Origin of the sequence: Micromonospora vinacea (genome assembly GCF_015751785.1) — a bacterium.
Taxonomy (GTDB): Bacteria; Actinomycetota; Actinomycetes; order Mycobacteriales; family Micromonosporaceae; genus Micromonospora; species Micromonospora vinacea.
Genome location: NZ_JADOTY010000001.1, coordinates 1,986,890 through 2,042,261, shown reverse-complemented (window position 1 = coordinate 2,042,261; position 55,372 = coordinate 1,986,890). Strand labels below are relative to the sequence as shown.

The following is a 55,372-nucleotide window of genomic DNA, read 5'->3' as shown; positions in this document are numbered from 1 at the left end:
TGCCGTCGTGCTTGTCGCCCAGCAGCCAGCCCTTGGCCGGTACGCCGTGCTCGCCGAAGGTCAACTCGCAGGTGTTGGAGACCTTCAGGCCCATCTTGTGCTCGACGTTGGTGGTGTAGACGCCGTTGCGCTCACCCAGCTCGCCGGTGGTCTCGTCGAAGTGGAACTTCGGCACCACGAAGAGCGACAGACCCTTGGTGCCGGGGCCACCGACGCCCTCCACGCCCACCGGGCGGGCCAGCACGTAGTGCACGATGTTGTCGCTCAGGTCGTGCTCACCCGAGGTGATGAAGCGCTTGACGCCCTCGATGTGCCAGCTGCCGTCCGGCTGCTGGATGGCACGGGTGCGGCCGGCGCCCACGTCCGAGCCGGCGTCCGGCTCGGTGAGCACCATCGTGGAGCCCCACTGCTTGTCGATGAAGAGCTTGGCCCACAGCTTCTGCCGCTCGGTGCCCTCGACGTGCAGCACGTGCGCGAAGGACGGGCCGGACGCGTACATCCAGATCGGGGCGTTCGAGCCGAGCACCAGCTCGGCGAGGGCCCACCAGAGGGCGCGCGGCGCGTTGGTGCCGCCCAGGTGCGGGGGCAGGTCCAGGCGCCAGAACTCGGAGTCCATGAATGCCTGGTAGGACTTCTTGAACGACTCCGGGAGCGGCGCGGTGTGCGTGGCCGGGTCGAACACCGGCGGGTTGCGGTCGCTGTCCGTGTAGCTGGCGGCCAGGTCCTCGCGAGCGAGGCGATCAAGCTCGGAGAGGAAACTGCGGGCGGTGTCGGCGTCGAGTTCGGAGTACGGTTCCTGGCCGAACGCCTGGTCCGCCCCGAAGACCTCGAACAGGTTGAACTCAAGGTCCCGCAGGTTGCTCTTGTAGTGGGTCATGCTCGCTGGCCCCGCTTCCGGACAGGTGTTACCGATCAGTAACCCCGACTGTATTACTCGCGGGTAGGCAGCGACAAGCGGGTCACCCAAGTGACGGCGATTACACACCTGCGGGCGCAGCCCGGCGGCTCAGCTCTCGGCGGCACCGACCTCCCAGCTCGGGACGGCCACCGCGGCACCGGCACCGGCGCCGACGTACTCCATGAGAACCAGCGCGATGTCGTCGTCGAGCCGACCGTGCACCCACTCGACCAGGGCGGTCTCCAGCGACGCCAGCCCGTCGGCGACGGTGCCGTGGCCGAGCAGTCGCCAGGCCCGGTCGGCGGTGGGGAAGAACTCGCCGTCCCGCCGCGCCTCGCCGAGGCCGTCGGTGAACAACAGCAGCCGGTCCCCGGGCTCCAGGCGTTCGACCCGGGGGCGGACCACAGGCATGAACCCGAGCGGAGGCGCCGGGGCCGGCGGTTCCAGCGGGATCACCGCGCCCCGCCGCAGCAGCAGCGGCGGCGGATGCCCGCAGTTGACGATCGTGAGGGTGCCGCCACGCTCCTCGACCAGTGCCGCCGTGACGAAGTCTTCGTCGCCGACGTTGCGGGCCACCGCGCGGTCCAGGTCGGCGACGACGGCCCGCAGGTCGGCCCGCTCGTACGCCACGTGCCGGTAGGAACCAAGGACGATGCTGGCCAGCCGGACCGCGTCCAGGCCTTTGCCCCGCACATCACCGATGATCATGCGGACGCCGTAGGGGGTGTCGATCGCCTCGTACAGGTCGCCGCCGATCTCGGCCGTCGCTGTGGAGGAGATGTAGCGGCCGGCGACCGAGAGCGTGCCGACCTGCGGGCCGAGGGGGCGCAACACCGCCTGCTGGGCCACTGCGGCGAGCTTGGTCAGCTCGACGATCCGCTCGGCCTGCCGCTGCCGAACCCACGCCACCGCCACGGCCAACGCGGTGACGAGCGCGACCGCGACAACGTCGACCGAGGTGACCAACGAGACCTTCGGCGCGACCAGTGCGAAGCCGATGCCGATCACTGTCGCCGCGACGCCCACCCCCAGGACCACCAGCCAGGACGCCAGGGCGGCGGCGAGAACCGGCGCGGCCGCCAGGAGCGCGACGTAGTGCACCTTCCGGCCGTCCGCCGCCTCCACCGCCGACACGATCGCGAGCAGAACGAGGGCCGCGCCGAGGCCGGCGCGGGATCCGGGGCTCAGCGGGCGACGGCCCGACTGGAGGAGTCGCGTGGGTACGAGGGACAGTTTGCCTGATCCACGTGAACCGGTGAATGAACCTGACCCGTCGTCCGAGGAGGTTCTGTCCGGCCGGCCCAGTCGGCCGGCCGAATCGGCGTCGCCCGTCCCGCTCAGCCGAGGACCTCGTAGCGGACGGTGAGCGCGCCCACGTCGACCGAGGCGATGGTGGCGAAGGCGGCGCGGGAGAGGTCCAGGCAGCGGCCGTCGATGAACGGGCCCCGGTCGTTGATCCGCACCGTCACCGACTTGCCGTTGGCCGGGTTGGTCACCCGGACCTTGGTGTTGAACGGCAGGGTCTTGTGCGCGGCGGTCAGCGCATCCGGATTGAACGACTCGCCGTTGGCGGTGAGCTGCCCGTCGGAGTAGAACGAGGCGCCGCACGAGCCGCTCTCCAGCACCTTCGCCGCGGCCGTGGTCTTCCTGGCGGTCGGCTTCGGCTTCGGCGACGAGGTGCGCTCCTTGCCCCGGGAGGCGGCCTGCGGCGACCGGGTCGCCGACGGGCTGGTGGTCACGCTCGGCGAGGCGCTGACGCTCGGGGAGACGGCTGGGGAGCTGGGGGCGAGGCTGCTCGCGGTGGTCGGGGTGAGGTCGAGGGCCGTCTGCCCCGTCTGGTCGGAGCCGGAGACCAGCTGCACGGCACCGACAGTGCCCCCGACGGCGAGGGCGACGCCGACCGCCGCGGTGGCCACGATGCCCGCCGGGGAGGAGAAGATGCGGGTACGGGAGTGCTTGCCTGCCACCGGCCCGGTCCTTTCGTCGTCTGAACAAACCGGGTCGGACCGTAACGAGAGAAGTACTTCCGAAGTCAACGTGATCATGGTGGTATGCCCGTATTTGCACAGGTACGTGTAGCCGATCATCCGAGCCGGGGTGGGCCGGGTGGCCCGGGGTGCCGCCACTCCCACCGCGCGTGCCGCAGGATGGGCGGATGCCCGCCGACCTGACCGAACGCCTGGCCACCCTGTTCCAGTGGATCGACCCCGGCCCGGACACCAGTCACCTGGTCAGCGACATCTCCGGTTGGTGGCGGGACCCGGCGGTGCTGGCCGAGCTGGGACCGGCCCTGGTGGCACCGTACCGGGCCGCCCGACCGACTGTGGTGCTGGCCCCGGCCGTCACCGGGCTGCTACTCGGGCCGTTGGCCGCCACCGCCCTCGGGGTCGGTTTCGTGGCCGCCCACAAACACGGTGACGGGCGCCTGCCGGCCGGGCCGCTCACCTGGGCGCAGACCCCACCGGACTACCGGGGCCGGCGGGTCGACCTCGCCGTACGGGACCGGCACCTCGGCCCCGACGACCGGGTGCTGGTGGTGGACGACTGGGTGCGTACCGGCGCGCAGCTACGCGCCCTCTACGACATCTGCGCCGTACGCGGTGCCGAGGTGCTGGGCACCGCCGTGGTGGCCGTGGACTGCCCGCCCGACGTCGCCGCCGACCTCCGGATCACCGGCCTGATCGACGCCGCGGATCTGCCGACTTGACCTGAAGCAAGGTTCAACACCGACGATCGGCCGATGAGTGACGGAGTTCTCGACGAGGCGTACGAGCGGCTGCACCGCACCGGCCCCGAATATCAGGGCTGGCTCTCCAACCACGGGCCGATGGCCGTCGAGGCGTTGGTCCGACACGGGCACCCACACCGGGTGCACCGCTGGCTCGACGACTACCTCGGCCGCCTCGACGAGCTGCCCCGAGGGCTGCACCCGATCGACGACTGGCGGGCGGCGCTGGGCGATCCGAAGCGCGCCGGTGACTGGCTGGCCTACTTCGACAGACAACTGCGCGAACACCCGTGGCGTGCTGTCCTCGGCACCTGGTGGCCCCGGCTGCTGCCGGGCATCGCCGCCGGCGCCACGCACGGTGTGATCCGGGTCGGGCACGCCGTCCGCGCACTCGAACCGGACGACGAGAACCGGCAGCGGCTCACCGAGCTGGGCCAGGCCCTCGGCTACTGGGCGGCCCGCTGGCAGCCGATCCCCGGTACCGACCAGCTGCTCGCCGGCGAGACGGACCGGTCGGACACCGACGACCTCGACGTGGCGGCCGCGCTGGCCGGGCTGCCCCGGATCGACGACCAGACCGGAGGCGTCCGGGATCGGCTAAACCAGCTGCCGGGCGTACCCCGATGGGAGCAGGCCCTCGCGACGCTGCGGCCCGTGCGGAGCCCGGCCGAGGCGGAGCGCGGGCTCACCACGCTGGTGCACCGGGCCGGCCTGGACTACCTGCGCTTCGGACACGCCGCACCGGTCATGCTGGTACACGCGGTCACCGCGCCGACCGCCGTCCTGCGTACCCTGCCGGCACTGGACCGGGATCTGTGGGCGCCGAGCCTCGCCGCGGCCTGGGCCGCGACGGCGGCCATGACCTCCGTGTACGCCCCAGCCGACGGCATCGCGCCACCGACAGTGACCCCCGCGACGCCGGCGGAGGTCTTCGCCCGCGCGGCCCGACACGGCGACGAGCACGTGGTCAAGCTGGCCGACGCGATCCTCGACGCGTACGCGGTCAGTGGTGACGACCGGCTCCTCACCGCACCCGGCTACGCCGGCCAGCTGATCTGAGCGCGGCGACGGGTATTGCGGCGGCGGCCCGGGCGGTGCTGGCCTAGCCTCGGCAGGATGTGGCCTCGGATCGGTGAACTGCGCGCCCTCGCCCTCGGCACCCCCGGCGAGTTGCGGGCAACCCTCAACACCCTGGTGCTGGCCGGTGTGAAGACAGCGACGGCCGGCCGGCTCGCCGAGTACGCGGAAGAAGGCGAGGAGCTGGAGCACGTCGGCGAACGCCTGGCCCTGGTCGACGACGACAACGCCCTCGCCGGCGTCGTGGAGATCACCGGAGTCGAGGTGGTCCGCTTCGCCGACGTGCCCTGGGACTTCGCCCACGCCGAGGGCGAGGGTGACCGCTCGATCGAGGAGTGGCGGGCCGGGCACTCGGCCTACTGGGCGCGGCTCGGCACGCCGGTAGACGGCGACACCCCGATCGTCTGCCTCCGCTTCCGGCTGGTCTCCGGCGGCGAGGGCGGTGTGGCCAGCGGCGACCTCGGCACCTGAGCGGGCGTGTCGGCTCAGCCGCGTAGCTCCGGCAGCAACCGCGTCGCCACGTCCACCAGGATGGCCTCGTCACCGGCGTACCAACTGCTGGCCCGCGGCCAGTGCGTCACCACGTCGGTGAAGCCCAGCTCGGCGGCCCGGCCGACCTGATCGGCGAAGAACTGTGCGCTGCTGAGTGAGAAGACCGGCGCCGCGTCCAGCGAGAGATAACGGTCCAGGCTGGCCGGATCGCGGCCGGCCTCGTCCAGGGTCCGGTCCATCCGCGCGGACAGCGCCGACACGCTGGCCCACCAACCCGCCAGGTCGTTGTCGTCACCGGTGCCGGTGGTCACCCACCCCTGCCCGAAGCGGGCCACCAACCGCATCGACCGCGGCCCGTTGGCGGCAACCACGAACGGCACCCGAGGCTGCTGCACGCAGCCCGGGTTGTTGCGGGCGTCCACAGCGGCGAACCAGTCGCCACGCCAGGTGGTGCCGTCCTCCCGCAGGATCAGATCCAACAACTCGGTGAACTCGGCGAACCGGTCGACCCGCTGACGCGGTGGCAGCGTCTCACCGCCCAGCACCGCCGAGTCGAAGCCGATGCCGCCCGCGCCCAGGCCGAGCAGCAGCCGACCGGCGGAGACGTCGTCCACAGTGGTGATCTGCCGGGCGAACGCGGCCGGATGCCGGAAGTTCGGCGACGCCACGAGGGTGCCCAGCCGAATCCGCGAAGTCACCGTGGCGGCGGCCGTCAGCGTGGCCATCGAGTCGAACCACGGGCCGTCGACCAGGTCCCGCCAACCCAGGTGGTCGTACGTCCAGGCGTGGTCGAAGCCCCACTCGTCGACCTGCCGCCAGCGACGCTGCGACTCCGCCCACCGCTGGTCCGGCAGGATCACGATGCCAATCCGCATGATCGCCACCCTAGTCGGGGACACCAGCGGGGTCAGGTTCTCGCTATCGTCCGGCTGTGGACCTACCGGCGCAGCGAGTCGGCACCATACGAGCGTTTGGCACCGTGTCGCTGGTGGCCGGCTTCATGACGACACTGCTCAGCATGATGTCCGGCTACGACGGGCTCGAGCCGCACATCCTGGCCGCGTTCCTCATTCTGACCGGTCTCGGTCTACGGATCGAGGCGGCGATCGCCGACCGGAAGTCGTAGATCTACCGCTGCGGCCAGCCCGTACCCTCCGGGGATGCCCGCCGAAGCAGCTGCCGCCCGCGTATCCCCGGATCGCCGGGTGCGCATGATCCGCACGGTGGCGTTGCTGGTCGGGGTGATCGTCCCGTCCCTTGTCCTCCGCGAGCTGATCGAGGCCCGGTTCGGCCGCGGGCCGCTGGCCGACCTCAGCGCGGTCGCGGTGCCGATGGCGGCTACCGCGTGGCTCGCGCCGTACGCCTCCTATCGGCGGCGCGACGCTCTGCTCTGGCTGGTCGGCCCGGGCATCTACGTGTTCACGGTGGTCGCCTGGCGGGTGTCCCTCGCGCCCTACCGGGACTGGAGGCCCCGCCCGGAGGAGAAGCCCCGGCTGCGCTGGTCCCGCGACCCGGAACACGCCGGGCAGTGGCTCCTGAACGCGTCCTACGGTGACACACGTCACACTCCTTCCCGGTAGGGACATCGCGTTCGGCTCCGACCCCTCGGGGAGCGGCACCCAGGCGGGGTGTCGCCCGAGGAAAGGACCAGACGCGATGACGAAGGTGACCGCACAGCTGTCGGTGTCGATGGACGGCTTCTACGCCGGCCCACAGTTCGACGGGAACGGCAACTGGATGGATTCGGAAGAGAGCGCCAAGTTCTTCCGGGTCACCCGGTGGGCTACAGACGCGGCGGCCTGGCGCGAACGGCAGGGCTTTGCCGGCGGGGAGCAGGACACCAACTCCGAGGTGATCGCCGAGTCGTTCGGGGCGGCCGGCGCGTACGTGATGGGACGCCGGATGGCCGACGGGGGTGAGATCCCCTGGGGTGAGGAGCCGCCGTTTCGCGCACCGGTCTTCGTCGTCACCCACCGCCCCCGCCAGCGGCTGGTGAAGGGAGGGGGCACCAGCTTCACCTACGTCACCGATGGCGTGGCCAGCGCCGTGGAGCAGGCGCGCGCCGTGGCCGGTGGCAAGGATGTCGCCGTGGCCGGGGGCGGCAGCCTGGTGCGGCAGGTACTCAAGGCCGGCCTGCTCGACGAGTTGGAGCTGCACGTCGTACCGGTGGTGCTCGGCACCGGCCTGCGGCTCTTCGACGCGGACCTCGACCTGGGTGACCGGGAGGGGATCGAGCTGACGCCGACCCGCGTCCTTGCCACCCCCCAGGTGACCCACATCCGGTACGCGGTACGCGGTCGCGCCCCGCTCGTGCTCGACGACCGGGGCCGCGGCGGCGGCCCGACGGTCACCGCGAACTGAATCCGCCCCGTAAACCTGAGAGGAGACGCCATGCCGCAACTACTGCGGGTCCAGTGCTTCAACGTGTCGCGGGACGGGTTCGGCACCGGGGAGGGGCAGAGCCTCGAACGGCCCTTCGGCCACGCCGACCCCACCCCGTTCTTCTCCTGGCGCGCCGCCACGGCCAGCTTCGTGTACCGCACCGAGCCGGGCGGCACCCGTGGCCTGGACGACTACCTGACCCGCGACGCCGAGTGCAACATCGGCGCGGAGATCATGGGTCGCAACAAGTTCGGCCCCCAGCGTGGCCCCTGGGAGAACCATGACTGGCAGGGATGGTGGGGAGACAACCCGCCGTTCCACACCCCGGTCTTCGTGCTCACCCACCACGAACGCCCGTCGTTCGCCCTGTCCGACACCACGTTCCACTTCCTCGACGCCAGCCCGGCCGAGGCACTGGCTCAGGCGAAGCAGGCAGCCGCCGGTCGGGACGTACGCCTCGGTGGTGGGGTGGCGACCGTCCGCGAATTCATCGAGGCCGATCTGGTCGACACGATGCACTTCGCCGTCGCGCCCGTCGACCTCGAACGGGGTGAACGTTTGTGGGAGAGCCCCGACGAACTGCTCGACCGCTTCCACCTCGAGTCGGTGCCCAGCCCCAGCGGAGTCACCCATCTCCTGTTCTGGAGACGATGACCACGCTCGGTCGTCTAGAGCCGGGACAGCACCAGCAACCGGTTGCCGTCGGGGTCGGTGACCCGGGCGGAACGCTCACCCCAGGGCTGGTCGACCGGCTCCTCGGTGACCGTCGCCCCACCCGTGCGCAACGCGCCCACGGCCGCGTCGCAGTCGTCGGCGTAGACGCACAACTCCCAGCGGTGCGAGTCGGCCGGCTCGCCAGCCTCCGGGTTGGCGGCCAGGCCGAGTTCGCTGCTGCCCAGTCGCAGCGCGACGAACTCCGGGGCACCCTCGTCCGGGAACCGGTAGGTCAGCTCGAAGCCGACCACGTCCCGGTAGAACGCGATCAGTCGTGGCAGGTCGGGTGTCGTCACGATCGGAAAGGCTTCGGTGAACACGGACCACCTCCAAACCGGACATTAGCCGGTGCCGAGGCCCAGCAGGAACTATCAGAACCGGTGGCCCGGCCTCAACCATTTCCGGAACGGGTGGCGTTCTACCTGGCGAGGGGGTGGGGATGACCGAGACGTTCCACGAGTTCGTGGTGCACCGCACGCCGGCGCTGTCCCGGACGGCCTACCTGCTCACCGGCGACCACCAGCTCGCCGAGGATCTGTTGCAGAGCGCCCTGGCCCGGACGTACCGGCACTGGCGGCGGATTCGCGACGGCGACCCCGAGGCGTACGTGCGGCGGGTGATGTACCACCAGCAGGTCTCCTGGTGGCGGCGTCGCCGGCTGACCGAGCGCCTGGAGGCACAGCCCACCGAGCGGCCCGGCGACGACCACTCCGAGGCGACAGCGCTGCGGCTGAGTCTCGTGAACGCGCTGCGCGGGCTCACCCCTCGTCAGCGCGCCGTGATCGTGCTGCGCTTCTACGAGGACCTGACCGAGGCCCAGGCCGCCGCGGTGCTCGGCTGCTCGGTCGGCACCGTCAAACGGCACGGCCACGACGCCATCCGCCGGCTGCGCGCGACCGCCCTCGACCTGGTCGACCCGACTGTGGAGAGGAGCCAGCAGTGACCGCCCGACTCCGCGAGACGCTGCACGCCGCCGCGGCCGACGTCCCCGCCTACCCGGTCTACGAACGAGCGCTCGCCACCGCCCGCCGCTCCCGCCGCCGGACCGTCCTCGCCGCCGTGGTGGTGCTCGTGCTCGTCGCGCTGACCGGGGCTGTGCTCCCGCTGACGCGTACACCGGCCGCGGATCCGGCGGCCGGCGCGGACGCGGCGCTGCCCGACCGGATCGCGCTGCCACCGCTCGGGGCGCTGCACGCCACCGACCGACCCCGGCTCGGGCCGGCGTCGGTCATCTTCAGCGGTCAGGCGCCACGGCTTCAGGGCTGGGACGAGGACGGCATCGTCGGCGTGGTCGGCGCCGACTCCGACCGCTACCGGATCTTCTCGATGGGGTACGAGGCACCCGTCGGCGAGCAGGTGATCCTGTCCCCGGACGGCCGCTACGTGGCCCGGCCCGCCGGCCTCTCCGAGGACCGCCGCGTCGACATCATCGACCTCGTCACCGGCCGTACCCGACAACTGCGCAGCAAGGTCGCCGACAGCGTGGGGACGACCCCGTTGGCCTGGTCCCCGGACGGCAGGCAACTGGTGGTCGACGACAGCGTGCCGACCGACCCGATGCGCAGCAGCTACCGGCGGGTGCTGAGCATCGTCACCCTCGACGGCGAACGCTGGACCCAGCTGGCCGACGCTGCCCAACAGCCGATCTTCGGCTCACCCGTCGCCTTCGCCCCCGGGGGTGAGCGGGTCGCCTACCAGATCGGTCGGACCGTGACGGTCGCCGACCTGGACGGCCGCACGGTGTCCACCTTCGAGCCGCCCGCCGAGAGCTGGCTGGCCGGCAAGGGGGCATGGACGACGGACGGGGCGTTGACGCTGATCAGCCGGAAGGCCGGCACCACAGACTGGAGCCTGCGCCGGGTCGACCCCGCCACCGGCCGGGACACCGCACCGTTGCCCCTGCCCGGTGTCACCGGCGTGACCGCCATCCGACTGCTCGGCTGGGGCCCGGACGGGTCCGCGCTGGTGATCGCCTACCAGCCCGAACCTCTCAGCCCGGACCGGTTCGACCAGCCGCTGGAGCTGGACCAGCGCACCGCCTACCCCAACGTGCGCAGCGTACGGGTGCTGGCGCTGACGCCCGACGCCACCGCGCCACGAACCCTGCTGACCGCCCCGGAGCAGATCCTCGCCGTCGACGTCGCCGACAACGTGATCAGCTCCGGCCGCACCCGCGACGCGAACCCACCCGGCGGGGTGGGTGGTCGATTCTGGGCCTGGGGGGTTCTGATCACCCTCGTGATCGCCGGCATCGCCGTCTACCGCTGCCGGAACGGGCTGGCGCTCTGGCTCGACGACCGGCGCGTCAAGCGGGCCCGCTGACACCGCCGACGGGGGTGGAACCCGGTGTCAGTGGCCGTGTCAGGGCCATGACAGGGGGGTGACAGCCCAGCCGCCGATGGTAGCTGCATGACGAGTTCAGCGATTGCAGTCTCCGGACTGCGGAAGGCCTACAAGGACAAGGTCGTGCTCGACGGCATCGACCTGGATGTCCCTGCGGGAACGATCTTCTCCCTGCTCGGCCCGAACGGGGCGGGTAAGACGACGACGGTGAACGTGCTGACCACGTTGGTGAAGGCCGACGGTGGGACCGTACGCATCGCAGGGCACGACGCCGCCACCGAGGCCAAGGCGGTGCGCGCGGCGATCGGCGTCACCGGTCAGTTCGCGGCGGTGGACGAACTGCTGACCGGCCGGGAGAACCTGCAGCTGATGGTGGATCTCAGCCAGGTTCCCGGCAAAGACGGCAGGCGGGTCGTCACTGAACTGCTGGAGCGGTTCGATCTGGTGGAGTCGGCACAGAAGCCGGTGTCGACCTATTCCGGTGGGATGCGCCGCAAGCTGGATCTGGCGATGACTCTCGTCGGCGACCCGCGGATCATCTTCCTCGACGAGCCGACGACGGGCCTGGATCCACGTAGCCGCCGCACGATGTGGTCGATCATCCGTGACCTGGTGGCCGACGGCGTGACGATCTTCCTCACCACCCAGTATCTGGAGGAGGCTGACCAGCTCGCCGACCGGATCGCCGTCCTCGACCAGGGGCGTCTGGTCGCCCAGGGCACGCCCGACGAGCTCAAGCGCCAGATCCCCGGCACTCACGTCCGGCTCCGGTTCACCACCGTCGCCGAACTCGACACGGCCGCCCGGGTGCTCACCGACTCCACACGGGACGACGAGGCACTGGCGCTCCGGGTTCCCAGCGACGGCGGAACGGCCTCACTGCGGGCCCTGCTGGACCGCCTCGACGAGTACGCGATCAGCGCCGAAGGGTTCTCCGTGCAGACGCCCGACCTCGACGACGTTTTCCTCGCCCTGACGGGCAGCCGCACCCAGGAGGTTTCCGCGAAATGAGCACCAAGTCCCACTCGATCGTCATGCTGCGTCGCAACTTCAAGCACATCGCCCGAAACCCGACCTCCGTGTTCAACGCGGTCCTGATGCCCATCGTGATCATGTTGATGTTCGTGTACATGTTCGGTGACGCCTTCAACGTCGGTGTCGACTACATCGACTACGCGACTCCCGGGCTGATGCTGTTGGCGGTCTGTTACGGGCTGGGGGCCACCGCGACCGCTGTGAACTCCGACATGACGAAGGGCATCATCAACCGGTTCAAAGTCATGCACGTCTCCCGCGGTGCGGTGCTGACCGGTCACGTCGTCGCCAGCGTGCTGACCAACCTGGTCGCCATCGCCGCCCTTGTCGGGGTGGCCTTCCTGCTCGGATTCAGCCCGTCGGCGAGCCTCCTCGGCTGGCTCGGCGCGATCGGCATCATCGTGCTGCTCGGCTTCGCCGCCGGCTGGCTCACTGTCGCCCTGGGGCTGTCGGCGAAGTCTCCGGAAACGGCGGGGCTGGCCTCCGTACCGCTGGTCATGCTGCCGTTCTTCAGCAGCGCGATCGTACCGGCGGACAAGATGGGGCCCGGGCTGCGGGAGTTCGCGGAATACCAGCCCTTCACGCCGATCATCGAAACCCTGCGCGGGTTCCTCAACGGAACGCCGTCCAGCGGTGACGTGATCCCCGCCCTCGTCTGGTGCGTCGGCATCGCTCTCGTCGGCTACCTGTGGGCGCGTTCCACCTTCACGAAGCGAGCGTGACCGCGACCAACCCGTTCCAGTCCGTCCGACTGCCTTCCCGCGCCGCCTCTGCGAAGCTCACTTCGCCGAGGCGGCGCCGTACTTCCCGCTCGATCCGGGCCACGTCCGGCTGGGAATGATCCTGCCGTCCGCGCACACCGGTGCTCGCGGCGAGCAGCCGCGCGGCCTGCTCATACTGGTCACGGCGCAGCGCCAGGTCCGCGACGCCGACGAGCACCCGCGCGATCGAGGGTGCGTGCCCCGTCGCGGCCGCCGCCTCGCAGGCCAAGGAATGGTGTCTGCGCGCCTCACCAAGATCGTCAGCGACATAACCGAGCAGGTCGTGTGTCACCACGCGGATGTGCGCCTGCTCCGCCTCGTCGCGCAACACTGTCGTCGCGACACCGACCTGGCGGCCCACCTCTTCGGCATGGCCACGCCAGCGAGCGAGTTCCGCCTGTGACAGAGCCAGCACTGCCAACGCACCCGGCCACGTGACCCGCGCCGCGCATCGCCGCGCCTCGGCCATGGCAGCCGCGCTGGACTCCTCATCGCCAAGCAACCAGTACAGCTGAGCCTGCCGGGACCGTATCCGGATGATGTCCTCGACGGTGCCGACCTCGGTAACGACCGCGGCTGCCTCTTCGTAGTGCTCGCACGCACCGGCGAACTCACCGCGTACGGCAATCAGCTCCGCCAGCTCGGTCAGGGCGAATGAGATCCCGAACCGTTCGCCGAGTGCCCGGAACTCGGCGAGCGCCGCCACGAGATACGCATCCACATCCCGACCGTCCTGGCCGAAGATGATCCGCATCTTGCCGAGTTGCAACCGGGCCAGTGCGCGTACCCAGGGATCCTCGTCGTTCAGCAGCGGTTCCCACGCGGGCAGGATCGCGTCCGGGGCTCGCAACATGCGTTCCAGCGGGACGACGAGCGCCACTCCCGGGTGGCTGCCGTGACTACGTTGGCTGAACTCGTACGCCTTGTGGATCCACTCCGCCGCATGGTGTTCGTCGCCCGGTCCCGAGTTCACGAAGAGCACGACGAGCGCGTACACAGTGGCCCGGATCTCGTCGCTGACCTCACCAGGCGTCTCAGTGGCCGCCGTGATCAACTCCATGCCTTCGGTCCGGTGGCCACCGAGCCACCAGTACCAGCCGGCGCCCGCGGCCAATCGCATGGCCGGGTGCGCTTCACCGGCGGCGAGGGCACCGCGCATCGCGGAGACGATGTTGTCGTGCTCAACTTCGAGAGTGGCAAGCCATTTCACCTGGTCCGCGCGGCGAAGCTGCGGCTCGGCGGTCTCCGCCAGTTCGGTGAAGTACGTCAGATGCGCGTAGCGCGTCAGGTCCGATTCCCCCGCCTCGACGAGGCGGTGCGCGGCGTACTCCTTGATCGTGCCGAGCATCCGATAGCGCAGGGTCTCGTCGCCCTCGGCGACCAGCAGCGACTTCTCGGCCAACGCGGTGACCAGTTCGAGCACATCCTCCGGCTCGACCTCGTCGCCGGCGCAGACCCGTTCGGCCGCTTCCAGACTCACCCCGCCCGAGAACACCGAGAGCCGGCGCAGGACCGCCCGTTCCGCGTCGGTCAGCAGCTCCCAACTCCAGTCGACCACCGCGCGCAGCGTTCGGTGCCGGGGCAACGCGGTACGGCTGCCGCCGGTCAGCAGGCGGAACCGATCGTCGAGCCGCCTCGCGAGCTGGTCGATGGACATGGTGCGCAACCTGGCGGCGGCCAGTTCGATCGCCAGCGGCATCCCGTCCAGCGCCCGACAGATCCGCGCCATCGTCGACAACGTGAGATCGTCGACCGCCAGATCCCTCCGCACCGCGCCCGCTCGGTCCCGCAGCAAGCGGACAGCGGGAGAGGTTTCGATCTCGGCGGGGTCGGCGTCGACGTCCGGCAGGGCCAGTGGCGCGACCGGCCAGAGCGCCTCACCAGTGATGCCGAGCGGTTCCCTGCTCGTCGCGAGGATCCGCAGTCGCCGACACTCCCCGAGCAGCCGGTCGGCGAGCACCGCCGCCGACTCGATCACGTGCTCGCAGTTGTCCAGGATCAGCAACGCCTCCCGCTCGCGGATCGCGGCGACGAGCCGGTCGATCAACTCCATGCTCGGTGCCTCGCCGAGCAGAGCGTCCCGAAGTCCGAGCCCCGTGAGCGTCGCCTGCACCACGTCACCGTCCGCGCCGATGGCGGCGAACTCGACCAGCCAGGCACCGTCCGGGAGGTTGTCGAGCATTCTGCGCGCGGTTTCCGTGGCCAGCCGGGTCTTCCCGGAGCCACCCGGCCCGATCAGGGTCGTGAGCCGGTGTTCGGCGACGAGCGCGCCGACCTCCGCGACGGCCTCGTCCTTACCGATGAAGCTGCTCAACTCGGCACGAAGGTTGGTCTTCCGGTCCTCCTCGCGCCGTTGCACCTCACCCCGTAGGAGCGCGACGTGCAACGCCGCGAGTTCCGGTGAGGGGTCGACGCCCAGCGCGTCGGCCAGGGCCTCGCTGGTGCGCTGATACACGACCAGCGCCTCGTTGTCTCGGCCGCTCGCGGCGAGGGCCCGCATCAACGCGAGAACAAGCCGTTCCCGCACCGGGTGCGCAGCCACCAGATCGGTCAGCTCCGCGATCAACTCCGGCCCGTGGCCGAGGCTGACCTCCACGTCGAAGCGATCCTCCAGGGCGGTCAGACGCAGCCTGTCGAATCGGGTGACCGCCGCGTCGAGCGCGGTGCTGTCGACAAGACCGACGTCCTGCATCGCCGCACCGCGCCACAGGTCGAGGGCCTCGCGCAGCCGCCGTACCCGCTGCGGGCCCTCGTCATCGCGAGCCAGGCCGACGAGGCGTTCGAACCGTACGGCGTCGACGACGTCGGGTTCGACCAGCAACCGGTAGCCGTCCGTCTGTCCCTCGATCGACCCCTCCGGCAGCGCCTTCCGCAGCCGGGACACCAGGCGGTGCAGCGCGTTCGCCGCGTCGGAGGGCGGATGTTCGCCCCAGATCCAGTCGACGAGGGTCCCCTTCGGGACCACGTGGCCCGGGTTGAGCGCGAGGGCGGTCAACAGCCCGCGCAGCCGCGCGCCCGGCACGTCAATGAGGGTGCCGACGTCCGTGCGAACCTCGAATGGACCAAGCATCCCGACCTGCACCTGGCAGATCCTGCCATGAACATGAGAAGCATCCGCGTGGCCGTGGTGCTCCGCCAACGGCTCTCAGGCCCGAGGCCGACCACGCTTTCCTGGCTCTGTGCCACACCGGTGGCACGCGGGGTCACCCAGCGCGGTTGCGCCGGGTGGCGTTGTCGTACGACTCGCGGGCGTCGAGCAACTGGTCCCAATGCTGCTCGGCCCAGGCGCAGGCAACCGCAATCGGTTCGAGCATGCTGCGGCCCACCGGCGTCAGCTCGTACTCCACGTGCGGGGTGACCTCGGGGAAGACGGTGCGCTTGATCAGCCCGTCCCGTTCGAGGGAGCGCAGCGACTGGGTGAGCACCTTGGGGGTGACGCGGCGCAGCGGCACGCGCAGCTCCGAGAACCGGCGAGGCCCCTGCTCAAGACAGCGGATGATGAGCGCCGCCCACTTGTCGCCGAATCGGATCGGATTGAGCGAGGACGGGCACAGCTCGTCGAACATGTCGGCGGGCAGAGGTTGCCTCATCACCAAACGATAACTGGTATCCCGGTGGTAACCACGACCCTCGATAGCGTCGGCAAATCGGCCGGACGCACGGGCTCCGGCCTCTGGTGAGAGGCGTAACTCATGAGGATCGTGGTCTTCGGCGCGGGCGGTCGAGCCGGACGGCAGGCCGTCGCCGAGGCGCGACGACGCGGCCACCAGGTCACCGCCCTGGTGCGCAACCCCGCTGACCACGGCGACCTGACCGACGCACGGGTGGTGGCAGGCGACGTGACCGACGCCGGGAGCATCGCGCAGGCAGCCGCCGAGCACGACGCCGCCATCAGCGCCGCCGTCGACCTATCCGTACCGCCGCACGACTTCTTCACCGCATCGTCGCGCGCCCTGGCCGCCGGCCTGACCAAGGCAGGTGTACGTCGCCTGGTGGTGGTCGGCCTCGCCTCGATCATGCCCGGGGCATCCGGTGCCGCCCTGATGGACCAGCCCGGCTACCCGAACGAGTACCGGCCCTTCTACCTGGGTCATGCAGCGGGCCTTGACGAGCTTCGGACCTCCGACCTCGACTGGGCCTACCTGGCCCCCGCCGGTGACTTCGACCACGGCGGCACACGCACCGGCCACTACCGGGTTGCCGAACATGGCGACCCAGCCAGCCGGATCAGCTATGCGGACTTCGCGATCTCACTTGTCGACGAGATCGAGGCACCCCGCCACCACCGCGCCTCCGCGATTGTCCGGGAGGTGTGATGCCCGAGGTCCACGACAGCCCGAACGCTTGGGTCGCGGAGCACATCCACCGGTTCGAGGAAACCGGCGGCCGACCCCGGCCCGGCGTGAACGACCTGCTCCTGACGACCCGAGGCCGAAAGACCGGCGAACTGCGCCGCACCGCGCTCGTCTACGAACGCGACGGCGACCACTACGTGCTGGCCGCCTCCAACCGCGGCGCAGACCACCACCCCGCGTGGTACCTCAACCTGCTCGCCGACCCGTACGTCACGGTGCAGGTCGGTACGGAGACCTTCGGCGCGTACGCGCGCCCCGCCACGGCCGGGGAGCGTCCGCATCTGTGGCGCTTGATGGTTTCGGCCAGGTCGGAGTACGCCGCCTACCAACAACGAATCACCCGGGAGATCCCCGTGGTTCTCCTGGAACCTGTAACGAAATGAGATGCGTACGAACTGGCGTACCTGTTGGATCTCGGCATGGAGCATGAGCTTGTTCGTCCTCGGAAGGCCAGGCCCGGGGACAAGATCGCGGTTGTCTCGCCGTCCTTCGCCGCGGCCGGTGCCTTTCCCGAGATCCACGAGCAGGCCATGCGACGGCTTGCCGACCTGACCGGCCTCGTCCCGGTCGAATACCCCACCACCCGCCAGGTGGGTGCCAGCGCGGCAGCGCGGGCGGCGGACATCAACGCCGCCTTCGCGGACCCCCAGGTACGCGGCATTCTCGCCGTCATCGGCGGCGACGACCAGATCACTGTCATCCCCCACCTGGACGCCGACCTGGCCCGAGCCGACCCGAAGCCGTTCCTCGGCACCAGCGACAACACCAACCTGCACCACTGGCTCTGGGGCCTCGGCATCGCCAGCTTCTACGGCGGATCCTCCCAGGTTCACCTTGGCCCCGGGCCTGCCGTCGACGACATCCACGTCCGGTCGCTGCGAGCGGCGCTGCTCACCGGCGAGCGGCTGGAGATCACCGACCCGGGTGAGTCCGAGGACGTCGGCATCGACTGGGCAGACCCGCAGGCGTTGAAGTCCTTTGGAGAGCGCGAACCGACGGAGCCGTGGAGTTGGTACGGGCCGCCCCGCGCGGTCACCGGCCCCACCTGGGGTGGCTGCCTGGAGGTCATCCAGTGGATCCTGACGGCGGGACGCTTCCCGTTTTCCCCGGAGGTCCTGCAGGGTGGGGTTCTGCTCATCGAGACGTCGGAGGAGCTTCTCCCCGCCCGTGAGGTCGGCTTGATCGTCCGATCACTGGGTGAACGCGGTCTCCTCAGCGCCGTCGACGCGGTCCTGGTCGCCCGCCCGCCGGTCTCCGACCACACCCGCCGCCCCCCGGCCGCCGACCGGGAACGGCTACGCCAGCAGCAGCGCGACACGGTCATCGACGTGGTGAGCCGCTACAACCCCGAGGCAGTTATCTGCGTCGGCGTCCCATTCGGCCACACCAGACCGCAGTGGATCCTTCCCCACGGCGGCCCGGTCACCGTCGATGGCGTGGAACGCCGCATCTTCGCCGACTACCGATAGGGGCTCTCCGCCCGCTGGTGTGGGCGACGACCGCTCGGAGGCGTGTCGTCGGGCAAAAACGGTTGCGGATCCCCTGAGCGGTCGGGATGGTGCTCGGATGCCGATCGGGACCGGGTACCACGACGAACTCGGCGAGTTCTTCGCACAGAACGCCAACACCAGCCCCTACAACGCGTACACCGATCGGCCCGCGATGCTGGCGCTCGCTGGTGACGTCGCCGGTTTGGACATCCTCGATCTCGGTTGCGGTGCCGGCCACTATGCGGCTGAACTGTTGGCGCGGGGCGCCCGGGTGACTGGCATCGACGCCAGCGCCACAGTGCTCCGCCATGCGCACTCACGTGCCGCGCAGGCCCAGTTGCGCCTGCACGACCTGGAGCAGCCACTGGACTTTGCCGCTGACGCGTCCTTCGACGGGGTCGTCTGCGCGCTGGTCATAGGCCATCTGACGAACCGGCGACAGTTGCTCGCCGAGATGCGTCGGGTGCTACGTCCCGCCGGCTGGCTCGTCATCTCGACCACTCATCCGACGGCCGACTGGCGATACTTCGGCGGCTCCTACTACGACGAGTCCTGGGTCGACCTGCCGCACGGGCCGGGCGCCCTTCACTTCCAGCGGATGACGCTGGAGACGTTCCTCGGCGAACTCCTGGACGCCGGATTTCTCCTGGAGAAACTCGTCGAGCCACGGCCGTGCCTCGAACTTCGAGAGGTCGACGAAGACGCCTACGCCCGCCTCACCGAACGGCCGTCCTTCCTCGCCGCACGAACGCGGTCCCGAGACTGAGAACGCACCGCACCTATCTGGCTTGGCTGGCGCGGACCGCCTGTGGCGGGTGGTGAATACGGTGGACCGGCAACGACCTTGGTTGCAAACTTCGGGGATGGAACCGACACAGACGGCCCTCATCGTGCCGATACCCGAGGCCGAGGAGGCGGTGGGCCGGTTCCGGGCATCGCTCGACCGGGCCGCCGGGTGGGGCGTGCCGGCGCACGTGACAGTCCTCTATCCGTTCCTGCCCCCGCAGCAGATCGATGAGCAGGTCCTGGCGGTGCTGCGCGCCACCATTGCCGGGATACCGCGGTTCGACGTCGCACTGACGCACGTCGGCTGGTTCGGTGAAACTGTCGTCTGGCTTGCTCCGCAGCCAGATCGTCCGTTCCGGGAACTCACCACGGCAGTGTGGCAGCAGTTTCCCGAGGCACCCCCGTATGCCGGGGCGCACAGCGACGTGGTGCCGCACCTGACCATCGGTCACGACGCCGCAAAGACCACTCTGAGCCACGCCGCGCAAACCGTCTCCGCGCACCTGCCGATCCGCACGGCCATCGACAGGGTCCGGCTCATCGCCGGAACGCCGGACGTCAGCCCTTGGCGCACCGTCTGCGAGCTCCCGCTGGGCGCCACACCACAGGCGCCGGCCGGTACGGGATTCGAAGCGGCCACAGCCTGAGGTTGAGGCCTGACTATGCGAACCGCCCTGCGCCACCGCCTCATGGCGTGGGCTAGACGATCACCCGTGCAGGGCGCTCGCTTCCAATGACGTGGTGAGGGAGTTGGTAGTGGATATCGACGCGCTGCTCCCACGCGCACGGACACCGCGGGACTACCTGGACCTCGTTGCGGACCCGCGAATCGATCGGAACGGGCTGCACGCTCTTGCCCGTAGTCCTTGGTCGTTCGTGCGGCTGGCCGTCGCCAAGGACATCCGCGCAAGCGGGGCGACTCTGACCGAGCTGATTGAAGGCGAGTTCAGCCAGTGGGATCGCAACCACCTGCTTCGGCTCGTCGCTCAACACCCACAGGCGGACCGAGGTGTCCTGCTCAAGGTCCTCCAAGAGACCGAAGTCCTGCTACGTAAGGCCGACACCAGACCGTATGCCGTAGCGATTGCGCTGGCCGGTCGCCAAGAACTGGAACCTCATGAGGTTCGCCGCTTGTACGGCCTACCGGGTACGTCGCGACGGATGCGCCGAGGCGTGCAGCGGGCACTCGCGCGACGACCATGAAAGCCGGGCTGGCGTGTGGACCACGCGGCGTGTTCCGTCCCAGCAGATGCTTGAGATCGGAATCCCGGTACCGCTTGACGAGATCACACGGTCCGCTCTCCGGCGCGTGCCTTTCGTTGGTGTTTGCGGATGTTTCGCAGCGTCTTCAGCGCCTTCTTGGCTGCGGTACTTACGTGCCCGCCGGTTCGCACCGTGGCGTGGTCCTCGACGGCGAGGCGCGTCAGCAGCTTCTCGGCTCGTTCGTCGCCGGCGGCGCCGAGCGCTCGTGCTGCCCAGAAGCGCACTTCGGGGTCGTGGTGTGAGGTCGCCTGGATCAGGCGGTCGAAGGTCTTGATTGCCGGGTGCGCCAGCGCGGCCGACAGGTAACCGGCACGCACTGGCCGACGGGGCGACTCCAGCGCGGTCCACAAGTGCTCGATCGCCTCGTCGTCGCCGATGTCGGCCAGGGCGTAGGCGGCAGCTGCTCTGACATGCTCGGCTGGGTCGTCGAGCACGTGCGCGAGAGGCGTGATCGCGGTGGGGTCGCCTATCTCTCCCAGAGCCTCGCAGGCGCTCTGGCGGGCGAGAGCATCTGGGTGGCGAAGTAGGTCGATCAACAGCGGGGCGGCCGTCTGAAGGCGCAGGATGCCGGAGCCGTTCGCCGCCCAACTCTGGCACCCGTACTCCTCGTCGGCAAGCGCAGCGAGGAGCGCTTCGGCCAGCGACTCATCACCGAACAACACGAGGAGATTCAACGCCCGGGAGTAGATCTCGGGGTCGAAGTTGCGGTACCCGATCACGATCTCCCTGAGAACCTGCTTCGCGACCACGTCCCCTCTCTCGGCTCCAGCCAACAGCGCACGCAGTGCCTCCAGCCGAACCTCAGGGTCGGGGTCTGTCAGCTCAGGGAGTCGGTCACGCATGGGAAACAACCTAGATCCGCCAGCCAGCCTGTGTCAGGTAGCCCATGGTCGCCGAGGCGTACCGGCTCCTGCGGGCCGTACTGGTGACGGGGGTCAACGAGGACGAACTGTCGCTGCAACGGCAGGACGTCGAAGGCCCTGACCTGGACTCACGTCCTGATCAGGGCCTTCGCAGTGGAGCGGGTGACGGGAATCGAACCCGCACTGTCAGCTTGGGAAGCTGATGTTCTGCCATTGAACTACACCCGCAAGCGGCACCACTGTACCCGAGTCGTCGAGCCTCTGCACCCAGGTACCCCCGCCGGCCGCAGGTGTCCGCGTACCCCTCCATCCGGGGTTGATCCACTCGGTTTCCTGGAAGTCGGGGCGTCCGAAGCGCTAGAACCCCGCGATATCCCTGAAACCGAGTTGATCACCGCGGGTGCCGGCTCCGATGCGACGGAGCCGGCGCCGGCGGTCTTCCGGTCACGGTCAGGCGGCGGCGGTGCACTGGACGTCACGGCTGAGGCGGGTCGGGCGGGTCTGCGGGACGGTCAGTGGGGCGGCGACCGCCGCCGGGGCGTTTGGGTCGAGCCAGACCCGAACGGCCGGCCGGCCCGGCGGGAGGCCCGGAATGCCCGCGATGTGCTGCTCACGGCGGGTGAGCATCGCCACGTCGACGGTGAACTCGAAGAGCCGCCAGTCGACCTGCGGCTCGGCCCGGGCGCTCTGCGCCAGGAGCGCCACCCGGACCGGATCGGTCACCGGACGGGCGCGCCCCGCCACGTACGCCTCGTCGTCGCTCTCCTCCGCGGGGAACGAGTGCAGCGCGTAACGGCCGTCACGTTCGAGGTCGCGGCGCTTGGGCGAGTCGATGATGAAGCAGAACAGCCCCTCGGCGGTGATGACCGGGGAGACCGGATGGACGCGGGGCCCGCCGTCGGCACGGACCGTGGCCAGATAGCCGAAGCCCGGCCCGTATTGCTGGAGGAGAACGCGGATCCCGTCGGCGAGTCGGGGCTCGTCGGCGGCGAATTCGGACCAGGAAGCCATGTGGGCATTCTATCGAACAAATGTACGAGCAGCGACCTCGACTCGCTGGTCACCGGCACCGAATCCGGCCACTTCCGCCGGCGCGGCTATGGTGGTCCGATGCTGCTCTCCGACCGCGACCTGGTCTCCGAGATCAAGGCCGGCACGCTGGGCCTGGAGCCGTTCGAGCCCACCCTGGTGCAACCGTCCAGCATCGACGTCCGACTCGACCGGCTGTTCCGGGTCTTCAACAACCACCTCTACACCCACATCGATCCCGCCATGCAGCAGGACGACCTGACGTCGGTGGTCGAGGTCCCCGATGGCGAGCCGTTCGTGCTGCACCCGGGGGAGTTCGTGCTCGCCTCGACGCTGGAGGTCATCTCGCTGGGTGACCAGCTCGCCGGCCGACTGGAGGGCAAGAGCTCCCTGGGCCGGCTCGGGCTGCTCACGCACTCCACAGCCGGTTTCATCGACCCGGGCTTCTCCGGTCACGTCACGCTGGAACTCTCGAACGTGGCGAACCTGCCGATCACCCTCTGGCCGGGCATGAAGATCGGGCAGCTCTGCATCTTCCGGCTCTCCTCGCCGGCCGAGCACCCGTACGGCTCGGTTGTCTACGGCTCGCGCTACCAGGGCCAGCGGGGGCCGACGCCCAGCCGCGCCTGGCAGCACTGGCGCACCTGGCCAACCCGCTGAGGCTCCGCTGCTAGAACCAGAACGACGAGGGCCCGCCGCGACGTGATCGCGACGGGCCCTCTGGTCACCCCGGGGTCAGCCTGGGCGGCCGTAGCTGTGGATCGGGCCGTCGTCGACCTTCTTCATCTTGACCGGTTGACCGGCCTGCGAGGCGTGCACCACCCAGCCGCCGCCGACGTACATGCCGACGTGGTGGATGTCGCTGTAGTAGAAGACCAGGTCGCCGGGACGCAGGTCGCCCCTGCTGACGTTCTTGGTCACGCGGCTCTGCGCGGCGGCGTTGTGCGGCAGCGACACGCCGGCCTTCGCCCAGGCGGCCAGCATCAGCCCGGAGCAGTCGTACGAGTTCGGACCCTCGGCACCCCAGACGTAGGGCTTGCCGATCTGCGCGCAGGCGAACTTGACAGCGGTGCCCGCGGCGCCGCCGGGGTAGCTACCCGGGCAGGGCGCCGGGCGCAAAGGACCGCCGCCGCCGTTGCCGTACACCTTGAGGCGTAGCTTCTGCAGGCGGTCGATCTCTTCGTTGATCTGCTTCTTCTTCGCCGCCAGCTGGGCCTCGGTGCGGGTCAGCTGGGCCACCATCTCGTCCAGCGGCGCCTTCTGCGCGGCCAGCTGGTCGCGCAGGTCGGCCACCTGGCGTACGTCCTTCTGCTGGTTGTGCGCGAAGCGGTCGAGCATTTCGAGCTGGCCGACCACCTCGCTCGGCGACCGGCTGCCCAGCACCGCGTTGACTGTCGAGACGTTCTCGCCCTTGTAGGCGCGTACGGCCAGCGCGCTGACCTTGTCCATCGCGGCGTCGACCTGGCGCTCCAGCGGGGTGATCCGGGCGGCCAGCGCGTCGGCCTGCTTGCGCTTCGCGGCGAGGTCGGTGCGGGTGGCGTTGTGCCGTTCGATGATCGGTTCGAGCTTGTTCCAGTCGGCGTCGATCTGGCGCTCGATCTCGGCGACGGACGGGTCAGCGTGGGCCGCCGTGGCACTGCCGGTCAGAACGACGGCGACGCCGGCCAGCGCGGCGAGTGCGGTAGTGAAGCGGGACCAGCGTGGGCGCGGCACGATCGACGGCGGGCCGGCTGATGCCGACCGCTCGGACGACGGCCGCGGGGCATGGAGTGCCACCGGGGTTCCGTACTCCTTCTTCCTGACCGCCTACCGGGTTAGCTGACGGGTTCGGGCGGGAAGTCGGCGCCCTACCGCAGTGGTTGCGGATTCACCCCGAGGGACCTGGGTCCCCGGTTCGCTCGGAAACGACTCGGCGGTGTCGGTCCGTTACCGCCCGGGCTGGGCGGAGCTGCTGTCGGGCCGACAAATGACCAGAGTAGAGACGCTCGTTACCGATCCGCAACCCGTGCGGCCGTGACACTCCGTACCGATTGGACGAGGTCACCGACCGTGTGTGAAGAATTCTTTCCGCAGGCTTCGATAGATGGAAAGGTATTGACGCAACCTCCCGGACGGCGCGATGGTGACCTGACCTCACTCCGCGAGAATCTAGGGGGTTCGATGCACCATCCAACCCTGTCGACCGGCTGGCGTGCACTGCTCGCCGCCACCGTGGTCGCCGCCGCGACCACTGTGCCACTCTCCGTCGGCCCGGCCGCCGCCGCGCCCACCACCGACCGCCAGCAGCAGTACGCCACCGCGGCCAGCGAGTACGGCGTGCCGGCCGTCGTGCTGCTCGGCGTCTCCTACCTGGAGTCGCGCTGGGACACCAACGCCGGCACACCGAGCACCAGTGGCGGCTACGGCCCGATGCACCTGACCGACGCCCGGCACGTGGCCGCCCTACCCGGGCGCGGTCACCACGACGCCGGTGCCGAGGACCCACGCGGTGACGACTCCCGGCCCGCCCGGGTGCCCGCGCCCCGGCCGGTCGAGGCGCCCGCCCCGTCCACCGCCGCGTTGCAGACCGTGGACGCCGCCGCCGCGCTGACCGGCGCCGCCCCCGAGGCACTGCGCACCGACGTGGGCCTCAACATCCGTGGCGGGGCCGCGCTGCTGGGCGCGTACCAGAGGGATCTGGGCGCGCCGGTCGGCGCCGGCACCGACCCGGCGGCCTGGTACGGCGCGGTGGCCCGCTACTCGGGCGCGGACAGCGCCGACGCCGCAGCGGCCTTCGCCGACGAGGTCTTCACCACCATCGGCGCGGGCCAGTCCCGGGTGACCGACGACGGCCAGCGGGTCAGCCTGCCGGCCCGCGCGGTACGGCCCGAACGTTCCTGGTTGGACCGGCTGGGCCTGCGCCGGCTGGCCCGCCCGGACGGGGTGGAGTGCCCGCACACCATCTCCTGCGAGTGGATCCCGGCACCCTACGAGGCGTTCGGTGACGGGGACTACGGCAACCACGACCTCTCCGACCGGCCCGCGCGGCAGAAGATCGAGTACATCGTCATCCACGACACCGAGGCGAGTTGGGCGACGACCCTGCAACTCGTCCAGGATCCGACCTACGTGAGCTGGCACTATTCGCTGCGCTCGGTCGACGGGCACATCGCCCAGCACGTGAAGACCAAGGACGTCGGCTGGCACGCCGGCAACTGGTACGTCAACGCGAAGTCGATCGGGCTGGAACACGAGGGCTTCGCGGCGCAGGGCACCTGGTACACCGAGGCGATGTACCGGACCTCGGCGAAGCTGGTCCGGCACCTGGCGCTGCGGCTGGGCATCCCACTGGACCGCCAGCACATCATCGGCCACGACAACGTGCCCGGCACCATCGCCTCGACAGTGCGGGGAATGCACTGGGATCCGGGCCCGTACTGGGACTGGACGCACTACTTCGACCTGCTGCACGCGCCTCGACTGGACACCGGCACCCCGGCCACCGGGCTGGTCCGGATCGACCCGGACTACGCCACCAACCAGCCGGCGTTCGTCGGATGCGTCACCGCGGGCGTCCCCTGCGCACCGCGCGGCTCCTCGGCGGTGGTGTTGCGCAGCGCACCGTCCGCGGACGCGCCGCTGGTCAACGACATCGCGCTCCGCCCGGACGGCACACCGAACACGATGTCCGTGTCCGACCACGGGGCCCGGGCATCCGCCGGGCAGACGTACGCGCTGGCCGGGCGGCAGGGCGACTGGACGGCGATCTGGTACCTCGGGCAGCGGGCCTGGTTCCACAACCCGGCGTCCGCGCCGACCGCCAGCTGGACCGTCGGCGTGGTGGCCACGCCGAAGCCCGGCCGAACCACCATTCCGGTCTACGGACGGGCCTACCCGGAACAGGCGGCGTACCCGGACGGGGTGCCCTACCAGACGATCTCGCCGCTTCAGTACACCCTGGCCGCCGGGCAGCGGTACGCCGTCGGCGCGGTACTGGCCGGCGAGTACTACCGGGCCAGCACGTTCGACGGCTCGTCACCCGGCGACTGGATGGTGATCCGCGGCAAGAACCGTTACGCGCAGATCCAGTTCGGCCACCGGATCATGTACGTCGACCTCGCCGACGTGCAGCTGTTGCCGTCCCCGGTGGGCGCGCCCCGCTGACAACCACGACGGCCCCCGGTCGGTGACCGGGGGCCGTCGTGTCGCGCGAGGTGGATCAGCCGGGTCTACGGAACCCGGCGACAGGCATGGTGTTGATGCTGGACACCTGCACCGGCTTGCCGGCACGTGGCGCGTGCACCATCTGGTTGTTGCCCAGATACAGCCCGACATGACTCAGGCCGGAGAAGAAGAAGACCAGGTCACCGGGGCGGGCATCGCCCCGCGAGATGGCCTTGCCCTCGTTCCACTGGTCACCGGTGTGGTGGGTGAGGTAGATCCCGGCCGCCTTGTAGGCGTACTGGGTCAGCCCCGAGCAGTCGAACGAGTTCGGGCCGGTGGCACCCCAGACGTACGGCTTGCCGACCTTGCCGCAGGCGGTCTTGATCGCGGTGCGGGCCGCCGCGCTGACCACTCCATTGATGGTCGGGCAGGCCGCGGTCACCACGGTGGTCTTCGGCATCGACGCCTCGAGCTTCTTGATCTCGCCGTCGATCTGCTTCTTCTTCGCCGCCAGGTCGTTCTGCTGCTTGGTCTGGGTGACGATCAGCGCGTCCAGCTTCTGCTTCTCGCCGTCGTACTTGGCCCGCACTGCCAGCACACCCTCGACCTCCTTGCGCTCCTGCGAAGCGAGCCGGTCGAGGATGGTGAGCTGCTCGGTGAGCGTGTCCGGCTTGGCACTGACCAGCAGCGCGCCGATGTCGTGCGACGGGCCGGAGATGTAGTAGCGGGAGGCGAGGTCGCCCACCCGGTTGAGCGCCAGCTCGCTCTGCAGCGCCAGCGGCTCGATCTTCTTCTGCAGGTTCGCCGACTTCTGTCGGTTGACCTTCAGCTGCGCCCGGACCTTGTTGTACTGCTCGATGGTGGGCTCCAACTGCTCCCACTTCTTGTCGATCTGCGCCTCGATCTCGTCGACCGAGGGCGCGGCGTGTGCCGGCGCGGCCAGAAGACCGGCACCGACCGCCGCAGCGGCGACCAGGACCAGCACCCGGTGCGCGGCGCGACGCAGACCACCAGAGCGAGCAGACGCGTTCAGGTCGTGACGATGAGGGGGCATGGTTGCCACCGGCACCGACTCCTTTGCAACCGACCGCCGGGCGCCTCGCGTGAGGGAAGGGCCGAGGCAGACGACCCACAGCGGTCGGTGCCCCACATTAGGGAAGCTCGGGGCGGTAATCAAGGCGAGCGCGGTAACCATCACTGTCGTGCAACAGCTTGCACACCAAGGGTATTGGTCCATCACCCAACGATTGCGGTCAATACATCGTCAAGAGTGACCACACCGAGAGGCCGACGCCCGTCGCTGACCAGCACCATGTGCCGCCGTTCGCGACGCATGGCCAGCAACAGATCGGCCAGCGTACGCTCCGGCGGCACCACCGCCAGCGGACGGTAGACGTCGGCCGGCACCGGGGACCGACGGCCCTGCCCCGCATACCCGAGCACGTCCTTGACGTGCACGAAGCCGAGCACCCGACGGGTGGACCGCTGCACCACCGGGAACCGGGACCGGCCGGTCCGGGTCGCCAGCACCTCCAGTGACGCCGGTGAGACGTCCTCGGCCACCGTCACCACCGTCGACCACGGTTGCAGCGCGTCCGCCGCCGTCCGCGCGTGCAGGGCCAGCGCGCCCGTGATCCGCGCGTGCTGCTCCGCGTCGAGCAGTCCCTCGGTCCGCGCCTGGGAGACCAGCCCGGCCAACTCCTCGGCGGTGAACACCGTCTTCACCGACTCGGACGCCTCGATCCGCCAGAACGCGAGCACCCGTCGGGCCGCCCATTTCATCGCGAGCAACAACGGTTTGGTGGCCACACAGAACGCCAGCATCGCCGGGCCGAGCCAGAGCGCGGAGACCTCCGGTCCGGCCAGCGTGATGTTCTTCGGCACCATTTCACCGACGACCGTGTGCAGGAAGACCACCACGCCCAGCGCCAGCACGAACGCCACCGGGTGCACCGCCCGCTCTGGCAGACCCACCGCGTGGAACGGCGGCTCCAGCAGGTGAGCCAGCGCCGGTTCGGCGATCGCGCCCAGACCCAACGAGCAGACAGTGATGCCGAGCTGCGCACCGGCGATCATCAGCGGGATCTGGTTCATCGCCGACAACGCCCAGCGGGCGCGTTTCGACCCGGCGGCCAGCGGCTCGATCACCGTCCGGCGGGACGCGATGAGCGCGAACTCGCTGCCCACGAAGAACCCGTTGCCGAGCAGCAGCACCACTGTCACCAGCAGCTCAGTCATCGTCGTCCGGATCCGCCGGGCGCAGCACCCGGACCTGCTCGATCCGGTGCCGCTCCACCTCAACCACTGTGAACTCCCAGCCGTCCGTCTCGACCGTCTCGCCGGCGAGCGGGATGTGCCCGAGCTGCGCCATCAGGAACCCGGCCAACGTCTCGTACGGCCCCTCGGGCAGCCGGAAGCCGGTCTGCTCGGCCAACTCGTCGGAGCGGAGCACCCCGTCGACCAGGACGGTGCGCTCACCGCCCGGCACTGTCAGCTCGGCCGACCCGTGGTCGTCGACGCTCGCCGGATCGAACTCGTCGGCGATCTCGCCGACCAACTCCTCGACGAGGTCCTCGACGGTCACCACGCCGTCCGTGCCGCCGTACTCGTCGACCACGATGGCCAGGTCGGCCCCGGCCGCCTTCAGCGCGGCCAGGACACCGTCCAGGTTCAGGCTCTCCGGCACGTACACCGGTTCGCGGGCCACCGAGCCGACAGTCGTCGACGCCCGGCCGGCCAGCGGCACCCCCAACGCGTCGGGCACCGCGGCAACCCCGGTCACCAGGTCCAGGGTCTCCTCGTACACGGGGAAGCGGGTCCGCCCGGTCCGCCGCGACTCCTCCAGCAGCTCGGCCACCGTGGCCGTGGCGCGCAGCGCTACCACGTCCACCCTGGGGGTCATCGCCTCCGCTGCCCGCTTGTCACCGAAGCGGATGGTGCGACGCAGCAGCATCGCGGTGTCAGTGGGCAGCGCGCCGGCCCGCGCCGAGATGCCCGCCAGCAGTCCCAGCTCCTCCGGCGAGCGGGCGCTGGCCAACTCCTCCTGCGGCTCCACGCCGAGCGCCCGGACCAGTCGGTTCGCCGAGCCGTTCAACCCTCGGATCACCCAGCCGAACGTCCGGGAGAAGGTGTGCATCGGGCCGGCCGTGGCCAGCGCCGCCGGCATGGGCCGGGCCAGCGCAGCGTTCTTCGGCACCAACTCGCCGAAGAGCATGGATATCAGCGTGGCCAGCGCCAACGCCAGGAACGGGGTGACCCGCTCGGTGCTGTCTCCGGCCAGCGGGCGCAACAGCGGGGTGAAGAGACGAGCCAGGGCCGGCTCGGCCAGGTAGCCGGTGAGCAGCGCGGTGATGGTGATGCCGAGCTGTGCGCCGGAGAGCTGGAAGGAGAGTTCGCGCAACGCGGTGCGTACCGTCAGGGCGGCCTGGTCGCCCGCGGCGGCCCGCCGGTCGATCTCCGCCCGGTCGACAGTGACCAGGGCGAACTCGGCCGCGACGAAGAACGCGTTGCCCGCGGTCAGGGCTACGAAGCCGACCAGGGGCAACAGCGTCGTCAAGAGTAGGCCGTCGATGTCGCCTCACCTCGGCGAGATTCTTGCACGACGGCGGCGGCCCCTGAGGGCCGCCGCCGTCGATGAAAAGATCCCAGGGGTACGCGGTCTCAGCCGCCGACCGGCGCGGTCTCCTTGCCGCCCTGCGGCTGCTCGGGCTTGACCGAACGGAGCAGCACGCTCGCCACGTCGATCACCTCGACCTGTTCGCCGGCGCCCTTGCCGTTGACCCCGTCGTTGAGCATCGTCGAGCAGAACGGGCAGCCGACCGCTACCGTCTTCGCCCCGGTGGCCATGGCCTCCTCGACCCGGTCCACGTTGATCCGCTTGCCGATCTTCTCTTCCATCCACATCCGGGCGCCGCCAGCACCGCAGCAGAAGGAGCGCTCGCTGTTCCGTGGCATCTCGGTCAGGTCGCCTTCGATGGCGTCACCGAGGACCTCACGGGGGGCCGCGAAGATCCGGTTGTGCCGACCCAGGTAGCAGGGGTCGTGGTAGGTGACGCCGCCGTCGACCGGCTGCACCGGCGTGAGCTTGCCCGTGGCGACCAGGTGCGCGAGCAGTTGGGTGTGGTGGACCACCTCGAACTCGCCGCCGAGCTGGCCGTACTCGTTGCCCAGGGTGTTGAAGCAGTGCGGGCAGGTCGCGACGATCTTGCGCTTGGCCTTGTCCCGGCCCTCGAACGCCTCGTTCAGCGTCTCCACGTTCTGCTGGGCGAGCATCTGGAAGACGAACTCGTTGCCGATCCGTCGCGCCGGGTCGCCGGAGCAGGTTTCGCCCTCGCCCAGGATCGCGAACTTCACGCCCGCCTCGTTGAGCAGCGTGGCCACCGCGCGGGTGGTCTTCTTGGCCCGGTCCTCGAACGCGCCGGCGCAACCGACCCAGAACAGGTACTCGAAGTCGTCCACCTCGCCGACCCGGGGAACCTCGAAGTCCAGGCCCTTGGTCCAGTCCTCGCGGGTGTTCTGCGGGGCGCCCCACGGGTTGCCCTTGTTCTCCAGGTTGCGCAGCATCACCCCGGCCTCCGAGGGGAAGCTCGACTCGATCAGCACCTGGTAGCGGCGCATGTCGACGATGTGGTCGACGTGTTCGATGTCCACCGGGCACTGCTCGACGCAGGCGCCGCAGGTGGTGCAGGACCAGAGCACGTCCGGGTCGATGACACCGCCCTCCTCGGCGGTGCCGATCAACGGCTTGTCGGCCTCGGCGAGGGCCAGCACGTCCAGGTGGGCGAGCTGCGCCTGGGTGGCCTTCTCCTCGCCGGTCAGGTCCTTGCCGCCGCCGGCCAGGAGGTAGGGCGCCTTGGCGTACGCGTGGTCGCGCAGGCTCAGCACCAGCAGCTTCGGCGACAGCGGCTTGCCGGTGTTCCAGGCCGGGCACTGCGACTGGCAGCGACCGCACTCGGTGCAGGTGCTGAAGTCCAGGAGGCCCTTCCAGCTGAACTGCTCGACGTGGGCGACGCCGAACTGGTCCTTCTCCGGGTCCGCCTCCTCGAAGTCGAGCGGCTTGCCCTGGCTGGTCATCGGGCGCAGCGCGCCGAGGCCGGAGCCGGCCGGCTTGGCCGGCTCACGCTTGAAGAAGATGTTGGGGAACGCCAGGAAGCGGTGCCAGGCGACACCCATCGTGACGTTCAGGGAGATGACGATCAGCCACGTCATCGAAATAATGATCTTGATGGCTGCGGCGACGCTGACGCCGTCCGCCCAGTCGGGCAGCACCGCACCGACCGCGTGGCTGACCGGGGTGGCCCAGAACGGGAACTCGAAGTGGTCGGTGGCGACCTTGAAGCCTCGGATCACGAAGCCGAAGATCAGGACCAGCAGCACGATCCACTCGACGAAGTAGCCCTGCCACATTGTCGAGCCGGTGAAGCGGGACCGCCCGCCGGGGCGGGTCGGCCGGTTGCGCAGCCGGATCGCCATCAGCACCAGGATGCCGACCAGACCCAGCACCCCGATGATCTCGGTGACCAGGCCGAAGATCGTCCAGTGCCCGATGATCGGCAGACCGCCGTCGGTGGTGACCACCTCGAAGTACGCCTCGAGCACCAGCAGCGACAGCACGACGAAGCCGACCATCACGAACCAGTGCGCGGCGCCCACCACGCCCCACTTGAGCATCCGGGTGTGGCCGGCCGTCTCCACCAGCATCGTCCTGGCGCGGGCGACCTTGTCGGTGAACCGCTCCGGCGCGGGTTGCCCGAGCCGGATGACTGCCACCATCTTCAGGACCGCACGCACCGCAAGCCACACCGCCACAGCGGTGATGGCGGCCGCGAGGATCGTGGTGACGATCTGGACGCTGCCCATCGAGTTGGCCTCCCCGGTCTGCTGCCTGATGACCTCGCTCTGCTCGGTCATGCAATGCAGCCTACGCGAAGGTTACCCAGCGGTAACGTGAGTCATCTCGCAGTAGGCCGCGCTGCCTGCGCACACCATAGGGGGCCCCACCCGATCCTGCCGGGCAGGGGCTCGACGGGGTGACGTGTGACCGCCGACGCGGCGGTCTGCTCGGATCAGCGCCAGCGGGAGAGCAGAGCCAGCGAGGCGACCATCGCACCGAAGCCGACGGCGAGGTTCCAGTAACCCCACGCCATGACCGGGTACTCCTGCTCGGACAGGTAGTAGAGCACCAGCCAGCCGATGCCGACGACGATCAAGGCGACCGCGGTGACCGGCAACCACACCGGGCTAGGCTTGCGCGACGACGACGCCGTCGTCGTCGGACGAACGTCCGTCGGCGGGGTGTACACCTTCTTCTTACGGACCTGAGACTTGGGCACGGCGCTCTCCAGAGGGGTGACGACCTCGTCCGGCCTGACAACCGGGCGCGGGGGCGACGGTCCATGGCCAATAATGTTCGAGAGCTAGCGTAGTCCCGATTGCCCGCCCGGACCACGAATGGGGTCAGGCAGGTGCACGGAGTGACCGAAAGAGGCGGGACTGTTCGCATCACCGGCCCGGCCGGCACGAACCGATCCCCGACACGCGGAAGGAACGCTCGGTGGAGTACACATCCGGCGCAACCTCCTGGCAGAAGGTCCTCCGACGGGCCGCCGCCGGGCTGCTGCCCCGGCGACCGCGTCAACGCCGTCCGGGCTGGTCGATCGGGGTGCCCCTGATCGCCGCGGCGGCCGGCTTGCTCTTCACCACCACCGCGACCACAGCGGGCGGCACCGCGCTCCGGGAGGACCGGCGACCCCAGCTCAACCAGCTCATCGAGGACCGACGCGAGCAGGTGGCCGCCAGCGAACGGCGCGCCGCCACGCTGCGCGGCGAGGTCGAGCAGCGGACCAACACGCTGGCCGGCTCGGACGTCCCGATCAAGGATCAGCAGAATCGCGCCCGGGGCAGCCTCCAGGACGCCGGGTTCACCGCCCTCGCCGGGTCCGGGGTCACCGTCGAACTGAACGACGCCCCACAGCTCGACCAGACACAGTCGGACGCCAGCAACGACGACCTGGTGGTGCATCAGGGGGACGTGCAGGCGGTGGTCAACGCACTCTGGGCCGGCGGCGCCGAGGCCATGTCAATCATGAACGTCCGCGTGCTCAGCACCAGCGCGGTACGCTGCGTCGGTAACACCCTGCTACTCCACGGCCGGGTGTACTCCCCACCGTTCAAGATCGTAGCAATCGGCGATCCCGCTGCCCTCCAGCAGGCACTCGCCAGCTCTCAGGGAGTCCGGTTGTTCAAGGACGCGGTCGACGACTACCAGCTCGGCTACAACGAGACGGTCTCCACGGTGCGAGTTCCCGCATTCGAGGATTCCACCGCTCTGCGCTCGGCTACGGTGCCCAAGTGAGCGGGCCGGACGAGCGTCGCGACGGGCGACACCGGGACCAGACCGACGAGCCGACCGCCTTCCTGCCCAAGTTCGACAGGCCCGAGTCGACCCCCGGCCGACCTGCCCCGGCCGGCAACTGGCCCGAGCCGGTGCTGCACCCACCGCGAGCCGAGCAGCCGACGCGGCCGAGCGCCACTCGACCCGAGCCGACCGAGACCCCGGGCCGCCCGGGCGTCGAAGCGCCGCCGCCCTGGCCGGGCGCCGCAACTGCCGGGCAAAGCCCGCACGGCGGCGCCGGGGTTCCCCCCGCGACCACCCCCGGCCGTCCGACCGCCACCAACCAGGGGCCGATTCGGCCCGCTGTCCCCGGCAACGCCCCGACCCGACCCCCCGCGCCCAGCGCCGCGTCCACCCGACCGACCACGCCCAGCGCCGCCCCGACGCGACCGCCGACCACCGGCAACCCACCGGGTGCCGCGCCGAGCCGGCCGTCGACGGCCGGCAGCCCACCGGGTGCCGCGCCGACCCGACCCGCCGCGGCCGGCGGCATGCCGACCCGGCCGACGGCCTCCGGTGACCCCAGCCGGCCGGTCTCCTCCGGCCCCTCGACGCCGCCGCTGGCCGACTCGCCGACCGCGTACATTCCGCAGGTCACCGCCCGGCCCGCCCGGCCCGCCGGCTCCCCGGTCTCCCCGGCCGCCCCCGACCGTGTCGCAGCGGCCGGGCCGAGCCGCGTTCCGCCGACCGGGCCGAGTCGGGTCCCGCCAAGCGCTGGAGGGAACCCCCTCGCGGACCCGGCCGCCACCGCGCTGATTCCGGCAGTGCCCGCCACACCCGCCACCAGGCCGCCGACAATGGACTCGACCGCGTTGATGGGTGCCGTCCCCCGCACGGCGGTACCCGACGAGCCGACCGGCGGCAACCCGGCCGACCCTCCCCAACCCCGGCGCGGCGAGCGGGTGGTCCAACTCCGGCCCGAGCAGACCGGCGAGGGCTACAAGAGTGTCTACTCCGAGCTCACCCGCCCGTCGTTCGGCTCGCGCCTACGTACCGGTGTCCGGGTCACCGGCGAGGTCCTGATCACCTTCGGCCTGGTGGTCCTGCTCTTCGCCGGCTACGAGGTCTGGGGCAAGTCGGCCATCGTCGACGCCCACCAGAACGACCTCAACAACGAGCTGGCTCAGGCGTGGGGCCCCACCGACGACCCCACTGTCGCCCCGTCGGTGGGCCCGAGCGTCAAACCCTCCCCACCGGTACGCGGCAAGCCGCTCGCGGGCCTCTACATCCCCAAGCTCGACAAGAACTGGGTCGTCGTCGAGGGGGTCACCCAGCAGGACATCCGCTTCGCCCCCGGCCACTACCCGACCAGCGCGCTCCCCGGTCAGGTCGGCAACTTCTCCGTCGCCGGCCACCGCAACCGGGCCACCTTCTGGCGACTCGACGAGCTGGACGAGGGCGACCCGATCGTGGTCGAGAGCAAGACCGACTGGTACGTCTACCGGGTATCGCAGTCCCGCATCGTCCGGCCGACCCAGGTCGAGGTGGTGGCGCCGGTGCCCGGCGAGCCGGACAAGAAGGCGACCAAGCGGATGCTCACCCTCACCACGTGCAACCCGAAGTTCGACAACTACCAGCGGCTGATCATCCACGCCGAACTCGACCGCACCCAACCCAAGTCCGCTGGCCGCCCGGCGGAGCTGGGAGGCTGACCCGATGTACGCGTTCATCTGGCGCAAGCTGCCGTTCGGTGTGATCGGGAAGCTGACCGGCTCGGTGCTGCTGGTCGCCACCACTGTGGCCCTGCTCTGGTACGTCGCCTTCCCGTGGGCCGAGCCCCTGCTGCCCTTCGACGACGTGCAGGTCGAGTCCGGCGTACCCGCCGAGACTGGTGGCGGCGGCGACCCGGTGACCGGGGAGACCCCGGCCGGCGACGAGCACGAACTCCCGTACGACACTGACCAGAACAACCCCGCGCCTCCCTCCCCGAGCAGGTGACCATGCGCGTCCTGGTGATCGACAACTACGACTCGTTCGTCTTCAACCTGGTGCAGTACCTGGGCCAACTCGGCGTGGACTGCGAGGTCCGCCGCAACGACGAGATCGACGTCGCCGAGGTGGGCACTGTCGGCGCGGACGGCGTCCTGCTCTCACCCGGGCCGGGCAGCCCGGACCGGGCCGGCATCTGCCTGGACGTCATCCGGGAGTACGCGGGCCAGCTGCCGATCTTCGGTGTCTGCCTCGGCCACCAGGCCATCGGTGAGGCGTTCGGGGCGACAGTGACGCGCGCCCCGGAGCTGCTGCACGGAAAGACCTCCGAGGTACGGCACCACTCGGTCGGCGTACTCGCCGGCCTGCCCGACCCGTTCACCGCCACCCGGTACCACTCCCTCGCGGTGCTGCCCGAGACCCTCCCGGACGAGCTGGAGGTCACCGGCTGGACCGGCTCCGGCGTGGTGATGGCGATGCGGCACCGGACGCTGCCCATCGAGGGCGTCCAGTTCCACCCGGAGTCGGTGCTCACCGAGGGCGGTCACCTGATGCTGGCCAACTGGCTGGCCAGTTGCGGTCACCCCGACGCGCTGGAGCGCGCTCCCGCGCTGGCCGCCGAGGTCGACGCCCGTCGTCGCGCGGCCTTCGCCACCACCTGACCGGCGAGACGTCAGGGCCCGGTCACCGGATCGTCGGGTGCCGCGCGGGTCAGCCCCGCAGCGCGTTCTGGATCGCGGGAACCGCTGGCGAACGCACCGCTGGCGGCCGGCCGCGTACGGCGTCCCAGGCCGCCTTGCCACTGGCGAAGTAGTCCCGCGCCGACTTCTCGGCGAGCAGGGCGGCACTACAACCGTCGCAGCGGGCGGTCACCCCGTCGACGTCCAGGCCGAGATGCCGGCACAGCGTCACCGCCCGGGACAGGTGGTAGGACTGGGTGACGATCAGGGCCCGCTCGACGCCGTACACCTCGCGGGCTCTCGCGCAACTGTCGTAGGTGTCCAGGCCGAACGGGTCGGCCACCACCCGACGCCTGTCGACACCGCGCTCGGCAAGGTACGTCGTCATCACCGTCGGCTCGTCGCCGGACGCGCCCCCACCGTCGCCTGACACGAGGACAACAGTGGCCCGCCCGTTGGCCACCAACTCGGCGGCGGTGTCCAGGCGGCCGGCGAGACGGTCACCCGGCCGCTGCCGATCGGCCGCCACCTCGGTGCCGAGCACGATCACCACGTCGGTGGCCGGCGCGTCGGTGGCGTCGTACAGGTGGCCGCGTGCCGCGAGGGTCGTCCACAGCCACGGGGAACTGGCGAGCACCAGCAGGACGAGGCCTGCGAGGGCCAGCCAGCGGAGGCGTCGAGGCCACCGCCGTACCGCCCCGACCGGGGACGATTCGGACTCGGTCATGCCGATGCCCGCGGGTGGCCTAGTCCTGGGGCCGGCTCGGCGGGGGCGGGAACGGCAGACCGATGCCGCCCCCGTTGCCGGGAGTTGTCGGCGTGCCCGTCGGCGTGACCGTCGGCGTCACGGTGGGCGTCGGGTCGGTCTCCGGCTCGGGCTGACTTACCTCAATGGTCACCCTCGTGCCGGTCGGCTTCTTCTCCTTGCCGTTCGGGTTCTGATCGGTGACCTTTCCAGCCTGGGCGGCCGGCACCTCCGGCCCGTCCTCCGGGACGACCGTGAATCCGGCGTTCCGGAGGACGCGGGTGGCCTCCTCCTGGCTCAACCCGACGACGTCCGGTACCTCGCGGACCTTGCCGTTCGAGACCGTGAGTGTGATCTTCGTGTTCTCGGGGACGCTCTCACCCTCGGGAGGTTCGACCTTGAGAACCTCGTCCTCGCTCGCCTCGTCGTTCACCGTCCTGATTTCGTACTTGAGCTTCGCCTCGGTGAGCCGGGCGATGGCGCTCTCCCGCTTGCTGCCCTTGAGCCCAGCCGGAACGCGTACCTCGGGCACGCCGCCACAGACCTGAATGGTGACCGTGCCGTTCTGCTCCAACTGGCTGGCCGCCGCCGGATCCTGGTTGACGACGTTGCCCTTCGTGCAGTCGCTCGCCAGCACCGGGTCACCCACCTGCGGCGAAAACCCAGCGTTGCGAATCTCGGCTATCGCGGCGGCCTGGTTCTTGCCGGTGAGGGTGGGCACCGACTTCAGGTCCTTGCCCTGCATGTTCCAGAGCAGGGCGGCGACCAGGGCGATCACCGCCAGCACACCGACCGCGCTGAACATCGCGATCAGCCAGGAGGACGCCTTGCGCTGACGCGGATCGCCCACCCGGGCCGGGATCTGCCCGGTCTGCGGCCCACGGCCGGGAGCCGGATAGCCGCCCCCACCGCCGGCCGGGGCCATCGCCACCGTCTCCGCCTCGCGCAGCACCGGAGTGGCCAGCACGGGCCGGCCGGCGGCGGCGCGGAGCAGGTCGGCACGCATCTCGCCGGCGCTCTGGTAGCGGTTGAGCGGGTTCTTCGACAGCGCCTTGAGCACGATCGCGTCGACGGCTGGGGTGACGTCCGGGTTGATGTCGCTCGGCGTGGGCGGCGTCTCCCGTACGTGCTGGTAGGCAACGCTGACCGGGCTGTCCCCGACGAACGGCGGGTGCCCGCAGACCAGCTCGAAGAGCACGCAACCGGCCGCGTACACGTCGGAGCGGGCGTCGACGGCCTCGCCGCGTGCCTGCTCCGGTGAAAGGTATTGGGCCGTGCCGATGACCGCGCTGGTCTGGGTCATTGTGGTCGCACCGCTGGCCAGCGCCCGGGCGATGCCGAAGTCCATCACCTTGACCTGGCCGGTCTGGGTGAGCATCACGTTGCCGGGCTTGATGTCCCGGTGGATGATCCCGTGCCGGTGGCTGAACTCCAGGGCGGCGCACATGTCGGCGCAGATCTCCAGCGCACGGCGCGGTTGCAGTCGCCCCTCGGCGCCGAGGACCTCCTTCAAGGTCCGCCCGTTCACGAACTCCATGACGATGAACGGCAGCGTCTCACCGGTCGGCGCGGTCTCCTCGCCGGTGTCGTAGACCGCCACGATGGCCGGGTGGTTGAGCGAGGCGGCGTTCTGCGCCTCCCGACGGAACCGCATCTGGAACGTCGCGTCCCGGGCGAGGTCGGTGCGGAGCATCTTGATCGCGACGTCCCGACCGAGCCGGAGGTCGCGACCACGGTGCACCTCGGCCATGCCGCCATAGCCGAGCAGCTCGCCGACCTGGTACCTGCCACCGAGCAGGCGGGCCTGCGCTGTCATCGCGTCTGTCGTCCTTCGCTCGTCGTCGTCCCGCCGTTGCCCGGCTGGAGTCGTACCTCTCGACGGTACGACGTCCGGGTCGGATCGTCGCGTCGGTCGAGTCGTAGCGCGCCGGACGCCACGGTGCGCGGCGTCAGCCCGGCGGATACACCGGACTGCGACTGCTTCCGTAGGTTGTAGGAAATCACGCCGGAGCAGAGCAGGACCAGCACGGCCAGCAGGATGGCGAGGAGCACCATTCCGGGCCGGGACCGCTGGGGCTGGGGTGCCGGCGTCGCCGGGCTGGCCGGTCGCGCGTACGCGGGCGGGTGTTCCTGCCGGGGCGGCCCGGACGGCACCGCTGCCGCACCTCGTGGGTAGCCGTTCGGTGCGCCCTGCGGCCGGGCGGGCTGGACGGCCGGCGCGACGGCGGTGGGGCGTGGCTGTTGGGCGGGTGCGACAGCGGTCGGCCTCGCTCCGGCCACCGGCGGGCGGGCAGTCGGCGGACGCATCTGGTGTGCCTGCGGCACCTGGGCCCGGCCGGGTGCGGCGGGTGAGGCGGGCGCCGCGGAGACCGGCCCGGAGTTGCCGCCGGCCCGAGCCTGCTGGGAGAGCGCGGCCTTGAGCTGACGGGCGACCCCGGCGAGTGCGGCGGCGCTCGGCCAGCGGGCTGCCGGGTCCTTTGCCAACGCCCGTTCGACCAGGGCGCGTACCTGCGGAGGGATGTCGGCCGGCAGTGGCCGGGGCGTCTCCCGGACGTGCCGCATCGCGATGTCGAGGGGGTTGTCGCCCTCGAACGGTCGTCGACCGGCCAGGCACTGGTAGGCGACCACGCCGAGGGCGTACACGTCGGACGCCGGGGTGGCCACGCCGCCGGTGGCCTGCTCCGGCGAGATGTACGAGGCGGTGCCGAGCACCGAACCGGCGGCGGTGAGCTGGCCGACCATGTCGGAGCGGGCGATGCCGAAGTCGGTGAGCACCAGCGTGCCGTTCGGCCGGACCAGCAGGTTGCCCGGCTTCACGTCGCGGTGCACGATGCCCTTCTCGTGCGCGGCGTGCAGTGCGTCGGCGGCCTGCGCGACGAGGGCCATCGTCCGCGCCGGGGTGAGCCGGCCGACCCGGCTCAACGTGGACGACAGGGCGTCACCCTCGACGTACTCCATTACCAGGAAGGCGATTTGCTGGTCGTTGCCGAAGTCGTAGACGTCCACCACGCCGGGATGGTTGATGGTGGCCATGGTGCGGGCCTCGCCGCGGAACCGCTCACCGAAGTCCGGGTCGTCGAGCAGGGCGGGGAGCAGGCTCTTCACGGCTACCGTCCGGCCGAGCACCTGGTCGGTGCCGCGCCACACGTCGCCCATGCCGCCGCTGGCGATCCGCTCGTCGAGACGGTAGCGGTTGCCGAGCTGCACACCGGGGCTGAGCATGTCAGCGACCCCCTGGGTCGGCGATGGCGGCCTTCATGATCTGACCGGCGATCCGAGCGGCCTCGCTGCTGCCACCGGGGCCGGCCTGCTCCAGCATCACGCAGACCGCGGAGACCGGGTTGCCGTTCTTGTCCAGGGCGAAGCCGATGAACCAGCCGTGGTCGGGCCGATCCGGGGCGGACTGGGCGGTACCGGTCTTGCCGCCGACCGTGTAGCCGCTGATCGCGGCCTTCTCGCCGGTGCCGTTCCGGACCACACTCACCATCATCTCGCGCAGGTCGGCGGCGACCTGCGGCTCGACGGGCTGGCGCAGCTCCCGCGCGCTTGCTGTGTAGTAGCTGGTGGTCCGGTCCGGGGCGAGCAGCTGCCGCACCAGGTACGGCCGCATCTGGCTGCCGTTGTTGGCGATCGACCCGGCGATCATGGCGCCTTCGAGCGGCGTCATCCGGACGTTGTTCTGGCCGATCGAGGACTGGGCCAGTGCGGCCGGGTCGGTGCTGCCGTCCGGGTTCTGGATGGTCCCGGTCCGGCTGGCCGCCGTGGGCAGGCCGCCCTCGCCGAGATGACCGACGGTGAGGTCCTCCTGCTCGAAGCCGAACTGCCGGGCCTTTTCCTTGACGGCCTCCGCGCCGAGCCGCACGCCGAGCTGGGCGAAGCCGGTGTTGCACGACTCGGTGACCGCCTCCAGCAGGGTGACCTTCGGCTCCGGGCAGATCGAGGCGGCGGCGTTACGGATCGGAGTGCCCGAAGTGGGTGGGGTCCAGCTGGAACCGGCCGGGATCTGGGTGTTCTTGGTGACGCCGTTCTCCAGCGCCGCCGCTGCCACCACGATCTTGAAGGTGGAGCCCGGCGGCAGCGTCTCGGCGAGCGCGCGGTTCTTCAGCGGTTCGGCCGGGTCCTTCTCCAGCTTGTTGTACGCCGCGGTTGCCTCGTTGGTGTCGTGGCTGGCCAGCGGGTTCGGGTCGAAGCTCGGCATGGAGACCAGCGCCTGAATGGCACCGGTACGCGGGTCGATGGCGATCGCCGCGCCCCGCTTCGCACCTACCTCGTTGTTGCGCAGCTGGTCGTACGCCACGTCCTGGGCCCGCTTGGAGAGCGTGAGCAGCACGTTGCCGCCGCCGGTGTCGTCGCCGGTGAACATGTCCTTCAACCGGTCGCCGATCAGCTGGTCGCTGGTGCCGGCCAGGAAGTCGTTCTCCACCTGCTCGATGCCCTGGTCGGCCAGGTTGACCGGCTTGTAGCCGAGCACGTGTGCGTACTTCGGGCCACCCGGGTAGGAGCGCTGGAACTTCAGCTTGCCGGTGGTCTCCTTGCTCGTGGCCAGCGCGGTGCCGCCGGCCTCGATGTTGCCGCGCTTGCGCTTGTAGTCGGCGACCTGGACCCGCCCGTTGTAGTCGCTGGTCCGGTATTCGTCCGCCTTGTAGGCCTGGATCCAGTTGAGGTTGGCGAAGAGCAGACCGAACAGGACCATGACGACGACGCCAACGCGGCGCAGGGGTGCGTTCACGGCTTGATCACCTCCGTGGGAGCACCGTGCAGCTGCTCGGGCGGGCCACCGCTGGGTCGGGCCGCCTTGCCCCCGCTGCCTCCGGTCACCGGTCGGCGGGCACCGTCGGAGACTCGCAGCAGCACCGCGATGAGCAGCCAGTTGGCCATCAGCGACGAGCCACCGGCGGACAGGAACGGGGTGGTCTGACCGGTCAGCGGGATGAGCTTGCTGATCCCACCGACGATCACGAAGACCTGGAGGCCGAGGGTGAACGCGAGACCGCCGGCGAGCAGTTTGCCGAACGAGTCCCGTACCGCCAGCGCGGCCCGCAGCCCGCGCTCCACGATCAGCAGGTAGACGACCAGCAGCGCGGAGAGACCGAAGAGGCCGATTTCCTCACCGATGCCGGCGAAGATGAAGTCGTTCTGCACCTCGGGCAGAATGTCCGGTTGACCGCCGCCCGGCCCGGCGCCGAAGAGCCCGCCCGTGCCCAGGGCCAGCAGGCCCTGCACGAGTTGGTAGCCCTTGTCGGTCGGGTCGGCGAACGGGTCGAGCCAGATCTCGGCCCGCAAGTAGAAGTTGGCGAACGGCCCGCCGACAGTCGAGCCGAGGACGTAGGCGAGGTACGCGCCGCCGAAGAAGAGGACCAGGCCGATCAGCAGCCAGCTGACCCGTTCGGTGGCGATGTAGAGCGTCACCACGAACATGCCGAAGTAGAGCAGCGAGGTGCCCAGGTCCTTCTCGAAGACCAGCACCAGGACGCTGATCAGCCAGACGCCGACCACCGGGCCGAGGTCGCGGCCCCGCGGGAAGTCGATGCCGAGGAAGCGCCGGCTGGCCAGCGACAGCACCTCACGCTTGCGCACCAGGTAGTAGGCGAAGAAGACCAGCAGCGCCAGCTTGGCGAACTCACCCGGCTGGATCGAGAACAGGCCGACATCGATCCACAGTTTGGCGCCATTCTTCTCGGAGATGCTCGACGGCAGCACCGCCGGGAGCATCACCAGCACGATGCCGGCCAGGCCCAGGGTGTACGCGTACCGCGAGATCGACCGGTGGTCGCGCATGATGGCGAGCAGGGCGGCGGCGAGGATCACCGCACCGAGCGTCCAGGCGAGCTGGCGCCCGCCCTGCCCCGCGAAGACGGCCAGGCTCTCCCGCTCGGCCACCGGGGCGTCCCCCAGGTCGATCCGGCGCAGGAAGCCCACCCCAAGCCCGTTGAGCAGGGCCACCGCCGGCAGCAGCGCCGGGTCGGCGAACGGGGCCAGGAACCGGATGACCAGGTGCAGGCCGAGGAAGACCGCGCCGAGCGCGGCGGCCGGCATCCAGAAGTCCGAGGTGACCGTGTCCAGCAGGTTCGCCTCGACGGTCGCCCCGTACGCGGCCACCAGCACCATCGCGAGCAACAGCAGATACAGCTCGGCGTTGCGGCGCGACCGCGCCAGGCGTACGCCGGATTGCTCGCCCGCGGTGGCGGGCGAGGGTGCCGGTGTGGCCGCTGCGGTCACGGGTGGAGTCCTCAGGATCTCAGCCGACGCTCACTCAGGAGACCGGCAGCCGGCCGTGTCGAGCGCCGGCGTGGCCGAGTCGGAGGGCGTGACGTCGGGTGTGGTGGTCGCGCCGGCCCCACCGAGAGCGGTGGTGGCACCGACGGTCGGGCTTGCGCTGACAACCCCGTTGGGGGTCGGCGACGCGTTGGCGCTCGGGCTGCCGTTCGGGGTCGGCGTCGAACCGACCGGGGTCGGCGTCGGCGTCGGCGTGGTGACCCCGGCGGTCGGGTCGAGCGGGCAGAGCGGCTTCAGGTTGGGGTTGCTCGGCGTGTCGCTGGTCAGCTCGGCGAGCTGACGCTCCGCGTCCGGCTCACTCTTGGCCCGGATGCCGACCTTGACGGTGTCCTGTGCGGCGACAGTGAGGTCGTCCAGGCGGGTGCCGCTGCGGCGGTGCACGCTGGACAGGTCCATTCCGGCGATCTGACCCTGGACACCGCGGAAGACGGCGACCTGGCCCTCTTCGGTGGCTCCCACGTAGTACTGCCGCTGGGTGTAGGTCCAACCACCGAACGCCGCACCACCGACGATCACCAGCAGGGCCAGCGCCATGGCGGCGGTCCGGACCGGGCGTCGCTTCGGCCGGTCGGCGTCGTCGTCGGAGGCCGCCGGCTCCTCGGGCGCGGCCGGACGCGGCGCGGAGAGCGCCGAGGCTCGGGCGGCCGGAGTCGAGTCGTCGGCGGAGGTCGCCATGCCCCGGTCCCGGGCGGCGGCGCCGCCCACGATCGGGGTCGCCTCGACGATGTCCTGATCCGTGGCGTCGGCGATGATCACCGTGATGTTGTCCGGCCCACCGCCGCGCAGCGCGAGCTGCACCAGCCGCTCGACGCACTGCTGCGGGTCGGTGTACTCCCGCAGGGTCTCGCCGATGGTTTCGGCGCTGACCACGCCCGAGAGGCCGTCGCTGCAGATCAGGTACCGGTCGCCGGGCATTACCTGGCGGACCGAGTATTCCGGGTCGATGTCCCGACCGTCGAGGGCGCGGGTCAGCAGCGACCGCTGCGGGTGACTGCTCGCCTCCTCGGGGCTGATCCGGCCTTCGTCGACAAGCATCTGGACGTACGTGTCGTCCTTGGTGATCTGTGCGAACTCGCCGTTGCGCAGCAGATAGGCCCGCGAGTCGCCAATGTGGACCATCCCCAGCTTGCTGCCGGTGAAGAGGGTCGCCGTCAGCGTGGTGCCCATCCCCTCCAACTGCGGGTTGGCGTCCACCGTGTCGCGGAGTTGTTGGTTGGCGGTGCCCACGGCCGAACGCAACGCATCGACGAGAGCGTCCCCCGGGACGTCCTCGTCGAGCGGCGCCATGGCACCGATGACGATGTTGCTGGCGACGTCACCGGCGGCCATACCGCCCATGCCGTCGGCAACGGCGAGTAACCGCGGCCCGGCGTAGACGGAGTCTTGATTGCCGTCTCGGATCAGACCGCGGTCGCTGTGGGCCGCATAGCGCAGGGTCAGAGTCATGGCCGTAATTCGAGGGAAGTGCGGCCGATCCGGATCGGCACGCCGAGGGGGACGGGGGTTGGTCCGGAGACCTTAGCGCGATCGAGGTACGTGCCGTTAGTCGAGCCGAGATCCTCGACGTACCACTGCCCTTCACGCGGCACGAGCCGGGCGTGTCGCGCGGAGGCGTAGTCGTCGGTGATGACCAGGGTGGAGTCTTCAGCCCGACCGATGGTGATCTGCGCTTCACCGAGAGTGATTTTGGTGCCGGCCAGCTGACCGGCCGTCACCACCAGTTGGTGCGCAGCTCTGCCCCGCTTCACCTTCGCTGGCTTGGCCGCCTGCCCCGTCGAGGCGCCCACCGCGCGCGGCGCGGCCACCAGGCGACCGGACCGGGCGCCCGCGAAGAGGTCCCGGCGGATCACGCCGACCACCGTGAACACGAAGATCCACAGCAGGATCAGGAACCCGAACCGGGCAACGGTGATGACCAGTTCCGGCAAGGCAGGTCAGCCGTCCACGCGGAAGGTCAGCGTCGTCGTACCGAGCTGGACCATGTCACCGGGGTTGAGCGCGACGGCGGAGACCCGCTGCCCGTTCACCATGGTGCCGTTGGTCGAACCCAGGTCGGTCAGCACGACCTGGCCCCCGTCGAAATCCAGCCGGGCGTGTCGGCGGGAGATGCCGACGTCGGGCAGGCGCAGGTTGGCCTGGTCGCCACGACCGATCACCGTCGACCCCATCTGGAGGGGGTAGGTGCGACCGTCGCCGGAGACCAGCCGCACGTTGCGACCGCCACCGTGCCCGGGCGGCGGGCCGTAGCCACCGCCCTGGTCGTACGCGGGGTAGGCGGGCGGGCCGGCGTCGTAGCCGGGTGCCGACACCGGGGCGACCTCACCACCGGTGTAGACCTCGGCCGTGACACGGAACATGCCCGTGTCCAGGCCCTCGCCTCGCTCGATCTCGACGATCACGTCGCCGTAGACCGTCCACGCCTGCTCGCCGATGAACTCCGCCTGCGACTGGGCCAACTCCTGGGCCAGCGCGGCGGCGTACGGCGCCAGCCGACTGTGGTCGAACGGCGAGAGATCGATCACGTAGCGGTTGGGCACCAACGTGCGCCCACCGGCCAGGATCGCCTTGTGCGCCTCGGCCTCCCGCTGCATGGCGTTGAGGATCTCCACGGGGTGGACCACCCCTTTGAAGACCTTGGCGAAGGCCCCTTCGACCAGGCCTTCCAGACGCTTCTCGAAGCGTTGCAGCACGCTCACCGGCTCCTCCTCGGGTCCCGAGGACATGATGGTATCCGGCCGGCGCGCGCGCAGCTCACACGCCGCTCGGCCGGCTGCTCTCGACCCGTTCGGAAGGGCCGGGACTGTCGTGCTAATCTTTCGTCCGCCACGAACGGTAATCGCTCGTGGCGAGCGCCAGGGACAGCGTAGTATTCCCGGGGCCCGTTGGAGACAGCGGGGCCGGGCAGCTAGAGTGTTCCGGGTTGTGCCACGGGGATGTGGCGGAATGGCAGACGCGCACGGTTCAGGTCCGTGTGCCCGAAAGGGCGTGGGGGTTCAACTCCCCCCATCCCCACCACCGACGAGGGCTCCGCTTGATGCGGGGCCCTTCCGTCATATCGGGGCGTGCTGGACGTCACGCTATGCTCCGATGGATTCTGCCTCCGATGGACCAGGAGTGGCGTGTGAGTGTCGCGTTGGTGACAGGGTCGGGTGGTCTGATCGGCTCCGAGGCGGTCCGGCATTTCGCCGGCCTCGGTCTGGATGTCGTCGGCATCGACAACGACATGCGCCGGTACTTCTTCGGCGAGGACGGCTCCACCTCATGGAGTCTGGAACGGCTCGGCCGTGACCTGGGTAACGCGTACACCCACTTCGCGGTGGACATCCGGGACCGCGACGGCCTGGAGCAGGTGTTCAAGAAGTACGGCTCGGACATCGCCGTGGTGATCCACAGCGCTGCCCAGCCGAGCCACGACTGGGCAGCCAAGGAGCCGTACACGGACTTCGACGTGAACGCCGGTGGCACGCTCAACATCCTGGAGAACACCCGCCGGCACGCGATCGACGCGCCGTTCATCCACTGCTCGACAAACAAGGTCTACGGCGACCGGCCCAACAGCCTGCCGCTCACCGAGCTGGAGACCCGGTACGAGCTGCCCGACGACCACCGCTGGTACCAGGGCATCACCGAAGAGATGTCGATCGACCACTCGCTGCACTCGGTCTTCGGCGCCTCGAAGGTCGCCGCGGACGTGATGGTCCAGGAGTACGGGCGCTACTTCGACATGAAGACCGCCTGCTTCCGGGGTGGCACCCTGACCGGCCCGGCGCACTCCGCGGCGGAGCTGCACGGGTTCCTGGCCTACCTGATGCGCTGCGTCATGGAGGGCCGGACGTACAACCTCTTCGGCTACAAGGGCAAGATGGTCCGGGACGCGATCCACTCGCACGACGTGTTGACAGCGTTCGAGGCGTTCTTCCGGGCTCCGCGGTCCGCGGAGGTCTACAACCTCGGTGGCGGCCGGCACTCCAACACCTCCCACATCGAGGCATTCCGGATCGCCGAGGAGATCACCGGCCGCGAGGCGCAGATCAACTACGTCGAGCAGAACCGCACCGGCGACCACCAGTGGTACGTCAGCAGCATGGCCCGGTTCGAGGCGCAGTATCCGGACTGGAAGATCACATACGACGTGCCGATGATCCTGCGGGAAATCTACGAGGCCAACGTGGACAAGTGGGTGGCCCAGTCATGAGCGCCCGGACCAAGCGCAACGTGCTCGGCGTCCTGGTCGACGCCACCGACTACGCGACGGCGACCGACGCGGTGGTGACCGCCGCGCACGAGCGGCGTCCCCTCGCACTGACCGCGTTGGCAGTGCACGGTGTGATGACCGGGGTGCTCGACCCGGCGCACAACGCGCGGCTCAACTCCTTCGACGTGGTCACGCCGGACGGGCAGCCGGTGCGGTGGGCACTCAACCTGCTGCACCACGCCGGGCTCAACGACCGGGTGTACGGGCCGACCCTGACACTGCACGTGCTGTCGCGCTTCGCCGACGAGGGGCTGCCGGTCTACCTGTACGGCTCGACCGAGGAGACCCTCGCCCGGCTGATCCCGGCCCTGGAGCGGATGTTCCCCGCGCTGAAGATCGCCGGGGTGGAGCCGTCCAAGTTCCGTGCCGTCCAGCCCGGCGAGGACGCCGAGATCGCCGACCGGATCCGGTCCAGCGGTGCCCGGCTGGTCCTGGTCGGGCTCGGCTGCCCGCGCCAGGAGGTCTTCGCGTACGCCATGCGGCCGTTGCTCGACATGCCGCTGATGGCTGTCGGCGCGGCCTTCGACTACCACGCCGGGCTGCTGCGCCAGCCTCCGCCGTGGATGCAGCGTGCCGGCCTGGAGTGGTTCTGGCGTCTCGGTCTGGAGCCGAAGCGGCTCTGGCGCCGCTACGTCATCCTCAACCCGGCGTACCTGAGCCGGCTCGCCGCGCAGAAGGTCGGCCTGTGGAAGGCCCGCCCGCCGGCGCCGGCCACCGAGCGGCCGGCCACCTTCTCGGTCTGAAGCCCGATCCGTACGACGCGAGGCCCCACCCGGCGATGCTCGGGTGGGGCCTCGGTCGTGGGAGACCGGTCAGACGGTCAGGGTCCAGGTGTTGATGTAGCCGGTGTCGACCGAGTAGGTGTCCCGTACCTGAAGTCGCCAGATGCCGTCGGCGGCCTCACCGGACACGTTGACCGTGTACGTGGCGTTCACGTTGTCGGCGCTGTCCGAGGTGCTGCTGTTCTTGAGCCGGTACGAGCTGCCGTCCGGGGCGAGCAGGTCGATGACCAGGTCGCCGCGGTAGGTGTGCACGATGTTCACCGCCACGGTGGAGGTCGAGGAGGCGTTGCGACCGCAGCCGGAGATGGTGATCGAGCTGGTCACCGCCGAGCCGGCGTCCGGGATCGACACGTCGGTGCCGTTGGTGCCGGTGCAGCCGGTGGGCGGCGGCGGGGTGGTGCCGGTGCCGACGTAGAGCAACAGGTTCGGCGAGCCCGAGCCGGGGTTGCCCACCACGTTGGGGGTGGCGTTGGCCACCAGTTGGTTGCGGACCTGAGCCGGGGTCCAGCTCGGGTTGGCGCTGGCCACCAGGGCCGCCGCTCCGACCACGTGCGGGGTGGCCATCGAGGTGCCGCTGATCGTGTTGGTAGCGGTGTTGCTGTTGTACCAGGCCGAGGTGATCGACGAGCCGGGCGCGAAGATGTCCAGGCAGGTGCCGACGTTGGAGAACGACGACCGGGCGTCCGAGCTGGTCGTCGAGCCCACAGTGATGGCTTCCGTGGTACGCGCCGGCGAGGTGTTGCAGGCGTTCGCACCGTTGTCGTTGCCGGCCGCGAGGCCGTACGTGACGCCCGAGGCGATCGAGTTGCGGACGGCGTTGTCCAGCGAGGTGTTCGCGCCGCCGCCGAGGCTCATGTTCGCCACCGCCGGCTTGATCGCGTTGGCGGTGACCCAGTCGACGCCGGCGATCACACCGGCGTTGGTGCCACTGCCGGAGCAGTTCAGCACCCGTACGCCGACGAGCTGTACGGCCTTGGCCACACCGTACGAGGACCCGCCGACGGTGCCGGCCACGTGCGTGCCGTGCCCGTTGCAGTCGTCGGCCGACCCGCCGTCGACAGCGTCGTAGCCGGAGGTGGCCCGGCCGCCGAAGTCGTTGTGGGAGAACCGGATGCCCGTGTCGATGATGTAGGCGTGCACGTTGCTCGCCGTGTTCGGGTAGGTGTAGGAGCTGTCCAACGGCAGGTTGCGCTGGTCGATCCGGTCGAGGCCCCAGGAGGGCGGGTTGGCCTGCGTGCCGGAGATCGAGACGGTGTGGTTCTGCTCGACGTACGCCACCGCCGGGTCGGCCGCGATCCGCGCCGCCGCGCTGGCGCTCACCTTGACCTCGAAGCCGCGCAGCGCGGCGCCGTAGGTGCGGGCCACAGTGCCGCCGTGACGGCCGGAGAGCCGCTTCGCGGTGTCGCCGACCCGGTCCCGGGCCACGGCGCTGTCCTTGAGTACGACGATGTAGCTGTCCGGCACGGCGGTGGCTCCGCCGGCGGCCCGAACCACACCCTCGGGTTCGGCGGCCAGGGCTGGGGTGCCGACGGCCAGCATGGTCGCCGCGGCCACCCCGATCAGCACGGACCTTCGTGGAAGACCCATCTCCTACCTCCCTCTGACCGGCGGCGGAACGTGACCGCCAGTCCCAACATCAATCGACAATTGCCGATCTAGCTGAGGGTAGATCAGCGCTCCGGCAGTTGAACATGCCGAAACGTCCATACCTTCGAGTGATGACCCCCTACGGGCCCGGCGTCCGGGACGAACGGGGGACGGGCCCGGATTCGCCCCGCCGGGATTCGGGAAAGACTCTCGAACATGGAGAGTCAGCTCACCATCCTGCTTCCGGTCGCCGCCGTCTGGCTGGCCGCCGGCGTCGTTGCCGACGGCCTACCCCGACTGCGCAACACCCGCATGCTGCGCCGGCGTACCGGATGGTTGCTGGTGCTGGCCGTCACCGGCGTGGCGCTCACCGCAGCCGTGCTCGGCGGCGGGCTGTTCAGCACCGGCGCCACGCCGGTCGACCGGGCCGCCACCGGGCTCACCCTGGCCGCCGGCCCGGCGCTCGTGGCGACGGTCTGCTCGGTACGGCGGATCCGCCGCCTGCGGGCCGGTGCGGGCGCGTTCGCCAGCGCCCCGGCCACCCCCGCGCCGCACGGCCTGCGCGCCGCCGCGGCTCACCCGCTCGTCGGGCTGCCACTTCAGGTCACCGCGTTGGCCACGGTGCCGGCGCTGATCGCGGCGGCCGGCGCCGACCTCGGAGCCGACCCCGGTGTCACCGGGCCGGCGATCACCGTCGGTGCGCTCGCCGTGGTCGCCATCGGGGTCCGGCACGCGCTCCGCCACAACCGCTTCGCCGAGCGGGTCCAGCCCGTCGCGGCGCCGTCAACGCGGACGGCTGGCGCCCTGCACGTATAGCAACTCCAGGATCGACCTGGTCGCCTCGAACCAGCGGTCCAGCCAGTCCTGCGAGGGCACGGTGCCCTTCGGCGGCAACTCCATCAGCAGACCACGCAGCAACGGGTGGTCGGCCAGGGACTGGGGCGGCTCCATCGGCCAGCCCGACGGCGGGAACGACGGCTCGATCAGCGGGTTCGGGTCCAGCGAGGGCAGCGAGAGCGGAGGATCCGTCGTCTCGGAAGCGCCATCCCGCCCACCCAACTCCTGGTCGGTCGAGACCACCTCGGTCAGAACCGTGTCCCGACGAGCGCCGCGGTACTTGCCACCGAACCGTTCCGGCTTCGCCGGACCGGTGGTGAGGTTGTCTGAACCGATCGTCGTCATCCGTCTCGCCTACTCGCTCGGTTGCGGGTCGGTGCGGCGGGTCGTCGACAAGCGCCGTACCGACCGGTTCAACGAGACGGGGGCGCTCTGGCGACGGGAATCCCGGACGGAACCTCTCCGACCCCCGGCCGCGACGCGACCACTCCTGCGGACACGGCAGAGTCCCCGCCCGGCGAACCGGACGGGGACTCCATTGACCAGTCGGTCAGACCGCGCCGAACACACCACCCCGGGTGCCGGCAACGAAGGCGTGCCAGTCACCGGGCGCGAAGACCAGGGCGGGGCCCGCCTTGTCCTTCGAGTCCCGCACTCCGACCGCCCCCGTCACGTACGCCACCTCCACGCAGTTGTCACAGTTCGGCCCGCTCTTCGAGCTCTTGAACCATGCTGCCTGCGTCAGGTCCACGGGGAACCTTTTGGTCGCCATTTCCACAACGGCTCCTCTGCCAGTTTTGCGATGTGTGCGACGGACTCCTCCGGACGTATGGCCGCAGCGCGGATGTGATCGAAGATGAAGCTGTACTTCTGTAGTTCGTCGCTCTTCTCGAGGAAGAGCCCACCCGTGGCGTTCTCCGCGTACACAACATCCGGATCACCGGGCTCAGGGAAGCTGAGGATCGTGAACGTGCCGTCCATGCCGGCATGCGCACCCACCTCGAAGGGCAGGATCTGCAGCGTCACGTTCGGCAACTCGGCCACCTCGACCAACCGCTTGAGTTGACCGCGCATCACCTCGTCCCCGCCCACCGGCCGACTTACCACCGCCTCATCGAGCACCACCCACAGATCGACCGGATCGTCCTGGGTCAATAACGACTGACGGCCCAGACGGACACGCACTCTTTGATGCACCTGATCGGCTGTGAAGTCCGGACGGGCGGCGCGGATCATGGCCCCGGCGTACTCCTCGGTCTCCAGAAGACCCGGAACGACCTGCTGTTCGTACGCCCGGATCGAACTCGCCGCCGCCTCCAGCCCGACGTACGCGCCGACGAGCACCGTGCTGTACGGATGCCACCAGCCCTTCTGGCGGGCCTCCCGGGCGATCTGCACCAGCTCGTCGCTCTCGGCGCCGACCACGCCGTAGATCCGCAGCATGTCCCGCACGTCGCGTGGGGTGGCCGTGGTGTGCCCGGTCTCGATCCGGGAGACCTTCGACGCCGAGCACTCCAACTGTTCGGCGACCACCTCGATGGTGATCCCGGCGGACTCCCGCTGCCGGCGCAGCTCGGCCCCGAGCCGCCGCCGTCTGATGGTGGGACTGCGCCGCTCACTCATCGCGCAACCCGTGAGTCACTGGTCCCCGCCGCTGGCTGCTCGACCCCACTCGGGCTACCTCCGGTAACGCGCCACTGGTGACACCCGCCGGGGGCGCGACCGTCGACCGGCGAGCGTTCGCGACGAGGGGGGTGGTGCCGGTCCTCGGCCGGCCGCGACGGGCGAAACCGCCCTCAGTGTGCCGCCCGGACGCGGATGGCTTCAATAGGCCTTTCGCGCGACACGCTCACGTATCGGCAAAAGTCGACGTGCAACTTGCATGAAGCACGTCCCTGATGCACTCTGTCCGTATGGCTCGGATCACTCAGCGTCTCTGTCCGGTCCCTCGGAGTGGTGACCCCACCGCTGCGGGGAAGCCGGGCACGGCGCGGGCCCGGCCCACGACAACGCGACCTGCTCCGGGGTAAGGACCCCGCCGCTGCAAGCCGGCAAGCTGCGGCGGCGGGCGCGGTTCCCGGAAGCAACCGGGTGGTGGTCGGGTGGCGGCACGTCACCAGCGGGGTACGGCCCGACCACCGCCATCCGCACCACCGGTTCACGAGGCACGACCCCGTCACCGGCCGAGACGTCCCCCGTTCAGGCACCGCCGGCGCAGCCGCCGGCCGATCCTCCCCAGGAGCCCATGTGCTTCCCCGCACCGGTGACGTACTGCACGTGACTCGCGCGGCGAGTGTCCAGTTCCTCAGGCCGATCAAGTTCCGGGTGATCCGGGTGCTCGACTGGCCGACCTATGACGGCTGGCTCTGGCTCGACGGCTACGAGTTGAACGTCGCGGGTGACGCTGTCACCCGACGTTCGATCTTCGTCCAGCGGGAAGGGCTGCAGCAACTGCAGGCCGCCCCCGAACCCCGCCCGCACACCGTGCGGGCCCGCCGCCCGGTCGCGCGTACCCCGCTCCGGGTGGGCTGACCGACCCGATCCGCCGCCGGTGGGCGTGCCGTCGCCATAGAATTGGTACGCCCACCCCGGCACCGTTCCACCCGCTCGTCCAGGACCCTGACCCTGGGATGGTCATGGTCAATCAGCCCGCCCTGCGGCGGCACCACCGCTCCCGTATCGCCTATGCCTTCGGACTCCTCGCCCTCCTCGGGGCGATGGCGACACTCCTGGTCCTCGTCCGCGACCCGGCGATGTCGTCCACCCGGCTGACCGCGCCGGTGCCCGCACCGGAGATCACAGTGCTCGACTCCGACCCACCGACCGGCGACGGCCAGTCGGTCTACGACGAACCGGGCTGGACCGACACTGACGCCCCGGCCGACCACGCCGATGGCGCCGACCCGACCGGATCGGTGTCCGGCCTGGGTGCCGGCGGCCAGTCCGACGGCCGTCAGGAACTCACCGAAGCAGCTCCGGCCGGGCACAGCGCCACTGACATCCGCCGCTCCCTCTTCTGGTCCGGCATCTTCGGCCTCGCCATCTCGCTGGCCGGCATCGGTCTCGTCGGCACCCGCCGCCGGATGTGGTGACCAGCTGTCACGGCGTGTTCGTCACAGTGGGGCTCGGCGTGGTCGGGCTCGCCCCGGTCGGCGGCTCGGCCTGCGAGACGATCAACAACACCTCGTCGTCGGTCGACACCGACGTGCCCGCCTCCGGCTCGGTGCCCACCACCGTCCCCGGCGGCAGCTCCGACGGGCGGTACACCACCCGGTAGGGCAGACCGAGCCGGGTCAACAGCCCTTCGGCGGTGGCCTGCGGCAGGCCGGCGAGCGGTGGCACCGGCAGTTCGTCCGGAGCGTCAGTGGTCGCCGAACTGCTCGGCGACTCGCTGGTGGGCGCCGCCGACGTGGGAGCCGCGCTGGTCGGCGGGGTGCCGGGGGCGCTGGTCGGCGGCAGCGAAGGGGTGGACCGCGGATCATCCGGGTCGTCATCCTGCTGGGAGCGCACCAACCAGAGCGCGCCTCCGAGCAGGGCGGCGAGCAACAGTGCCAGTACGCCCCAGAGAATCGGCAACCACCGCCGACCGCCCTGCTCCTCGACGTACCACTCGGCGTCGTCCGGCCTCGGCGAGCGCACCTCGGCCCGTCCGGACCACGGCGGCGGGATCGGCGCGGTCCGGTCGGCCGGCGGGCCCGGCCGGGTGCCGGCGGACCGATCGATCGGCATGGTCTGGTCGGGCGACAGGTCGGGGCGGGCCGGAACGGTCCGGTCGATCGGTGCCGTCTCGTCCGGGTCAGCGGCGGCTGGCGTCGGCTGCGTCGGCTCCGGGCCGTCGACGGCGGGGCCGGACGGGGCCGGGCCGTCGGCGGCGGGCCCGGACCCCGGCCGGTCAGCGGCGGGGGGCAGGGGGCGGGTCTGGTCGTCGTCGTGCTCGCCGGCGGGAGGCTCTTGGCGGTCGTCGCTCATCGCACGTCCTTTCCCGAACCCGGACGGGCGTCATGGCCCTCGACCGCCAACCTAGTCGCCCACACCGCCATCGGTGCGGATCAGCGTGCCGAGCCGCGCCGGCCGCCGGTGAGGCAGCGCGGCGGGCGGCTCGACCCGCCGGCCGGAATCAGGGAGTGGGTTTCGTGGTCGGCTGGTCGCCGGAGTCCGCCCCACACCAGATGCTGACCTGGTCGTTCCACCGGGCCGGTCCGTCCTCGGCCGGCTCCTGCCGGCTGACCTTCCCGGTGCGTCCGCTCACGTAGCGCGGGTAGAGGCCCTCGTCGACCAACTCGTCGGCGGCGTCGGCGCACCTCTCGCCGATCACGTCCGGCACCTCGGCGGCCGGCGCCGGGCCGGCGACCTGGAGCTGCACCGTCGTACCCCGGGCGACCTCGGTGCCCACGTCCGGTGTGGTGCTCTCGACCGTACGCCCGACGCCTCCACCGAAGACCAGCCGCCAACCCAGCCGCTGCTTGCGCAGGGTCTCCCGGGCCTGCTCGAAGTCGGCGCCGATCACCGGTGGCACGGTCAGGCCGGCC

The 55,372-nt window shown here is 70.4% G+C and carries 57 protein-coding genes, 2 tRNA genes and 1 riboswitch (2 of these 60 cut by a window edge); of the genes, 29 read left to right on the top strand and 30 right to left on the bottom strand.

Annotated elements, in window-relative coordinates:
- The 3 genes from IW249_RS09850 to IW249_RS09840 form a co-directional block, all read right to left on the bottom strand.
- A protein-coding gene (locus IW249_RS09850; RefSeq protein ID WP_196920453.1) for an acyl-CoA dehydrogenase crosses the window boundary here: on the bottom strand, nt 1–877 show its 5' portion. It extends 980 nt beyond the left edge of the window; the window shows 877 of its 1,857 coding nt (coding positions 1–877); the start codon lies at nt 875–877; its stop codon lies off the left edge, out of view.
- A 129-nt stretch (nt 878–1,006) separates the two neighbouring features.
- On the bottom strand, nt 1,007–2,131 hold the full coding sequence (locus IW249_RS09845) for a PP2C family protein-serine/threonine phosphatase (protein WP_196924717.1): 1,125 nt from the start codon (nt 2,129–2,131) through the stop codon (nt 1,007–1,009).
- Between the two features lie 104 nt (nt 2,132–2,235).
- On the bottom strand, nt 2,236–2,865 hold the full coding sequence (locus IW249_RS09840; protein ID WP_196920452.1) for a septal ring lytic transglycosylase RlpA family protein: 630 nt from the start codon (nt 2,863–2,865) through the stop codon (nt 2,236–2,238).
- A gap of 188 nt (nt 2,866–3,053) precedes the next feature.
- On the opposite strand from IW249_RS09840, the gene IW249_RS09835 reads away from it, so the two are divergent.
- The 3 genes from IW249_RS09835 to IW249_RS09825 are packed head-to-tail and all read left to right on the top strand — an operon-like array spanning nt 3,054 to nt 5,174.
- Entirely contained in the window at nt 3,054–3,605 is a 552-nt protein-coding gene (locus IW249_RS09835) for a phosphoribosyltransferase family protein (protein ID WP_196920451.1), read from the top strand.
- Nucleotides 3,606–3,638: 33 nt separating this feature from the next.
- Nucleotides 3,639–4,685 carry a questin oxidase family protein gene (locus IW249_RS09830; RefSeq protein ID WP_196920450.1) on the top strand — a complete coding sequence of 349 codons (1,047 nt, stop codon included), beginning with the start codon at nt 3,639–3,641 and terminating at the stop codon, nt 4,683–4,685.
- A gap of 57 nt (nt 4,686–4,742) precedes the next feature.
- Entirely contained in the window at nt 4,743–5,174 is a 432-nt protein-coding gene (locus IW249_RS09825) for an ASCH domain-containing protein (protein WP_196920449.1), read from the top strand.
- 14 nt (nt 5,175–5,188) lie between these two features.
- On the opposite strand, the gene IW249_RS09820 is transcribed toward IW249_RS09825, so the two are convergent.
- Nucleotides 5,189–6,070 carry an LLM class flavin-dependent oxidoreductase gene (locus tag IW249_RS09820; protein WP_196920448.1) on the bottom strand — a complete coding sequence of 294 codons (882 nt, stop codon included), beginning with the start codon at nt 6,068–6,070 and terminating at the stop codon, nt 5,189–5,191.
- 113 nt (nt 6,071–6,183) lie between these two features.
- Here IW249_RS09820 and IW249_RS09815 point away from each other — a divergent pair, with 113 nt between their 5' ends.
- The 4 genes from IW249_RS09815 (at nt 6,184) to IW249_RS09800 (ending at nt 8,231) form a co-directional block, all read left to right on the top strand.
- On the top strand, nt 6,184–6,321 hold the full coding sequence (locus IW249_RS09815) for a hypothetical protein (protein WP_196925108.1): 138 nt from the start codon (nt 6,184–6,186) through the stop codon (nt 6,319–6,321).
- A gap of 34 nt (nt 6,322–6,355) precedes the next feature.
- A complete protein-coding gene (locus IW249_RS09810) occupies nt 6,356–6,775 on the top strand; it encodes a hypothetical protein (protein WP_196920447.1) in 420 nt (139 codons plus the stop codon).
- 76 nt (nt 6,776–6,851) lie between these two features.
- Nucleotides 6,852–7,556: a dihydrofolate reductase family protein gene (locus IW249_RS09805; RefSeq protein WP_196920446.1), complete on the top strand. Its 705-nt coding sequence runs from the start codon at nt 6,852–6,854 to the stop codon at nt 7,554–7,556.
- A 30-nt stretch (nt 7,557–7,586) separates the two neighbouring features.
- Complete coding sequence (locus IW249_RS09800; protein WP_196920445.1) at nt 7,587–8,231, top strand: dihydrofolate reductase family protein; 645 nt, start codon at nt 7,587–7,589, stop codon at nt 8,229–8,231.
- Between the two features lie 14 nt (nt 8,232–8,245).
- Here IW249_RS09800 and IW249_RS09795 read toward each other — a convergent pair whose 3' ends face one another.
- On the bottom strand, nt 8,246–8,587 hold the full coding sequence (locus tag IW249_RS09795) for a VOC family protein (protein ID WP_307788556.1): 342 nt from the start codon (nt 8,585–8,587) through the stop codon (nt 8,246–8,248).
- Nucleotides 8,588–8,730: 143 nt separating this feature from the next.
- Between IW249_RS09795 and IW249_RS09790 the strand changes: the two genes are divergently transcribed.
- The 4 genes from IW249_RS09790 to IW249_RS09775 all read left to right on the top strand — a co-directional run bounded on the left by IW249_RS09790 (nt 8,731) and on the right by IW249_RS09775 (nt 12,391).
- The gene (locus IW249_RS09790) at nt 8,731–9,234 is read left to right on the top strand and encodes a SigE family RNA polymerase sigma factor (protein ID WP_196920443.1); all 504 of its coding nucleotides are present in this window, start codon (nt 8,731–8,733) and stop codon (nt 9,232–9,234) included.
- Nucleotides 9,231–10,613 (top strand): WD40 repeat domain-containing protein, encoded by a 1,383-nt coding sequence (locus IW249_RS09785; RefSeq protein ID WP_196920442.1) that lies wholly within the window; start codon nt 9,231–9,233, stop codon nt 10,611–10,613. The genes IW249_RS09790 and IW249_RS09785 overlap by 4 nt, the downstream gene beginning before the upstream one ends.
- 87 nt (nt 10,614–10,700) lie before the next feature.
- Complete coding sequence (locus tag IW249_RS09780; protein WP_196920441.1) at nt 10,701–11,645, top strand: ATP-binding cassette domain-containing protein; 945 nt, start codon at nt 10,701–10,703, stop codon at nt 11,643–11,645.
- Nucleotides 11,642–12,391, top strand: a complete 750-nt coding sequence (locus tag IW249_RS09775) for an ABC transporter permease (RefSeq protein WP_196920440.1) — start codon at nt 11,642–11,644, stop codon at nt 12,389–12,391. Before IW249_RS09780 ends, IW249_RS09775 begins: the two co-directional genes overlap by 4 nt.
- Here the strand turns inward: IW249_RS09775 and IW249_RS09770 are convergent.
- Nucleotides 12,375–15,512 (bottom strand): ATP-binding protein, encoded by a 3,138-nt coding sequence (locus tag IW249_RS09770; protein WP_196920439.1) that lies wholly within the window; start codon nt 15,510–15,512, stop codon nt 12,375–12,377. The two genes, IW249_RS09775 and IW249_RS09770, sit on opposite strands and share 17 nt — an antisense overlap.
- Nucleotides 15,513–15,633: 121 nt before the next feature.
- Nucleotides 15,634–16,020 (bottom strand): winged helix-turn-helix transcriptional regulator, encoded by a 387-nt coding sequence (locus tag IW249_RS09765; RefSeq protein ID WP_231392467.1) that lies wholly within the window; start codon nt 16,018–16,020, stop codon nt 15,634–15,636.
- A 102-nt stretch (nt 16,021–16,122) separates the two neighbouring features.
- Between IW249_RS09765 and IW249_RS09760 the strand changes: the two genes are divergently transcribed.
- The 6 genes from IW249_RS09760 (at nt 16,123) to IW249_RS09735 (ending at nt 20,264) form a co-directional block, all read left to right on the top strand.
- Nucleotides 16,123–16,746, top strand: a complete 624-nt coding sequence (locus IW249_RS09760; RefSeq protein WP_196920438.1) for an NAD(P)-dependent oxidoreductase — start codon at nt 16,123–16,125, stop codon at nt 16,744–16,746.
- A complete protein-coding gene (locus tag IW249_RS09755; protein WP_196920437.1) occupies nt 16,746–17,168 on the top strand; it encodes a nitroreductase family deazaflavin-dependent oxidoreductase in 423 nt (140 codons plus the stop codon). The genes IW249_RS09760 and IW249_RS09755 overlap by 1 nt, the downstream gene beginning before the upstream one ends.
- A gap of 36 nt (nt 17,169–17,204) precedes the next feature.
- The gene (locus IW249_RS09750; RefSeq protein ID WP_196920436.1) at nt 17,205–18,254 is read left to right on the top strand and encodes an LD-carboxypeptidase; all 1,050 of its coding nucleotides are present in this window, start codon (nt 17,205–17,207) and stop codon (nt 18,252–18,254) included.
- A gap of 97 nt (nt 18,255–18,351) precedes the next feature.
- Complete coding sequence (locus IW249_RS09745) at nt 18,352–19,041, top strand: class I SAM-dependent methyltransferase (protein ID WP_196920435.1); 690 nt, start codon at nt 18,352–18,354, stop codon at nt 19,039–19,041.
- Nucleotides 19,042–19,102: 61 nt separating this feature from the next.
- Entirely contained in the window at nt 19,103–19,708 is a 606-nt protein-coding gene (locus tag IW249_RS09740; protein ID WP_307788555.1) for a 2'-5' RNA ligase family protein, read from the top strand.
- A gap of 109 nt (nt 19,709–19,817) precedes the next feature.
- On the top strand, nt 19,818–20,264 hold the full coding sequence (locus tag IW249_RS09735) for a hypothetical protein (RefSeq protein ID WP_196920434.1): 447 nt from the start codon (nt 19,818–19,820) through the stop codon (nt 20,262–20,264).
- Between the two features lie 83 nt (nt 20,265–20,347).
- Here the strand turns inward: IW249_RS09735 and IW249_RS09730 are convergent, their stop codons facing one another.
- From IW249_RS09730 to IW249_RS09720, 3 genes are all read right to left on the bottom strand, one after another.
- Complete coding sequence (locus IW249_RS09730) at nt 20,348–21,166, bottom strand: HEAT repeat domain-containing protein (protein WP_196920433.1); 819 nt, start codon at nt 21,164–21,166, stop codon at nt 20,348–20,350.
- Between the two features lie 175 nt (nt 21,167–21,341).
- Nucleotides 21,342–21,415, bottom strand: a tRNA-Gly gene (locus IW249_RS09725).
- Between the two features lie 222 nt (nt 21,416–21,637).
- Complete coding sequence (locus IW249_RS09720) at nt 21,638–22,198, bottom strand: pyridoxamine 5'-phosphate oxidase family protein (RefSeq protein ID WP_196920432.1); 561 nt, start codon at nt 22,196–22,198, stop codon at nt 21,638–21,640.
- 99 nt (nt 22,199–22,297) lie between these two features.
- Here IW249_RS09720 and dcd point away from each other — a divergent pair, with 99 nt between their 5' ends.
- A complete protein-coding gene (gene dcd, locus IW249_RS09715) occupies nt 22,298–22,876 on the top strand; it encodes a dCTP deaminase (protein WP_089018323.1) in 579 nt (192 codons plus the stop codon).
- 75 nt (nt 22,877–22,951) lie between these two features.
- Here the strand turns inward: dcd and IW249_RS34980 are convergent, their stop codons facing one another.
- Nucleotides 22,952–23,992, bottom strand: coding sequence for a C40 family peptidase (locus IW249_RS34980; protein ID WP_196920431.1), 1,041 nt, complete (start codon nt 23,990–23,992; stop codon nt 22,952–22,954).
- Between the two features lie 13 nt (nt 23,993–24,005).
- A riboswitch (cyclic di-AMP (ydaO/yuaA leader) is annotated at nt 24,006–24,141 on the bottom strand.
- Nucleotides 24,142–24,376: 235 nt separating this feature from the next.
- On the opposite strand from IW249_RS34980, the gene IW249_RS09705 reads away from it, so the two are divergent.
- On the top strand, nt 24,377–26,359 hold the full coding sequence (locus IW249_RS09705; protein ID WP_196920430.1) for an N-acetylmuramoyl-L-alanine amidase: 1,983 nt from the start codon (nt 24,377–24,379) through the stop codon (nt 26,357–26,359).
- A 55-nt stretch (nt 26,360–26,414) separates the two neighbouring features.
- Here the strand turns inward: IW249_RS09705 and IW249_RS09700 are convergent, their stop codons facing one another.
- From IW249_RS09700 to IW249_RS09680, 5 genes are all read right to left on the bottom strand, one after another.
- Nucleotides 26,415–27,428, bottom strand: coding sequence for a C40 family peptidase (locus IW249_RS09700; RefSeq protein WP_196920429.1), 1,014 nt, complete (start codon nt 27,426–27,428; stop codon nt 26,415–26,417).
- 167 nt (nt 27,429–27,595) lie between these two features.
- Nucleotides 27,596–28,597 (bottom strand): hemolysin family protein, encoded by a 1,002-nt coding sequence (locus IW249_RS09695; protein WP_112586035.1) that lies wholly within the window; start codon nt 28,595–28,597, stop codon nt 27,596–27,598.
- The gene (locus IW249_RS09690; protein WP_231392466.1) at nt 28,590–29,915 is read right to left on the bottom strand and encodes a hemolysin family protein; all 1,326 of its coding nucleotides are present in this window, start codon (nt 29,913–29,915) and stop codon (nt 28,590–28,592) included. Before IW249_RS09690 ends, IW249_RS09695 begins: the two co-directional genes overlap by 8 nt.
- 104 nt (nt 29,916–30,019) lie before the next feature.
- Entirely contained in the window at nt 30,020–32,218 is a 2,199-nt protein-coding gene (locus tag IW249_RS09685) for a (Fe-S)-binding protein (RefSeq protein WP_196924713.1), read from the bottom strand.
- Nucleotides 32,219–32,424: 206 nt separating this feature from the next.
- Nucleotides 32,425–32,691, bottom strand: coding sequence for a cell division protein CrgA (locus IW249_RS09680; RefSeq protein WP_196920428.1), 267 nt, complete (start codon nt 32,689–32,691; stop codon nt 32,425–32,427).
- 221 nt (nt 32,692–32,912) lie between these two features.
- On the opposite strand from IW249_RS09680, the gene IW249_RS09675 reads away from it, so the two are divergent.
- The 4 genes from IW249_RS09675 to IW249_RS09660 are packed head-to-tail and all read left to right on the top strand — an operon-like array spanning nt 32,913 to nt 36,343.
- Entirely contained in the window at nt 32,913–33,713 is an 801-nt protein-coding gene (locus IW249_RS09675) for a DUF881 domain-containing protein (protein ID WP_196920427.1), read from the top strand.
- Nucleotides 33,710–35,404, top strand: coding sequence for a class E sortase (locus IW249_RS09670; RefSeq protein ID WP_196920426.1), 1,695 nt, complete (start codon nt 33,710–33,712; stop codon nt 35,402–35,404). The genes IW249_RS09675 and IW249_RS09670 overlap by 4 nt, the downstream gene beginning before the upstream one ends.
- 4 nt (nt 35,405–35,408) lie before the next feature.
- Entirely contained in the window at nt 35,409–35,690 is a 282-nt protein-coding gene (locus IW249_RS09665) for a hypothetical protein (protein WP_196920425.1), read from the top strand.
- A gap of 2 nt (nt 35,691–35,692) precedes the next feature.
- The gene (locus tag IW249_RS09660; protein WP_196920424.1) at nt 35,693–36,343 is read left to right on the top strand and encodes an aminodeoxychorismate/anthranilate synthase component II; all 651 of its coding nucleotides are present in this window, start codon (nt 35,693–35,695) and stop codon (nt 36,341–36,343) included.
- Nucleotides 36,344–36,392: 49 nt separating this feature from the next.
- Here IW249_RS09660 and IW249_RS09655 read toward each other — a convergent pair whose 3' ends face one another.
- Genes IW249_RS09655 through IW249_RS09620 form a run of 8 tightly spaced genes read right to left on the bottom strand, consistent with a single transcriptional unit; the run spans nt 36,393 to nt 46,105 of the window.
- Nucleotides 36,393–37,088 (bottom strand): SanA/YdcF family protein, encoded by a 696-nt coding sequence (locus IW249_RS09655; protein WP_196920423.1) that lies wholly within the window; start codon nt 37,086–37,088, stop codon nt 36,393–36,395.
- A 19-nt stretch (nt 37,089–37,107) separates the two neighbouring features.
- Nucleotides 37,108–38,922 (bottom strand): Stk1 family PASTA domain-containing Ser/Thr kinase, encoded by a 1,815-nt coding sequence (gene pknB / locus IW249_RS09650; RefSeq protein WP_196920422.1) that lies wholly within the window; start codon nt 38,920–38,922, stop codon nt 37,108–37,110.
- Nucleotides 38,919–40,328, bottom strand: a complete 1,410-nt coding sequence (locus tag IW249_RS09645; protein ID WP_196920421.1) for a serine/threonine-protein kinase — start codon at nt 40,326–40,328, stop codon at nt 38,919–38,921. The genes pknB and IW249_RS09645 overlap by 4 nt, the downstream gene beginning before the upstream one ends.
- Before the next feature lies 1 nt (nt 40,329).
- Nucleotides 40,330–41,835 carry a peptidoglycan D,D-transpeptidase FtsI family protein gene (locus IW249_RS09640; RefSeq protein WP_196920420.1) on the bottom strand — a complete coding sequence of 502 codons (1,506 nt, stop codon included), beginning with the start codon at nt 41,833–41,835 and terminating at the stop codon, nt 40,330–40,332.
- Entirely contained in the window at nt 41,832–43,325 is a 1,494-nt protein-coding gene (locus IW249_RS09635) for an FtsW/RodA/SpoVE family cell cycle protein (protein WP_196920419.1), read from the bottom strand. The genes IW249_RS09640 and IW249_RS09635 overlap by 4 nt, the downstream gene beginning before the upstream one ends.
- A 30-nt stretch (nt 43,326–43,355) precedes the next feature.
- Nucleotides 43,356–44,828 (bottom strand): PP2C family protein-serine/threonine phosphatase, encoded by a 1,473-nt coding sequence (locus IW249_RS09630; RefSeq protein WP_196920418.1) that lies wholly within the window; start codon nt 44,826–44,828, stop codon nt 43,356–43,358.
- Nucleotides 44,825–45,310 carry an FHA domain-containing protein FhaB/FipA gene (locus IW249_RS09625; protein ID WP_030487599.1) on the bottom strand — a complete coding sequence of 162 codons (486 nt, stop codon included), beginning with the start codon at nt 45,308–45,310 and terminating at the stop codon, nt 44,825–44,827. Before IW249_RS09625 ends, IW249_RS09630 begins: the two co-directional genes overlap by 4 nt.
- Before the next feature lie 6 nt (nt 45,311–45,316).
- Complete coding sequence (locus tag IW249_RS09620; RefSeq protein ID WP_007454122.1) at nt 45,317–46,105, bottom strand: FHA domain-containing protein; 789 nt, start codon at nt 46,103–46,105, stop codon at nt 45,317–45,319.
- Nucleotides 46,106–46,311: 206 nt separating this feature from the next.
- Here IW249_RS09620 and IW249_RS09615 point away from each other — a divergent pair.
- The 3 genes from IW249_RS09615 (at nt 46,312) to IW249_RS09605 (ending at nt 48,380) form a co-directional block, all read left to right on the top strand.
- Nucleotides 46,312–46,397, top strand: a tRNA-Leu gene (locus IW249_RS09615).
- Nucleotides 46,398–46,461: 64 nt separating this feature from the next.
- On the top strand, nt 46,462–47,577 hold the full coding sequence (locus IW249_RS09610) for an NAD-dependent epimerase/dehydratase family protein (protein ID WP_196920417.1): 1,116 nt from the start codon (nt 46,462–46,464) through the stop codon (nt 47,575–47,577).
- Nucleotides 47,574–48,380 carry a WecB/TagA/CpsF family glycosyltransferase gene (locus IW249_RS09605; protein ID WP_196920416.1) on the top strand — a complete coding sequence of 269 codons (807 nt, stop codon included), beginning with the start codon at nt 47,574–47,576 and terminating at the stop codon, nt 48,378–48,380. Before IW249_RS09610 ends, IW249_RS09605 begins: the two co-directional genes overlap by 4 nt.
- A gap of 69 nt (nt 48,381–48,449) precedes the next feature.
- Here IW249_RS09605 and IW249_RS09600 read toward each other — a convergent pair whose 3' ends face one another.
- On the bottom strand, nt 48,450–50,006 hold the full coding sequence (locus IW249_RS09600) for a S8 family peptidase (RefSeq protein ID WP_196920415.1): 1,557 nt from the start codon (nt 50,004–50,006) through the stop codon (nt 48,450–48,452).
- Nucleotides 50,007–50,222: 216 nt separating this feature from the next.
- Between IW249_RS09600 and IW249_RS09595 the strand changes: the two genes are divergently transcribed.
- On the top strand, nt 50,223–50,822 hold the full coding sequence (locus tag IW249_RS09595) for a hypothetical protein (protein ID WP_196920414.1): 600 nt from the start codon (nt 50,223–50,225) through the stop codon (nt 50,820–50,822).
- Here IW249_RS09595 and IW249_RS09590 read toward each other — a convergent pair.
- From IW249_RS09590 to IW249_RS09580, 3 genes are all read right to left on the bottom strand, one after another.
- Nucleotides 50,790–51,188, bottom strand: a complete 399-nt coding sequence (locus IW249_RS09590; RefSeq protein ID WP_196920413.1) for a hypothetical protein — start codon at nt 51,186–51,188, stop codon at nt 50,790–50,792. The two genes, IW249_RS09595 and IW249_RS09590, sit on opposite strands and share 33 nt — an antisense overlap.
- Nucleotides 51,189–51,393: 205 nt before the next feature.
- Nucleotides 51,394–51,615, bottom strand: coding sequence for a DUF397 domain-containing protein (locus tag IW249_RS09585; protein WP_130405931.1), 222 nt, complete (start codon nt 51,613–51,615; stop codon nt 51,394–51,396).
- A complete protein-coding gene (locus IW249_RS09580) occupies nt 51,585–52,466 on the bottom strand; it encodes a helix-turn-helix domain-containing protein (RefSeq protein WP_091396372.1) in 882 nt (293 codons plus the stop codon). Before IW249_RS09580 ends, IW249_RS09585 begins: the two co-directional genes overlap by 31 nt.
- A gap of 624 nt (nt 52,467–53,090) precedes the next feature.
- Between IW249_RS09580 and IW249_RS09575 the strand changes: the two genes are divergently transcribed.
- Both IW249_RS09575 and IW249_RS09570 read left to right on the top strand, forming a co-directional pair.
- Nucleotides 53,091–53,375, top strand: coding sequence for a hypothetical protein (locus tag IW249_RS09575; protein ID WP_196920412.1), 285 nt, complete (start codon nt 53,091–53,093; stop codon nt 53,373–53,375).
- A 98-nt stretch (nt 53,376–53,473) separates the two neighbouring features.
- Complete coding sequence (locus IW249_RS09570) at nt 53,474–53,935, top strand: hypothetical protein (RefSeq protein WP_196920411.1); 462 nt, start codon at nt 53,474–53,476, stop codon at nt 53,933–53,935.
- Nucleotides 53,936–53,942: 7 nt separating this feature from the next.
- On the opposite strand, the gene IW249_RS09565 is transcribed toward IW249_RS09570, so the two are convergent.
- Entirely contained in the window at nt 53,943–54,812 is an 870-nt protein-coding gene (locus IW249_RS09565; RefSeq protein ID WP_196920410.1) for a PASTA domain-containing protein, read from the bottom strand.
- A 148-nt stretch (nt 54,813–54,960) separates the two neighbouring features.
- Nucleotides 54,961–55,372 carry the 3' portion of a PASTA domain-containing protein gene (locus IW249_RS09560; protein WP_196920409.1) on the bottom strand. It continues 275 nt past the right edge of the window, so the window shows 412 of its 687 coding nt (coding positions 276–687); its start codon lies off the right edge, out of view — the gene reads right to left on this strand; its stop codon occupies nt 54,961–54,963.

What these genes read in the sequence shown, in the direction of transcription:
- IW249_RS09705 (WP_196920430.1), top strand. Translation starts at nt 24,377, where the DNA reads ATGCACCATCCAACCCTGTCGACCGGCTGGCGTGCACTGCTCGCCGCC.
- IW249_RS09600 (WP_196920415.1), bottom strand. Translation starts at nt 50,006, where the DNA reads ATGGGTCTTCCACGAAGGTCCGTGCTGATCGGGGTGGCCGCGGCGACC.
- IW249_RS09780 (WP_196920441.1), top strand. Translation starts at nt 10,701, where the DNA reads ATGACGAGTTCAGCGATTGCAGTCTCCGGACTGCGGAAGGCCTACAAG.
- IW249_RS09755 (WP_196920437.1), top strand. Translation starts at nt 16,746, where the DNA reads ATGCCCGAGGTCCACGACAGCCCGAACGCTTGGGTCGCGGAGCACATC.
- IW249_RS09775 (WP_196920440.1), top strand. Translation starts at nt 11,642, where the DNA reads ATGAGCACCAAGTCCCACTCGATCGTCATGCTGCGTCGCAACTTCAAG.
- IW249_RS09830 (WP_196920450.1), top strand. Translation starts at nt 3,639, where the DNA reads ATGAGTGACGGAGTTCTCGACGAGGCGTACGAGCGGCTGCACCGCACC.
- IW249_RS09835 (WP_196920451.1), top strand. Translation starts at nt 3,054, where the DNA reads ATGCCCGCCGACCTGACCGAACGCCTGGCCACCCTGTTCCAGTGGATC.
- IW249_RS09630 (WP_196920418.1), bottom strand. Translation starts at nt 44,828, where the DNA reads ATGACTCTGACCCTGCGCTATGCGGCCCACAGCGACCGCGGTCTGATC.
- IW249_RS09595 (WP_196920414.1), top strand. Translation starts at nt 50,223, where the DNA reads ATGGAGAGTCAGCTCACCATCCTGCTTCCGGTCGCCGCCGTCTGGCTG.
- IW249_RS09790 (WP_196920443.1), top strand. Translation starts at nt 8,731, where the DNA reads ATGACCGAGACGTTCCACGAGTTCGTGGTGCACCGCACGCCGGCGCTG.
- IW249_RS09685 (WP_196924713.1), bottom strand. Translation starts at nt 32,218, where the DNA reads ATGGGCAGCGTCCAGATCGTCACCACGATCCTCGCGGCCGCCATCACC.
- IW249_RS09660 (WP_196920424.1), top strand. Translation starts at nt 35,693, where the DNA reads ATGCGCGTCCTGGTGATCGACAACTACGACTCGTTCGTCTTCAACCTG.
- IW249_RS09820 (WP_196920448.1), bottom strand. Translation starts at nt 6,070, where the DNA reads ATGCGGATTGGCATCGTGATCCTGCCGGACCAGCGGTGGGCGGAGTCG.
- IW249_RS09610 (WP_196920417.1), top strand. Translation starts at nt 46,462, where the DNA reads ATGCTCCGATGGATTCTGCCTCCGATGGACCAGGAGTGGCGTGTGAGT.
- IW249_RS09620 (WP_007454122.1), bottom strand. Translation starts at nt 46,105, where the DNA reads ATGTCCTCGGGACCCGAGGAGGAGCCGGTGAGCGTGCTGCAACGCTTC.
- IW249_RS09745 (WP_196920435.1), top strand. Translation starts at nt 18,352, where the DNA reads ATGCCGATCGGGACCGGGTACCACGACGAACTCGGCGAGTTCTTCGCA.
- pknB (WP_196920422.1), bottom strand. Translation starts at nt 38,922, where the DNA reads ATGACAGCGCAGGCCCGCCTGCTCGGTGGCAGGTACCAGGTCGGCGAG.
- IW249_RS09825 (WP_196920449.1), top strand. Translation starts at nt 4,743, where the DNA reads ATGTGGCCTCGGATCGGTGAACTGCGCGCCCTCGCCCTCGGCACCCCC.
- IW249_RS09580 (WP_091396372.1), bottom strand. Translation starts at nt 52,466, where the DNA reads ATGAGTGAGCGGCGCAGTCCCACCATCAGACGGCGGCGGCTCGGGGCC.
- IW249_RS09590 (WP_196920413.1), bottom strand. Translation starts at nt 51,188, where the DNA reads ATGACGACGATCGGTTCAGACAACCTCACCACCGGTCCGGCGAAGCCG.
- IW249_RS09585 (WP_130405931.1), bottom strand. Translation starts at nt 51,615, where the DNA reads ATGGCGACCAAAAGGTTCCCCGTGGACCTGACGCAGGCAGCATGGTTC.
- IW249_RS09800 (WP_196920445.1), top strand. Translation starts at nt 7,587, where the DNA reads ATGCCGCAACTACTGCGGGTCCAGTGCTTCAACGTGTCGCGGGACGGG.
- IW249_RS09765 (WP_231392467.1), bottom strand. Translation starts at nt 16,020, where the DNA reads ATGAGGCAACCTCTGCCCGCCGACATGTTCGACGAGCTGTGCCCGTCC.
- IW249_RS09760 (WP_196920438.1), top strand. Translation starts at nt 16,123, where the DNA reads ATGAGGATCGTGGTCTTCGGCGCGGGCGGTCGAGCCGGACGGCAGGCC.
- IW249_RS09605 (WP_196920416.1), top strand. Translation starts at nt 47,574, where the DNA reads ATGAGCGCCCGGACCAAGCGCAACGTGCTCGGCGTCCTGGTCGACGCC.
- IW249_RS09730 (WP_196920433.1), bottom strand. Translation starts at nt 21,166, where the DNA reads ATGCGTGACCGACTCCCTGAGCTGACAGACCCCGACCCTGAGGTTCGG.
- IW249_RS09695 (WP_112586035.1), bottom strand. Translation starts at nt 28,597, where the DNA reads ATGACTGAGCTGCTGGTGACAGTGGTGCTGCTGCTCGGCAACGGGTTC.
- IW249_RS09720 (WP_196920432.1), bottom strand. Translation starts at nt 22,198, where the DNA reads ATGGCTTCCTGGTCCGAATTCGCCGCCGACGAGCCCCGACTCGCCGAC.
- IW249_RS09750 (WP_196920436.1), top strand. Translation starts at nt 17,205, where the DNA reads ATGGAGCATGAGCTTGTTCGTCCTCGGAAGGCCAGGCCCGGGGACAAG.
- IW249_RS09655 (WP_196920423.1), bottom strand. Translation starts at nt 37,088, where the DNA reads ATGACCGAGTCCGAATCGTCCCCGGTCGGGGCGGTACGGCGGTGGCCT.
- IW249_RS09665 (WP_196920425.1), top strand. Translation starts at nt 35,409, where the DNA reads ATGTACGCGTTCATCTGGCGCAAGCTGCCGTTCGGTGTGATCGGGAAG.
- IW249_RS09810 (WP_196920447.1), top strand. Translation starts at nt 6,356, where the DNA reads ATGCCCGCCGAAGCAGCTGCCGCCCGCGTATCCCCGGATCGCCGGGTG.
- IW249_RS09570 (WP_196920411.1), top strand. Translation starts at nt 53,474, where the DNA reads ATGGTCATGGTCAATCAGCCCGCCCTGCGGCGGCACCACCGCTCCCGT.
- IW249_RS09805 (WP_196920446.1), top strand. Translation starts at nt 6,852, where the DNA reads ATGACGAAGGTGACCGCACAGCTGTCGGTGTCGATGGACGGCTTCTAC.
- dcd (WP_089018323.1), top strand. Translation starts at nt 22,298, where the DNA reads ATGCTGCTCTCCGACCGCGACCTGGTCTCCGAGATCAAGGCCGGCACG.
- IW249_RS09565 (WP_196920410.1), bottom strand. Translation starts at nt 54,812, where the DNA reads ATGAGCGACGACCGCCAAGAGCCTCCCGCCGGCGAGCACGACGACGAC.
- IW249_RS09645 (WP_196920421.1), bottom strand. Translation starts at nt 40,328, where the DNA reads ATGCTCAGCCCCGGTGTGCAGCTCGGCAACCGCTACCGTCTCGACGAG.